General features: G+C 33.0%; 55 protein-coding genes and 2 tRNA genes (2 of these 57 cut by a window edge). 39 read left to right on the forward strand and 18 right to left on the reverse strand.

All coding sequences use genetic code 11. From position 1 onward, the window contains the following. Positions 1–300, forward strand: partial view of a type II 3-dehydroquinate dehydratase gene (gene aroQ / locus AC4FQ3_RS13915; RefSeq protein WP_491182229.1) — the 3' portion only. It extends 114 nt beyond the left edge of the window; only the last 300 of its 414 coding nucleotides appear in the window; its start codon lies off the left edge, out of view; the stop codon is at positions 298–300. Positions 301–528: 228 nt separating this feature from the next. After that, a complete protein-coding gene (locus AC4FQ3_RS13920) occupies positions 529–3,018 on the forward strand; it encodes a DUF5686 and carboxypeptidase regulatory-like domain-containing protein (RefSeq protein WP_491182230.1) in 2,490 nt (829 codons plus the stop codon). Positions 3,019–3,451: 433 nt separating this feature from the next. On the opposite strand, the gene AC4FQ3_RS13925 is transcribed toward AC4FQ3_RS13920, so the two are convergent. The 4 genes from AC4FQ3_RS13925 to AC4FQ3_RS13940 all read right to left on the reverse strand — a co-directional run bounded on the left by AC4FQ3_RS13925 (position 3,452) and on the right by AC4FQ3_RS13940 (position 6,923). Then, on the reverse strand, positions 3,452–4,330 hold the full coding sequence (locus AC4FQ3_RS13925) for a cation diffusion facilitator family transporter (RefSeq protein WP_073396481.1): 879 nt from the start codon (positions 4,328–4,330) through the stop codon (positions 3,452–3,454). A gap of 79 nt (positions 4,331–4,409) precedes the next feature. After that, a complete protein-coding gene (murA, locus tag AC4FQ3_RS13930) occupies positions 4,410–5,723 on the reverse strand; it encodes a UDP-N-acetylglucosamine 1-carboxyvinyltransferase (protein ID WP_073396480.1) in 1,314 nt (437 codons plus the stop codon). Between the two features lie 180 nt (positions 5,724–5,903). Next, positions 5,904–6,623, reverse strand: coding sequence for a DUF4290 domain-containing protein (locus AC4FQ3_RS13935; RefSeq protein WP_042567279.1), 720 nt, complete (start codon positions 6,621–6,623; stop codon positions 5,904–5,906). 3 nt (positions 6,624–6,626) lie between these two features. Then, a complete protein-coding gene (locus AC4FQ3_RS13940; RefSeq protein ID WP_491182231.1) occupies positions 6,627–6,923 on the reverse strand; it encodes a DUF493 family protein in 297 nt (98 codons plus the stop codon). 327 nt (positions 6,924–7,250) lie between these two features. Here AC4FQ3_RS13940 and AC4FQ3_RS13945 point away from each other — a divergent pair, with 327 nt between their 5' ends. The 6 genes from AC4FQ3_RS13945 to AC4FQ3_RS13970 all read left to right on the forward strand — a co-directional run bounded on the left by AC4FQ3_RS13945 (position 7,251) and on the right by AC4FQ3_RS13970 (position 13,237). Then, on the forward strand, positions 7,251–8,168 hold the full coding sequence (locus AC4FQ3_RS13945; RefSeq protein WP_491182232.1) for an alpha/beta hydrolase family protein: 918 nt from the start codon (positions 7,251–7,253) through the stop codon (positions 8,166–8,168). Positions 8,169–8,652: 484 nt separating this feature from the next. Further along, the gene (locus AC4FQ3_RS13950) at positions 8,653–9,186 is read left to right on the forward strand and encodes an AAA family ATPase (RefSeq protein ID WP_073396467.1); all 534 of its coding nucleotides are present in this window, start codon (positions 8,653–8,655) and stop codon (positions 9,184–9,186) included. A 64-nt stretch (positions 9,187–9,250) separates the two neighbouring features. Then, a complete protein-coding gene (locus tag AC4FQ3_RS13955) occupies positions 9,251–11,146 on the forward strand; it encodes a RecQ family ATP-dependent DNA helicase (protein ID WP_491182233.1) in 1,896 nt (631 codons plus the stop codon). After that, entirely contained in the window at positions 11,146–12,093 is a 948-nt protein-coding gene (gene fmt, locus AC4FQ3_RS13960; protein ID WP_042567274.1) for a methionyl-tRNA formyltransferase, read from the forward strand. Before AC4FQ3_RS13955 ends, fmt begins: the two co-directional genes overlap by 1 nt. 182 nt (positions 12,094–12,275) lie before the next feature. Beyond that, complete coding sequence (locus AC4FQ3_RS13965) at positions 12,276–12,548, forward strand: HU family DNA-binding protein (RefSeq protein WP_042567273.1); 273 nt, start codon at positions 12,276–12,278, stop codon at positions 12,546–12,548. Between the two features lie 128 nt (positions 12,549–12,676). After that, positions 12,677–13,237, forward strand: coding sequence for a YqgE/AlgH family protein (locus AC4FQ3_RS13970; protein WP_073396461.1), 561 nt, complete (start codon positions 12,677–12,679; stop codon positions 13,235–13,237). On the opposite strand, the gene AC4FQ3_RS13975 is transcribed toward AC4FQ3_RS13970, so the two are convergent. Together AC4FQ3_RS13975 and AC4FQ3_RS13980 are read right to left on the reverse strand one after the other, a co-directional pair. Further along, positions 13,234–14,073: an aminotransferase class IV gene (locus AC4FQ3_RS13975; RefSeq protein WP_491182234.1), complete on the reverse strand. Its 840-nt coding sequence runs from the start codon at positions 14,071–14,073 to the stop codon at positions 13,234–13,236. The genes AC4FQ3_RS13970 and AC4FQ3_RS13975 overlap by 4 nt on opposite strands. Positions 14,074–14,127: 54 nt before the next feature. After that, positions 14,128–14,520, reverse strand: a complete 393-nt coding sequence (locus AC4FQ3_RS13980) for an START-like domain-containing protein (protein ID WP_026984135.1) — start codon at positions 14,518–14,520, stop codon at positions 14,128–14,130. A gap of 153 nt (positions 14,521–14,673) precedes the next feature. Between AC4FQ3_RS13980 and AC4FQ3_RS13985 the strand changes: the two genes are divergently transcribed. The 4 genes from AC4FQ3_RS13985 to map all read left to right on the forward strand — a co-directional run bounded on the left by AC4FQ3_RS13985 (position 14,674) and on the right by map (position 16,434). Then, positions 14,674–14,747, forward strand: a tRNA-Met gene (locus AC4FQ3_RS13985). Positions 14,748–14,883: 136 nt separating this feature from the next. Next, complete coding sequence (locus AC4FQ3_RS13990; RefSeq protein WP_318800931.1) at positions 14,884–15,141, forward strand: hypothetical protein; 258 nt, start codon at positions 14,884–14,886, stop codon at positions 15,139–15,141. Between the two features lie 141 nt (positions 15,142–15,282). Continuing rightward, entirely contained in the window at positions 15,283–15,645 is a 363-nt protein-coding gene (locus AC4FQ3_RS13995; RefSeq protein ID WP_302093392.1) for a nuclear transport factor 2 family protein, read from the forward strand. Between the two features lie 24 nt (positions 15,646–15,669). Beyond that, positions 15,670–16,434, forward strand: a complete 765-nt coding sequence (map, locus tag AC4FQ3_RS14000; protein WP_491182235.1) for a type I methionyl aminopeptidase — start codon at positions 15,670–15,672, stop codon at positions 16,432–16,434. A gap of 70 nt (positions 16,435–16,504) precedes the next feature. Here the strand turns inward: map and AC4FQ3_RS14005 are convergent, their stop codons facing one another. Together AC4FQ3_RS14005 and AC4FQ3_RS14010 are read right to left on the reverse strand one after the other, a co-directional pair. Continuing rightward, positions 16,505–17,284 (reverse strand): TIGR03915 family putative DNA repair protein, encoded by a 780-nt coding sequence (locus tag AC4FQ3_RS14005; protein ID WP_491182236.1) that lies wholly within the window; start codon positions 17,282–17,284, stop codon positions 16,505–16,507. Positions 17,285–17,289: 5 nt separating this feature from the next. Further along, positions 17,290–18,549: a putative DNA modification/repair radical SAM protein gene (locus AC4FQ3_RS14010; protein WP_491182237.1), complete on the reverse strand. Its 1,260-nt coding sequence runs from the start codon at positions 18,547–18,549 to the stop codon at positions 17,290–17,292. A 292-nt stretch (positions 18,550–18,841) separates the two neighbouring features. Here AC4FQ3_RS14010 and AC4FQ3_RS14015 point away from each other — a divergent pair, with 292 nt between their 5' ends. The 4 genes from AC4FQ3_RS14015 to AC4FQ3_RS14030 all read left to right on the forward strand — a co-directional run bounded on the left by AC4FQ3_RS14015 (position 18,842) and on the right by AC4FQ3_RS14030 (position 21,218). Beyond that, positions 18,842–19,414, forward strand: coding sequence for a DUF6642 family protein (locus AC4FQ3_RS14015; protein ID WP_042567265.1), 573 nt, complete (start codon positions 18,842–18,844; stop codon positions 19,412–19,414). Then, a complete protein-coding gene (locus AC4FQ3_RS14020) occupies positions 19,411–20,331 on the forward strand; it encodes a helix-turn-helix domain-containing protein (protein WP_073396447.1) in 921 nt (306 codons plus the stop codon). The genes AC4FQ3_RS14015 and AC4FQ3_RS14020 overlap by 4 nt, the downstream gene beginning before the upstream one ends. Before the next feature lie 71 nt (positions 20,332–20,402). Beyond that, positions 20,403–20,603 (forward strand): hypothetical protein, encoded by a 201-nt coding sequence (locus AC4FQ3_RS14025; RefSeq protein ID WP_042567263.1) that lies wholly within the window; start codon positions 20,403–20,405, stop codon positions 20,601–20,603. Between the two features lie 42 nt (positions 20,604–20,645). Continuing rightward, positions 20,646–21,218, forward strand: coding sequence for a pentapeptide repeat-containing protein (locus tag AC4FQ3_RS14030; protein ID WP_302093396.1), 573 nt, complete (start codon positions 20,646–20,648; stop codon positions 21,216–21,218). A 106-nt stretch (positions 21,219–21,324) separates the two neighbouring features. Here the strand turns inward: AC4FQ3_RS14030 and AC4FQ3_RS14035 are convergent, their stop codons facing one another. The 4 genes from AC4FQ3_RS14035 to AC4FQ3_RS14050 all read right to left on the reverse strand — a co-directional run bounded on the left by AC4FQ3_RS14035 (position 21,325) and on the right by AC4FQ3_RS14050 (position 29,712). Further along, the gene (locus AC4FQ3_RS14035) at positions 21,325–22,902 is read right to left on the reverse strand and encodes a DUF5123 domain-containing protein (RefSeq protein ID WP_491182238.1); all 1,578 of its coding nucleotides are present in this window, start codon (positions 22,900–22,902) and stop codon (positions 21,325–21,327) included. 38 nt (positions 22,903–22,940) lie between these two features. Then, positions 22,941–24,731 (reverse strand): RagB/SusD family nutrient uptake outer membrane protein, encoded by a 1,791-nt coding sequence (locus tag AC4FQ3_RS14040; protein ID WP_491182239.1) that lies wholly within the window; start codon positions 24,729–24,731, stop codon positions 22,941–22,943. A gap of 20 nt (positions 24,732–24,751) precedes the next feature. Beyond that, complete coding sequence (locus AC4FQ3_RS14045; protein ID WP_463459937.1) at positions 24,752–27,967, reverse strand: SusC/RagA family TonB-linked outer membrane protein; 3,216 nt, start codon at positions 27,965–27,967, stop codon at positions 24,752–24,754. Positions 27,968–28,545: 578 nt separating this feature from the next. Next, a complete protein-coding gene (locus tag AC4FQ3_RS14050; RefSeq protein ID WP_491182240.1) occupies positions 28,546–29,712 on the reverse strand; it encodes an MFS transporter in 1,167 nt (388 codons plus the stop codon). A 102-nt stretch (positions 29,713–29,814) separates the two neighbouring features. Here AC4FQ3_RS14050 and AC4FQ3_RS14055 point away from each other — a divergent pair, with 102 nt between their 5' ends. From AC4FQ3_RS14055 to AC4FQ3_RS14090, 8 genes are all read left to right on the forward strand, one after another. Continuing rightward, positions 29,815–30,648, forward strand: coding sequence for an AraC family transcriptional regulator (locus AC4FQ3_RS14055; protein WP_491182241.1), 834 nt, complete (start codon positions 29,815–29,817; stop codon positions 30,646–30,648). 38 nt (positions 30,649–30,686) lie between these two features. Then, on the forward strand, positions 30,687–31,106 hold the full coding sequence (locus tag AC4FQ3_RS14060; protein WP_302093402.1) for a hypothetical protein: 420 nt from the start codon (positions 30,687–30,689) through the stop codon (positions 31,104–31,106). 163 nt (positions 31,107–31,269) lie between these two features. Beyond that, positions 31,270–31,797: a DUF3347 domain-containing protein gene (locus AC4FQ3_RS14065; RefSeq protein ID WP_491182242.1), complete on the forward strand. Its 528-nt coding sequence runs from the start codon at positions 31,270–31,272 to the stop codon at positions 31,795–31,797. A gap of 2 nt (positions 31,798–31,799) precedes the next feature. Beyond that, positions 31,800–32,360: a helix-turn-helix domain-containing protein gene (locus AC4FQ3_RS14070; protein WP_491182243.1), complete on the forward strand. Its 561-nt coding sequence runs from the start codon at positions 31,800–31,802 to the stop codon at positions 32,358–32,360. Positions 32,361–32,631: 271 nt separating this feature from the next. Beyond that, on the forward strand, positions 32,632–35,166 hold the full coding sequence (locus AC4FQ3_RS14075; protein WP_491182244.1) for a heavy metal translocating P-type ATPase: 2,535 nt from the start codon (positions 32,632–32,634) through the stop codon (positions 35,164–35,166). A gap of 10 nt (positions 35,167–35,176) precedes the next feature. Then, a complete protein-coding gene (locus AC4FQ3_RS14080; RefSeq protein WP_491182245.1) occupies positions 35,177–37,414 on the forward strand; it encodes a multicopper oxidase domain-containing protein in 2,238 nt (745 codons plus the stop codon). Positions 37,415–37,494: 80 nt separating this feature from the next. After that, positions 37,495–38,052, forward strand: a complete 558-nt coding sequence (locus tag AC4FQ3_RS14085) for a hypothetical protein (protein ID WP_052483789.1) — start codon at positions 37,495–37,497, stop codon at positions 38,050–38,052. Positions 38,053–38,090: 38 nt separating this feature from the next. Further along, positions 38,091–38,246, forward strand: a complete 156-nt coding sequence (locus AC4FQ3_RS14090) for a hypothetical protein (protein WP_159438484.1) — start codon at positions 38,091–38,093, stop codon at positions 38,244–38,246. A 145-nt stretch (positions 38,247–38,391) separates the two neighbouring features. Here AC4FQ3_RS14090 and AC4FQ3_RS14095 read toward each other — a convergent pair whose 3' ends face one another. Continuing rightward, the gene (locus AC4FQ3_RS14095) at positions 38,392–38,844 is read right to left on the reverse strand and encodes a DUF4442 domain-containing protein (protein WP_042567250.1); all 453 of its coding nucleotides are present in this window, start codon (positions 38,842–38,844) and stop codon (positions 38,392–38,394) included. Positions 38,845–39,075: 231 nt separating this feature from the next. Here AC4FQ3_RS14095 and AC4FQ3_RS14100 point away from each other — a divergent pair, with 231 nt between their 5' ends. The 5 genes from AC4FQ3_RS14100 to AC4FQ3_RS14120 all read left to right on the forward strand — a co-directional run bounded on the left by AC4FQ3_RS14100 (position 39,076) and on the right by AC4FQ3_RS14120 (position 43,438). Further along, on the forward strand, positions 39,076–39,555 hold the full coding sequence (locus AC4FQ3_RS14100) for a DUF4870 domain-containing protein (RefSeq protein WP_242607249.1): 480 nt from the start codon (positions 39,076–39,078) through the stop codon (positions 39,553–39,555). A 167-nt stretch (positions 39,556–39,722) separates the two neighbouring features. Then, positions 39,723–40,055 carry a PadR family transcriptional regulator gene (locus AC4FQ3_RS14105; RefSeq protein ID WP_007804050.1) on the forward strand — a complete coding sequence of 111 codons (333 nt, stop codon included), beginning with the start codon at positions 39,723–39,725 and terminating at the stop codon, positions 40,053–40,055. Positions 40,056–40,058: 3 nt separating this feature from the next. After that, positions 40,059–41,783 (forward strand): PspC domain-containing protein, encoded by a 1,725-nt coding sequence (locus tag AC4FQ3_RS14110; RefSeq protein WP_491182246.1) that lies wholly within the window; start codon positions 40,059–40,061, stop codon positions 41,781–41,783. Positions 41,784–41,786: 3 nt separating this feature from the next. Next, entirely contained in the window at positions 41,787–42,521 is a 735-nt protein-coding gene (locus tag AC4FQ3_RS14115; RefSeq protein ID WP_491182247.1) for a head GIN domain-containing protein, read from the forward strand. Positions 42,522–42,604: 83 nt separating this feature from the next. Then, complete coding sequence (locus AC4FQ3_RS14120) at positions 42,605–43,438, forward strand: GIN domain-containing protein (protein ID WP_491182248.1); 834 nt, start codon at positions 42,605–42,607, stop codon at positions 43,436–43,438. A gap of 162 nt (positions 43,439–43,600) precedes the next feature. Here the strand turns inward: AC4FQ3_RS14120 and trxB are convergent, their stop codons facing one another. Beyond that, positions 43,601–44,548 carry a thioredoxin-disulfide reductase gene (gene trxB / locus AC4FQ3_RS14125; RefSeq protein ID WP_042567246.1) on the reverse strand — a complete coding sequence of 316 codons (948 nt, stop codon included), beginning with the start codon at positions 44,546–44,548 and terminating at the stop codon, positions 43,601–43,603. Between the two features lie 152 nt (positions 44,549–44,700). Between trxB and AC4FQ3_RS14130 the strand changes: the two genes are divergently transcribed. From AC4FQ3_RS14130 to AC4FQ3_RS14175, 10 genes are all read left to right on the forward strand, one after another. Further along, positions 44,701–44,775, forward strand: a tRNA-Pro gene (locus AC4FQ3_RS14130). Positions 44,776–45,066: 291 nt separating this feature from the next. Beyond that, positions 45,067–45,471 (forward strand): septal ring lytic transglycosylase RlpA family protein, encoded by a 405-nt coding sequence (locus AC4FQ3_RS14135; protein ID WP_463459926.1) that lies wholly within the window; start codon positions 45,067–45,069, stop codon positions 45,469–45,471. A gap of 225 nt (positions 45,472–45,696) precedes the next feature. Continuing rightward, positions 45,697–48,090, forward strand: coding sequence for a DUF2339 domain-containing protein (locus AC4FQ3_RS14140; RefSeq protein WP_491182249.1), 2,394 nt, complete (start codon positions 45,697–45,699; stop codon positions 48,088–48,090). Then, complete coding sequence (locus tag AC4FQ3_RS14145; RefSeq protein WP_491182250.1) at positions 48,077–49,306, forward strand: hypothetical protein; 1,230 nt, start codon at positions 48,077–48,079, stop codon at positions 49,304–49,306. The genes AC4FQ3_RS14140 and AC4FQ3_RS14145 overlap by 14 nt, the downstream gene beginning before the upstream one ends. Before the next feature lie 228 nt (positions 49,307–49,534). Further along, positions 49,535–50,302, forward strand: a complete 768-nt coding sequence (locus tag AC4FQ3_RS14150; RefSeq protein ID WP_042566029.1) for a ParA family protein — start codon at positions 49,535–49,537, stop codon at positions 50,300–50,302. Positions 50,303–50,307: 5 nt separating this feature from the next. Next, positions 50,308–51,216, forward strand: coding sequence for a ParB/RepB/Spo0J family partition protein (locus AC4FQ3_RS14155; RefSeq protein WP_042566028.1), 909 nt, complete (start codon positions 50,308–50,310; stop codon positions 51,214–51,216). Then, positions 51,216–51,785 (forward strand): DUF5683 domain-containing protein, encoded by a 570-nt coding sequence (locus AC4FQ3_RS14160; protein WP_042566027.1) that lies wholly within the window; start codon positions 51,216–51,218, stop codon positions 51,783–51,785. The genes AC4FQ3_RS14155 and AC4FQ3_RS14160 overlap by 1 nt, the downstream gene beginning before the upstream one ends. Before the next feature lie 39 nt (positions 51,786–51,824). Beyond that, positions 51,825–52,526: a 4-hydroxy-tetrahydrodipicolinate reductase gene (gene dapB, locus AC4FQ3_RS14165; protein WP_491182251.1), complete on the forward strand. Its 702-nt coding sequence runs from the start codon at positions 51,825–51,827 to the stop codon at positions 52,524–52,526. A 58-nt stretch (positions 52,527–52,584) separates the two neighbouring features. Continuing rightward, entirely contained in the window at positions 52,585–54,138 is a 1,554-nt protein-coding gene (gene lepB, locus AC4FQ3_RS14170; protein ID WP_491182252.1) for a signal peptidase I, read from the forward strand. 90 nt (positions 54,139–54,228) lie between these two features. Then, positions 54,229–54,849: a WbqC family protein gene (locus AC4FQ3_RS14175; protein ID WP_491182253.1), complete on the forward strand. Its 621-nt coding sequence runs from the start codon at positions 54,229–54,231 to the stop codon at positions 54,847–54,849. A 79-nt stretch (positions 54,850–54,928) separates the two neighbouring features. Here AC4FQ3_RS14175 and AC4FQ3_RS14180 read toward each other — a convergent pair whose 3' ends face one another. The 4 genes in view from AC4FQ3_RS14180 to mutL are tightly spaced (at most 55 nt apart) and all read right to left on the reverse strand, a layout consistent with a single transcriptional unit that may run on beyond the window. Next, complete coding sequence (locus tag AC4FQ3_RS14180) at positions 54,929–55,975, reverse strand: endonuclease/exonuclease/phosphatase family protein (RefSeq protein ID WP_491182254.1); 1,047 nt, start codon at positions 55,973–55,975, stop codon at positions 54,929–54,931. Positions 55,976–55,994: 19 nt separating this feature from the next. Next, positions 55,995–56,855, reverse strand: coding sequence for a rhomboid family intramembrane serine protease (locus AC4FQ3_RS14185; protein ID WP_491182255.1), 861 nt, complete (start codon positions 56,853–56,855; stop codon positions 55,995–55,997). A gap of 55 nt (positions 56,856–56,910) precedes the next feature. Then, positions 56,911–57,660 carry a rhomboid family intramembrane serine protease gene (locus tag AC4FQ3_RS14190; protein WP_042566022.1) on the reverse strand — a complete coding sequence of 250 codons (750 nt, stop codon included), beginning with the start codon at positions 57,658–57,660 and terminating at the stop codon, positions 56,911–56,913. Continuing rightward, positions 57,657–57,671: the 3' portion of a DNA mismatch repair endonuclease MutL gene (mutL, locus tag AC4FQ3_RS14195; RefSeq protein ID WP_491182256.1), read on the reverse strand. The gene runs 1,917 nt beyond the window's last position; only the last 15 of its 1,932 coding nucleotides appear in the window; the start codon falls outside the window, past its right edge — the gene reads right to left on this strand; the stop codon is at positions 57,657–57,659. The genes AC4FQ3_RS14190 and mutL overlap by 4 nt, the downstream gene beginning before the upstream one ends.

Genomic DNA, 57,671 nt, shown 5'->3' on the forward strand with positions numbered 1-57,671 from the left:
CCAAACGTTGAACTTACTTATTATCAAAGCAATATTGAAGGTGAATTGATAGGGAAAATTCAGGAAGTTGGTTTTACATTTGACGGAATCATTTTAAATGCCGGCGCATACACACATACTTCTATAGGTTTAGGTGACGCGATTAAAGCCGTTACAACTCCCGTTATCGAAGTGCATATTTCGAATACATATGCACGCGAAAGTTTCAGACATCAATCGTATTTATCCGGAAATGCCAAAGGTGTTATTTTAGGTTTTGGATTAAAAAGCTACGAATTAGCGATTCAGTCTTTCTTGTAAAATATTTTAATCGAAGGGAAAACTCAATATTCCTTTCATCTCTGAAATCATATTATTTTCAAATATAGCCCACGGTTTCAACCGTGGGATACTGATCGTAAAATACATTTGTGCCACAACGGTTGAAACCGTTGGCTATGTCTAAAGTACTACGCCTGATAGCAATTTAACAAATTTTTAATAAGCTCAGTCTCAACATATCCTATTTTTGTTAGAGAAAATGCCTCTATGAAAAATTACATTTTACTTGCCTTTTTATTTTTTTCTATTACCAATTTTGCTCAAATCAAAGGAACCGTTACCGATGAAAAAGGAAATCCGTTGCCTTTTGTTTCTGTTTTTGAAGAAAACACATACACAGGAACAACCTCAAACGAGCAGGGAAATTACCAGCTTAACGTAAAAGAAACGGGAAAAAACAGAATCATTTTTCAATACCTGGGGTTTAAAACTCAGAAAATCACAGTTTCTACAGATTCTAAAACAATTACTTTGGATGTGAAAATGCTGGAGGAAAGTTTTACACTAAACGAGGTTGTAATTGACCCGAAGAACAATCCTGCAAATGCCATTATAAAAAATGCAATTGCAAACAAAAAAGAAAACTCTCAAAAAACTTCCAGATATACAGCCGATTTTTATTCGAAAGGAATGTTTAAGGTTAAAGATTTGCCTAAAAAAATCCTGGGACAAAAAGTAGATCTTGGCGATGATATGGCATCTAACCTGGATTCGACAGGAACCGGAATTTTGTATTTATCTGAGACCGTTTCAAAAATTACTTTTGAAAAACCCAATAAACTAAAAGAGAAAATTGTTGCTTCGCGAATTTCAGGAAACAATAAAGGTTATAGTTATAATACTGCCTCTTTGTCTTATTATGATTTTTATGATAATACTTTAGATTTTGATGTTAGGCTCATCTCTCCTATTGCTGACAATGCTTTTAATTATTACAAATACAAACTAGAAGGAACTTTTTTTGACTCTAATAATCAGGAAATCAACAAAATAAAAGTAATCCCAAAACGTGATAAAGAACCTGTTTTTGAAGGTTACATTTATATTGTTGATGACAGTTTTGCTATTTATGCAATTGATCTTGATATAAAAGGTTACCGAATGAAAAATGAATTTACTGAGGTAATGACTTTAAAACAGAGCTTTAATTATAATACTACAAACAAAATCTGGTCTAAAAACGCACAGACACTTTCTTTTAATGCCGGTATTTTTGGTGTGAAATTTTCGGGACAATTCAATTATATTTATTCGAATTATGAATTTCCGGATTCCTTCGAAAAGAAAACTTTTACCAATGAAATTGTTGCTTTTGAAGCCAATGCCAATAAAAAAGATAATGCCTTCTGGAATGAAATTCGTCCTATTCCGTTAACGATTGAAGAAAGCGCGGATTACACAAAAAAAGACAGTTTACTAATCATTCGAAAATCTCAAAAATATACCGATTCTGTTGATGCAAAAAATAACAAATTTAAAGTTTGGGATATTTTAGCGGGTTACGATTATAAAAATACTTTCAAAAAATACTCTTTTAGTTACGATGGTTTATTAAATATAACTTCTTTGAGTTTTAATACGGTTCAGGGATTTAATCTGGATTCTGGTTTTTCTTTCAAAAAATGGAATGAAGAGGAAGGAAAAAGCACTTCTGTTAAAACTACCTTTAATTATGGTTTTTCTGATGAGCGTTTTCGTGTTATTGGAGAATTTAATCATAAATTCAACAACATCAATTATGCTACAATTGGTATTTCCGGAGGAACGAAAGTGGCCCAATTTAATGCCGCAGAACCGATAAGTAAATTTGTAAATTCTATAAGTTCCCTATTCTTTAAAGACAATTATATGAAATTGTATAATCTGGAATTTGCTCAGATTAACTATGCTCAAGATGTTGCAAACGGAATAAATCTGAATGGAAAATTGGCGTATGAGCAACGAAAACCACTTTTTAATACAACAGATTATTCGTTCTTTAAAAGAGATGATTTTTATTCGTCTAATAATCCGCTTGCGCCAAATGATTTTGACACTCCTGCTTTTGATCAGCATCATTTATTTAAAGCTGCGTTGACTGCACGAATTAATCTTGGAAATAAATACATTTCAAGACCAGATGGAAGATATAATTTTAAAGATGATAAATATCCAACTATATTTTTAGTCTTTGAAAAAGCTTTTGCTGCGAGCGAAAAAAAATATGAATTTGAAAGAATTGGTGCAGCTATTCAATATGATTTATCACTGGGAAACAAAGGAATTTTAGGAATGAATTTGAGAGCCGGGAAATTCTTTAATGCAGAAAACATTTCTTTTATCGATTACAGACATTTTAATGGAAATCAAACCCATATTGGAACAACTGACCGTTATTTGAATGTTTTTAATTTAATGCCTTATTACAGTAATAGTACAAACGACAGTTACTTTGAAAATCATTTAGAATACAATGATACCGGGTTTATTATGAACAAAATTCCGTTACTGAATTTACTAAAATCAACAATGAATCTTGGTTTTCATTCCTTAGCAATTCCCGGCAGAAAGCCTTATTCTGAATTTACGATTGGTCTGGATAATTTGGGTTTCGGAAAATTTAAATTGTTCAGAGTTGATTATGTTCATTCTTATCAAAGCGGTATTCAGCAAAATGGTGTTGTATTTGGGTTGAAAATTTTGAATGTCCTTGATTAATATTTCACGCAGATTTGGCAGATTGAACAGATCTTAAATTTTCACAATCTTGTCATCCCGAGGAACGAGGGATCTTCGTTAGTAATTCGACAAAGATTGGCGATTTTGATTGCGGAGTTACAGTTCGTTGCTCTCTGGAGGTGACTTCTCCTCCGTCGAAGTGACAAAACTATATGTAAATTAAAAGCTTTAAACTTCTATTTACCTGAGATCGCGTTAGGGATAGAAGCGGTATCCTTTTTATTTTTTCTTTAAAAATAAAAAGATATAGCGTATAGCCCGACCGAAGGGAACGCCCAAATAAAAAATCCGTTTACTCATTAAGAATAAACGGATTTTGTAATTTTCATCTTTGTCAAAGTTTAAAATTTTGACAAAGATTCGCAAAGCATATAAAATCTTAGAAACTTAGAATCTCAGCATCTTAGAACCTTTAAGAGTGATAATCATCCGGTTCAATATGTATCAAAACATTTCCTAATTGCGGGATTTTTTCTTTTAAAGTATCCTGAAGCTTGTGTGACAAATCATGCCCCTCTTTTACTGAAATTTTGGCCGAAACTATTGCGTGAAGATCAACGTGGTATTTCATACCGGCTTTACGAATAAAACATTTTTCGGTTCCTAGAATTCCTTCTACTTTTAAGGATTTTACACGAATTTCTTCGACTAAATCATCATTTAAATGTTCGTCCATGATTTCGCCAAGAGCAGGCCGGAAAATTTTATAACTGTTGTATAAGATAAAAAAAGCAGCAAAAAGTGCCGCCCAATCATCTGCAGATTCATAACCTTTACCCATAAACAAGGCAAACGAAATTCCGATAAATGCTGCTACCGAAGTAATGGCATCGCTGCGATGGTGCCAGGCATCAGCTGCCAAGGAAGAGCTGTTGGTTTCTCTGCTTTTTTTCATTACCAATCGAAACGAATATTCTTTCCAGATAATAATGGCGCCTAAAACATATAGTGTCCAGGATTTTGGCAAATCATGTGACGACTGAATATTAGAAATACTTTCATAACCAATAATAGTGGCAGAAGTAATTAAAAACCCAACAACCAAAAAAGTAATTAATGGTTCGGCGCGCCCATGTCCGTAAGGATGATTTTCATCGGCTGGTTTATTTGAATATTTGATTCCGAATAAAACCAGACAAGAAGAAAATATATCTGTTGTCGATTCGATAGCATCTGCAATCAAGGCGTAAGAATTGCCAAAAAAACCTGCCAAGCCTTTTATAAGGGCCAAGCAGGTGTTTCCGGCTATACTAAAGTATGTAGCTTTTATAGCTTTTTGTTCATTTGTCATTTAACGACATTTATTTTTTTGCCACGAATTCACAAATTATTTTGATAATCTTTGAAGATTTAAATTCGTGGCTAACTTTCTACGCTCTCACGATTTTTGCTCCAATAGCTCTTAAACGCTCATCGATACGCTCGTATCCACGGTCGATTTGTTCTATATTTTGAATTGTGCTTGTTCCTTTTGCAGAAAGTGCAGCAATTAATAATGAAATACCTGCACGAATATCTGGAGATGACATTGTTGTTGCTTTCAATTGAGATTCGAAATTATGTCCCATAACCACAGCTCTGTGCGGATCACATAACATGATTTTTGCCCCCATATCAATTAATTTATCGACGAAAAACAAACGGCTTTCGAACATTTTTTGGTGAATTAAAACATCCCCTTTTGCTTGTGTTGCCACAACCAAAACAATACTCAATAAGTCAGGTGTAAATCCTGGCCAAGGTGCATCGGCAATGGTTAAGATAGAACCATCAATATCGGTTTTTACTTCATATCCATCTGTGTGAGCAGGAATATAAATATCGTCACCACGTTTTTCGATTGTAATACCCAATTTTCTAAATGTATTCGGAATCAAACCTAAATTTTCCCAGCTTACATTTTTGATTGTGATTTCGCTTTTTGTCATAGCCGCCAAACCAATCCAGGAACCGATTTCGATCATATCAGGAAGAATTGTGTGCTCGCATCCACCAAGGCTTTCAACTCCTTCGATAGTCAATAAGTTTGAACCAACTCCGGTAATTTTAGCTCCCATTGAGTTTAGCATTTTACACAATTGTTGCAGGTAAGGCTCACAAGCAGCGTTGTAAACTGTTGTTTGTCCTTTTGCTAAAACGGCTGCCATTACGATATTTGCAGTTCCGGTTACAGATGCTTCATCAAGTAACATATCTGTTCCTTGTAATCCTTCTGCAGGAGATTCTACTCCGTAGAAGTGATCTTCTCTGTTGTATCTAAATTTTGCTCCAAGGTTAATAAAACCTTCAAAGTGTGTATCTAATCTACGACGACCAATTTTATCTCCTCCCGGTTTTGGAATATATCCTTTTCCGAAACGTGCCAAAAGCGGTCCAACAATCATAATAGAACCACGAAGCGCTCCACCTTCTTTTTTGAAAGCTTCAGTTTCTAAATAACCAACGTTAACTTCATCAGCCTGAAACGTAATCGAACCCGGTTCATTGCGTTGAATCTTAACTCCTAAATTACCCAACAAAGTGATTAATTTATTGATGTCAATAATATCGGGAATATTATTAATTTTTACTTTATCTCCCGTTAGAAGCACGGCACATAAAATTTGTAATGCCTCATTTTTTGCTCCTTGCGGAGTGATTTCTCCTTTTAAAGGAATTCCTCCTTCGATTTTAAAAATTCCCATAGATTTTTTTTAAGGTTCTGAGCTACTAAGGTTCTGAGGTTCTAAGTTTTTCTCTTTGTAAAAAAGCTTAGTAACTTAGCTGCTTAGCAACTTTTATTTTTGTTTTTGTTTTTTTAGGGCTTTGAGTTACTGAGATCCTGAGCTAAAAAACCTTAGCATCTTAGAGACTTAGTACCTTTTTTATTTTTGATTATTTTTCTGAAAAGGTTTTGGTTTTCCAGGGCCTTTATTGTTTTTGTTGCTTTGAATTTTTGGCTGTCCCGGTGGTGTAATTTTGTTCGACATGCGTTTATTGGTACGCAATAAATCGGTTGTATTTAAAAGCTCTTCTGTGCTTTGTAACAAGTTGATCTTTCCACCAGACAATTCAAATAAATGTTCAAAAATTACATCGTCTTTTACAGTGTCCTTATTCCAGCTCAGGTATGATTTTTTCATGTGGTTGGCGATCACCAATACCAATGCATTTTTCATTTCGCCTTCGTCCCATTTATTGGCTACATCAATCATGTACTTGATGTTGTTACCATAGAACCTGTATTTTGGAAAGTTTTGCGGATATTGTAAAACATCCGGTTTTAACTGCAATACATCTCTTGACGGAATTGGATATGGCGATTCTACATCTAATTTAAAATCAGACATAATGAAAAGCTGATCCCATAACTTATGTTGAAAATCGGGCACATCACGCAAATGCGGATTCAGACTTCCCATTACCTGAATAATGTATTTTGCAGCTTTATTGCGCGTATCGGCATCTTCAATTGCAGTTGCCTGATCGATCAGTTTTTGCAAATGACGACCATATTCAGGAATGATTAATCGTTGTCTTTCAGAATTGTATTCTAAATTAAAAACAACATCATTTGCGACTTCTTTTTTATATTTTTCGATCATAAGTTATAATGAAACTATACCTTCTATTGTAGAAACTTCTTTGTATTTATCAATGACATCGTCAGAGCTATTCATTGTAACATCTACAGAAACGCTGGTAAATTTACCTGTTTTAGATTTTGTTGTTTTGATAACCGCACCCATACTGTCAAAAGCTTTTTCAACGCGCTCAACATTATCGGCGACTGAAGGCACTATAAATTTATATAAATATTCAGCTGGCCAGGTATTTGCGTTATCCAGCTCTACTTTTAATCTTTCGTAAAATTCGGCTGTGTTTTTTTCTTTATCGTTCTCCATTCGTAATTAAAAATAAAGGCAAATATACGGTTTTGATTTCAGATTTCAGATTTTTGATTTTAGATTTTTTGGGATGAAATTCATGATACTTTTTTGCCACAAATTTCACGAATTTTCACTAATTAAAAACGGTTTAAAAATTGTAAATATCATATAGTTTAGATTTAGGTTGTAAATTAAAAATTCGTGTAAATTAGTGAAATTCGTGGCTAACTTTTATATTTGAAAAACTTTGCTGCAAAAATGTAGCACAAAGTCGCAGAGCCGCAAAGTTTTTTACGTCAGCACTTTTAAATTCTAAGACTTCCCCTTTAAAACCGAAATACGATGAAAAAATATATCTTCTTACTTTTTACAATTCTCATCTTTTTCAATATTCAGGCACAGGAAATAAAAACAATGACTTATTTCCAAAATGATACAATCAAACTAGATCTGGATTTGTATTTGCCTCAGAAGAAAACCAACGAAAAAATTCCGTTGATCATTTTTGCTTTTGGTGGTGGATTTTCTGGTGGAGACCGTACACAAGAAAAAGATTTTGGAATGTTTATGGCTAAAAACGGTTATGCAGTAGCCAGCATTTCATACAGTTTATACATGAAAGGAAAAGATTTTGGATGCAAAGGAACTTTAACTGAAAAGATAAAAGCAATTCAAATTGGCGTGAGCGATATGTGGCAGGCAACCTCCTTTTTGATTGAAAATGCAAATAAATATAATCTTGATGCTTCAAAAATATTTATTTCGGGAATTAGTGCGGGAGCCGAAATTGGTTTTCATGCCTCGTTTTGGGATTATAAACTGATGAATTTGTACAAAAATAATTTACCTGAAAATTTTAAATACACCGGCTTCATTGGAGGCTCGGGAGCAATTCAGGATATTAATTTAATTACTACAGAAAAAGCAATGCCAATGTTATTATCACACGGAAATAAAGACGATACTGTTCCTTATGCCGCAGGATCTCACCGCTCCTGCCCTACAAACGCTTCGGGTTGGCTGATTCTTTTTGGATCTTATGCGGTTTACAATCAAATGAATGATTTACATAAAGACGTTGAACTGATTACGTTTTGCGGTGGCGGACATGAATTCTCCGGATATCTTTTTCATGATGGCAAACAATATGTTTTGGATTTTGTGAATGATGTTTTGAGTGGAAAGAAATTTGAATCGCATTTGATTGTGCCTTCGAAGAAGAAAGGTTCGGGTTCTGGAAAGTATTTGTTTTGTGATTAATTTTAAAAATTACAATCAAAAGCTCCAGCGGAGCAAAATATTTATAGCCAATTTTCATGTTTATATTCCAAAGCTCCAGCGGAGCGATATATAGATTTGCAAAATGTCACCCCGATGGGGTTTTACCAAAGAATCTCATAATTCCCTATAAATATGATGTCCCGTTGGGACTAAACAAACATTTCATATTTCTATTTAAAACTGGACTAAAGTCCAGCTCTACAATATTTGTCGAGCCGATGGCTCTTTTCCGTTTTAGGTCCGGAGGAACGATCTATTTTGTAGAGCTGGATTTTAATCCAGCACCATAATATTTTGTCGAGCGTATGACTCTTCCCTATTTAGTTCCAGACGAACGATTTATTTTGTAGAGCTGGATTTTAATCCCGCATAATTACAAAAATTGCGAAATCATTCGCTTAAAGCAAAATAATCTTTTTAAATACCAATAACTTTAGGTAAATTTGCGCTTTATTTTTAGAAAGTGCAAAAACAAATCATAGTACTCATTGGTGGCCCGGGAACGGGAAAATCTACTCTTATCAACGAATTGGTGGCTCGTGGCTACTGCTGTTATCCTGAAATTTCAAGACAAGTTACTCTCGAAGCCCAACAACGCGGAATCGAGCAATTGTTCCTGGAACAACCTTTATTGTTTAGCGAAATGTTGTTGGAAGGCAGAATCAAACAATTTGAAAACGCCATTGAAGAACCGGATAATGTAGTTTTTATAGATCGCGGAATTCCTGATGTTGTGGCTTATATGGATTATATAGGTGATGAATATCCGGCGCATTTTGTAAAGGCTTGTGAGGATTTTAAATACACCAAAACTTTTATTTTACCGCCTTGGGAAGAAATTTACGAAAGCGACACAGAACGTTACGAAAATTTCGAACAGGCATTAACAATTCAGAAGCACCTTGTTGAGACGTATAGCAAATATGGCTATAATTTAATTGAAGTGCCTAAAGATACGGTTGAAAACAGAATTCTTTATATCTTAGATAAAATTTAGGCAGGCGGTTTAAAGTTGTAAAACTAGAACTGATTTCTAAATTTTTAACTTTAAAACCAAAGCTATGCCAGAAGCACAGGAAATTCTTTTAAAATACTGGAAACACGACAGTTTTAGACCGTTGCAAAAGGAAATTATTGACTCGGTTTTAGAAGGTCAGGATACTTTTGCTTTGCTCCCAACGGGTGGCGGAAAATCGATTTGTTTTCAGGTTCCGGCAATGATGCAGGACGGAATTTGTTTGGTGATTTCTCCTTTGATCGCTCTTATGAAAGATCAGGTGGCAAATTTACAAAAAAGGGAAATTAAAGCCATTGCGCTGACTGGCGGAATTCACACGGAAGAAATCATTGATCTTCTCGACAATTGTCAATACGGAAATTATAAGTTTTTATATCTTTCTCCTGAAAGACTTCAGTCTGATTGGATTTTGGAACGCATCAAAAATCTTCCTATAAATTTAATTGCTATTGATGAAGCGCATTGTGTTTCGCAATGGGGACACGATTTTCGTCCGGCTTATCTGAAAATTTCTGAGCTTAAAAAATATTTTCCTAAGATTCCTTTTCTAGCATTGACAGCAACAGCAACTCCAAGAGTTATTGAAGATATCAATACAGAATTAGGTTTAAAAGCCCCAAAACTTTTTCAGCAATCATTCGAAAGAAGAAACATTGCTTACATGATTTTTGAGGTCGAAGACAAATTGTATCGTACCGAACAAATTTTGAAGAAAAATCCACAGCCTTCTATTATATATGTACGAAATCGAAAATCATGTTTGAGTATTTCGTCACAATTACAATCATTAGGATTCAAGGCAACTTATTATCACGGTGGACTTTCGGCAAAAGAAAAAGATAAAAACATGCAGTTGTGGATGTCGGAACAAGCACAGGTTATTGTAGCCACGAATGCGTTTGGAATGGGAATTGACAAAGACAACGTAAAAACGGTTATTCATACACAACTTCCTGAAAATATAGAAAATTATTATCAGGAATCCGGAAGAGCTGGACGAAATGGCGAAAAAGCTTTTTCAGTTTTGCTTTATAACAATTCAGATGCAAATCAAACCGAACAGCAATTTTTAAGTGTTTTGCCGGATAAGAAGTTTTTAAAAACGATGTATGTCAAACTTTGCAACTATTTTCAGATTGCCTATGGTGAAGGTTTAGATGATACTTTTTCTTTTAAACTAAATCATTTTTGTCATAAATATGAGTTTCCCACTTTAAAAACTTATAATGCATTGCAGTTTTTAAATCAACAGGGAATCATTACACTATCACAGGAATTTTCAGAAAAAATCACACTACAGTTTTTAATCGAATCAAAAGAAGTGATTCGATATACGAGTCTGAATCAAAATGATGAGGAAATTATTCTGGCGATTTTAAGAACGTATCCCGGAGTTTATGAAATGAAAACTCCTTTTAATCTTTCTTTGATTGCAAAAAAATCAAATCATACAGAAGAACAGGTTTTGGCTGTTTTAGAAAAACTTAGAGAAAAAGAAATCATCGAATACAAATCGAAAAACAACGACGCTACTATATTATTTAATGAAGTTCGCGAAGATGATCTTACCATAAACAGGGTTTCGAAATATCTGGAAAAACAAAATCAGCTAAAAAAAGAACAACTTTTATCTGTTCTACATTATATAAAGGAGAATAAAACCTGCAAGAACCGTTTGATTTTGGATTACTTTGGAGAAGAAACAAAAGAAAACTGTGGCGTTTGTTCATATTGCATTACTCAAAAAGGAAAAATCACCGAAGCTGATTCGATTGCAGATAAAATTCTGCATTTACTAAAATCGGCCGCTTTAACTTCGAGAGAAATTCAGACACAAATAAAAATGGATGCCAATGATATTATTTTGGTGCTTCAGGAATTATTAGAAAACAATCATATTACCATTCAACCCAATAATAAATACACTTTAAAATCATAATGGAAAAATTGAGAATTATATTTATGGGAACTCCGGAATTTGCTGTTGGCATTCTGGACACCATTATTAAAAACAATTACGATGTTGTTGGCGTTATTACGGCTGCTGATAAACCGGCCGGACGTGGACAAAAAATAAAATATTCGGCAGTGAAAGAATATGCACTGGCGAACAACCTTACTTTATTACAGCCGACTAATTTAAAAGACGAAACTTTTCTGGCGGAATTAAAAGCTTTAAATGCTAATTTGCAAATCGTGGTTGCTTTTAGAATGTTGCCAAAAGTAGTATGGGAAATGCCAAGTTTAGGAACTTTTAATCTTCATGCCTCTTTATTACCTAATTATCGCGGAGCAGCACCAATCAACTGGGCAATTATTAATGGAGAAACTAAAACAGGCGTAACAACTTTTTTTATTGATGATAAAATTGATACCGGAGCTATGATTTTAAATTCTGAAATTGCAATTGAGCCATCAGAAAGCGCCGGAGAATTACACGACCGATTAATGAATTTAGGAAGTACAACTGTAATTGACACTTTAAAAATTATTGAAAACGGAAATGTAACTACTACAATTCAGGAAGATAACGAAGAAATTAAAACTGCTTATAAATTAAATAAGGAAAATTGTAAGATTGACTGGACTAAATCTGGCGACGAAATCAATAATTTAATTCGCGGATTAAGCCCTTATCCGGCAGCGTGGTGCTTTTTGAAGGATAAAAATGAAGAATTAAGCATTAAAATATATGAGGCAAAATTGGTTTTGGAATCACATTCTTTTGAAATTGGAAGCTTAATTAGCAGTAAAAAAGAAATTAAAATCGCTATTAAGAATGGTTATATTTTACTTTTAAGTTTGCAGTTACCTGGAAAAAAAAGAATGCAAGTAGCTGAATTACTAAATGGTATCACTTTTACAGAAGACGCAAAAGTCTATTAAGACCAATAAAATGGGGGTTTTTACCTGTATTATTTGACTAAACAACCTGCTTTATGAACAAAAAAAGCAAGTTATTAACAATTTTTGCTAAATTTAAAGAAAACACTTGCAAGGAACGGATTTCCTATTAAATTTGTGTATTAACAATTTTTTTTTTAACCAACAATTAATAACTAATTATTATGAACAAATCAGAATTAATCGATGCTATCGCTGCTGATGCAGGAATTACAAAAGCTGCGGCAAAATTAGCTTTAGAATCATTTTTAGGAAATGTAGGATCTACTTTGAAAAAAGGCGGAAGAATTTCATTAGTAGGTTTTGGATCATGGTCGGTATCTGCTAGAGCTGCTAGAGACGGTAGAAATCCTCAAACAGGAAAAACTATCAAAATCGCTGCTAAAAATGTAGTGAAATTTAAAGCTGGTGCTGAATTAGAAGGTGCAGTGAACTAAGTAAGAAAGTTCTCTAAACTTATAATATAATTAAAACCCTCCTTATGGAGGGTTTTTTTGTACGGTTTAACGATTTTATTTGGTTTTTTTAAAATTTTATAACTAAATTTAATAAAAATTGTAACCGTATGATTTCAGAAAAATTAAAAAAAGGACACCTGCTTATTGCCGAGCCTTCTATAATTGGAGATTTATCATTTAATAGATCGGTAATTTTATTAGCAGACCATAACAAGGAAGGATCAATAGGATTTATTATCAATAAACCCTTAAAGTACACTATTAATGACTTAATTCCTGAGATTGATGCCACTTTCAAGATATATAATGGCGGTCCTGTAGAACAGGACAACCTTTATTTTATTCATAATATTCCGGAATTAATCCCAAATAGTGTGGAGATTTCTAATGGTATATATTGGGGAGGTGATTTTGAATCGACCAAAGACTTAATAAACGACGGATCTATTAATAAAAATAACATTCGTTTTTTCTTAGGATACACAGGTTGGGACGAAAATCAGCTCGAAAGTGAGATGCAGGGTAACTCCTGGATTATTGCCGATAATAATTACAAAAATAAAATTATCGGAAAATCTACCACTCATTTTTGGAAAGAACAAATTATTGAGTTGGGCGGAGATTACGTTATTTGGTCAAATGCACCTGAAAATCCATATTTGAATTAATTCTCAGCAATGGATTCGTTTAGTTTTTGTATTAATAAATGAGCCAGATTACTTGTAAACTCTTTTTTTCGATATTTACTTATCGACTGTATCCCTGTGATCACATTTGTAAGAAATAATTCGTCAGCTTTTTGAAGATCAAATGGCGAAATTATTTCTTCTGATACTTCTATATCTGTAACTTTTTTGGCTAAAGCTAATATTTGTTTACGCATTACACCATTCAAACATCCTTCAGAAACTGGAGGCGTGATTAGTTTTTTACCTGTTACCATAAATAAATTCCCCTGCAATACCTCAACAACATTTTTTGCATCGTTAAGCAAAATACAGTTTTCCAATCCATTTTCGTGCGCAAAAATACTTCCGGTAACGTTAATCATTTTATTCGTCGTTTTAATAGACGATAACAATTGCTTGGTTACATAGAAATCTTTATACAAATCAACTTCATAAGAATCAGTATTTAACGCATATAAAGCACTATCAAGTGCAGTTGCATGAATTAAAAACGAAATTTCATTCGTTTGTGGTAAATACAACCCTCCATCATTTCTAAAAACTGTAATTCTTGCTCTGGCAGATGCTGAAATTCCTTTTTGCTGTACCAGGCTTAAAACCTGTTCTTCAAAATATTCCATTGTAAAGTTCATCGGAATTTCCATTCGAACAACACGCATAGACGCCATTAACCTGAAATAATGATCTTCAAGAAACAAGATTTTGTTATTGATTATTTTTAGCGTTTCAAAAACACCATCTCCGTACAAAAACGCACGATTTTGAGTTAATACATTATCGTTTTGCGCTACTATGTTTCCGTTAAAATTGATCATAAAAAAACCCTGAATTTTGTTCAGGGCAAATATAAGGCATAAAATAGACTTTTACTAAACAGATCCTATAAGATGTTTTAGATCTGAGATCTGATTCTCCCACAATTGTTTAGCTTCGCCAACTTCTTCTTTTTCTGCAAAATCAACTACCATTAATGATACATCTTTAGTTAATTCATCAACTAAAATATGCAATTCAAAAAAGTATTCAGTGTCTTTACTACTTTCGTCGACCCATTTAAACTTTACTTTTTCACCTGTTTTCTTAGATGCTAAACGTGCTTTTTCCTGCGAATCGTTCCAAATAAAAGTGAAAAATTCACCTCTTGAATTTACATTGTCAGCAAACCATTCTGATAAACCTGACGGAGTTGATATATATTGATATAATAATTGCGGCGAAGAATTTATTGGAAACTCTATTTCGTAACGTATTTTTGGATCCATGTGCTACTTTTAATTTTTTCGAAATATAAGAATATATGTCCAAAAACAATGCGTTTTTAAAAATATTTTTTTTTCTTCATTTTATGCTTGTAAGCTCTAATAAAATTTTTATATTTGCACCCGCAATGAGGAACACGGTTCACTTGCAATCTTGGCGAGGTAGCTCAGTTGGTTAGAGCGCAGGATTCATAACCCTGAGGTCACGGGTTCAACTCCCGTCCTCGCTACAAAAAATAAACCCTTAATCATCAATTGATTAAGGGTTTTTTATTGGAATTAATTCTATTTAAACCTAACTTTACACTATATAAAGAACATTATTTCCTTGATATTTTTAAAACTAAGTAATTCACAAACAGCAACATGGACATAGTAAAATTTAAAATCACATCTAAAACAATAAAAGTAGAGGTCCGAAATTCGAATAATTATGTTTTTAATTTCAATACTGCTTTAGAAATTGCAAAAGAAGACAAAGATGTTTTATTAAAACTATATAACGCGCTGGATATTCTTTTTAAGAAAGAAACTACGAGTGAGGTCAAAAATTACATTTCGCCCAATCAAACCAATATACTGGACCAGATTTCTGCTGTTGACAATTCAGAAGAAGAGAAATAGACAAACCATTCACTCTTTAGTAAATTAGTTTTATATTAGCTATAATGCAAACGAACATCTCTTTTTTAGTAAAAATCAGGAGTTCGGGAATAGCAAAATTAAATTTGATTAAAATTTCTACTAATTTAATTCAAAACAATAATGGCAAATCAACTTGAGAATACGATACATAAAGCATATACCGCTTTTAATGACAGAAACATTGAAAACGCATTGTCGACAATGCAAGAAGATGTACAATGGTCAAAAGCCTGGGAAGGCGGTTATATAAGTGGCCACAATGAAATTAAAGAATACTGGACAAGACAATGGACGGAAATAAACCCAAAAGTAGAACCTGTTGGCTTTGATGAAAGAGAAAATGGAAGCTTAGAAGTTAAGGTGCATCAAAACGTAAAAGATTTGCAAGGTGGTTTAATCTTTGACGGAATGGTAAAACATATTTATACTTTTCAAGACGGATTAATAAAAACGATGGATATTGAATTGGTAGAAAATAATTAATATTGAATTCCTAAAATAAAAAACATGTCTATAAAACAAGAATCAGAATTAATTGGAATGAAAAAGGCAAGTGAAGCTGTTGCTTTTACTTTGAAAGAAATGAGAAATTTTGCCAAACCAGGCATGTCTACAAAGGAATTAGACAACTATGGCGGGCAAATTCTGAATGACTTAGGTGCAAAATCAGCTCCATACCTGACTTATGGTTTTCCGGGATGGACATGTATAAGTGTAAACAATGAATTTTGTCACGGCATTCCGTCTGATAAAAGAATTCTTAATGAAGGTGATTTAATTAACATTGATGTTTCTGCAGAACTTGATGGCTTTTGGTCTGATAATGGGGGTTCATTTGTTATTGGAACAGATGTAAACGAGCACCAAAAATTGATTGAGGCTTCAAAACAAATTCTACACAAAGCAATTTATAATATTAAGGGTGGAGTTCGCATTTCTGATATTGGCTTTTTAATCGAAACTGAAGCTAAGAAAAAAGGATACAAGGTCATTAAAAATTTAACCGGCCACGGAATTGGAAGAGGTCTTCATGAAGAACCACATGAAATAGCGAATTACAGAGATCGATTTAACCTGACAAGATTCAGGAAAAATTCGGTAGTTGCAATTGAAACTTTTATTTCGACAACCTCAACATATGCCGAAACTTTACAGGACGGCTGGACAATGGTTGGCAATAAAGGTGGTTTTATGGCACAGCACGAACATACGATTGTTGTTACAGAAGGAAAACCTATTGTATTGACTGAAACGAATGGTATTTGGAATTAACAAAAACTGTTAATCTAATATTCTAAAAACAACAAAGCCTTAATGAATCATTAAGGCTTTGTTGTTAAAACTATTTTTTATTGATTGGAGGAATTTTTTCTATCAGATTTCTCCAATAACGTTTTGGCATATGCTGAATATGCAGTTTCATATTTTTTCTTGACTCAATATTTACACTGCTAAAATAACGTTTCCAAAGATGCTGGAAAAACTCTTCCTGCTCGTCGCATATTTCAGTTAAAAATTTAGACGAAACTGGCCCCTGATTAAATTCTAACTCTACGGTCGAAAGATTTTCAAGATCATAATAAACTCCATATTTACGCTTTGCATCATAAATTAACCAGCGCTGATCTGCATAGCGATTTTTAAAATGATTTTCTATAAGATGCAATACATCGCATTCGGGTTCGATTATAGCATAATAAAGCTGGTCTTTGGTTAATTTAAAACGCACAAATGCTTCCATCCTATGCGCTTCTTTTCCGGTCAGTCGGGTTGCCTTTCGTATATCCCAAACTGCAGCATTATTAAAATCCTCTTCTACATTTTTTGTGGTCGAAAAAATATATTGAGCAAACTGAAACATGGTCTGCTCTATATGATTTACTTCAGACAAAAATGCTTTATGAAAACTTGAAAATCCATCTGCCGAAAGGCGCTGTTTTAGTCCGTTTAAAACACGATTCGCTTTTTTAAAATCTGTTATCACAACATGATTGGATGAAAATAACAAAGCATCACAAGCGCTATTTTTACTAAAAACAGTATCTTCCAATTTATATTCATAAATCTCAAATACGGCTGTTAGCCATCCTTCATAAGTTCCATCGTAAATTACCAGTATCATTTTGATTAAAATAAGGCAAGTTGGTTAGAAAAATCATTTTTATATTTACTCTTCTGGATATTTAAAATCTTATCCTTGATTTGAATTGAAGTTAAATCCTTCTGCATCTGAAACGGTGTGGCAAAAGCCAAGAAATACTGTGACCTACTATAAGCAATACCAAATTTTTGTAAATCATGAGGAACTAGTTTCTTAAATTTTCTGGCGGCAACAATTTTCTGCGCGCCCAAATAACCAATTCCCGGAATGCGTTTAATAAGTTCTATATCGGCAGTATTAATATCAACCGGAAATTGATGCAGATTTCGCAATGCCCATCCTAGTTTGGGATCTATGTCAAGATCAAGATTGGGCTGATTTAACCCAACAATTTCATTAACGTTAAATCCATAATATCGAATTAACCAATCGGCCTGATACAAACGGTTTTCTCGAATAATAGGAACTGGTGTACCAATAGCCGGAAGCCTATTATCGTTACTTATTGGAACATATCCGGAATAATACACACGCTTCATATTCATCTTTTGATAAAAATAATCTGCCATGCCCAGAATCTCCAGATCATTTTCTTTTGTTGCACCAATCACCATTTGTGTACTTTGACCTGCGGGCGCAAAAAGTGGTGCTTTATAGTTTAGTTTTTTCTCTTCTTTATAACCAACAATTTCATTTTTAAGATATTCCATTGGTTGAATCACGTCTTTGTGGTTTTTATCCGGAGCAAGTAATTTTAAACTTTGCTCTGTTGGCATTTCAACATTTACACTTAAGCGATCTGCATACATTCCGGCTTCTTTGAGCAATTCATCACTGGCTCCTGGAATCGCTTTAAGATGTATATAACCATTGAAGTTTTGTTCTAATCGCAATTTTTTCGCAATCCTAACCAAACGTTCCATGGTATAATCTGCATTATCAAAAATACCGGAACTCAAAAAAAGCCCTTCTATATAATTTCTTCTGTAAAAACCTATCGTAAGATCAACCACCTCATCAACAGTAAAAGCGGCCCTTTTAATGTCGTTGCTTTTTCGGCTTACACAATAAGCGCAGTCAAAAATACAATGATTGGTCAGTAAAATTTTCAGCAATGAAACGCAACGCCCGTCTTCTGTATAAGAATGGCAAATACCATAACCTTTTGCATCTCCTAATCCTTTATCCTTATTTTTTCGATTACTTAAAGCCGAAGAACATGAAACGTCATATTTTGCAGCATCTGCCAATATTCCCAGCTTCTCCATCACTCTCTCGTTTACCATTTTTACCTTTTTATTTGATTGGAAATAAATTTGTTTCGATCAAAATTAGTTATAGATCGTTACAATTTTATAATTTTCATTGTTCTAAATTGTATCAAAATTATCTTGCATTTTTATTTTGTAGCTGAAAGATTTTTAAAAACTTTTAGATCTTCTTTACTCTAAAATTTTCAAAAAAAATGCGTTAAAACCGTCGTGATATAATAGTTTTTAGACATAAAAAAATACATTTGTCAAAACGAAAACAAAGTGATCCTTTAATCACGTATTACCAACCGGAAAAGATTGTTGCATGGATACTGAGAAATTTATTTTCTGCCTCGAGGGTGTTCCTGATGTAGATGAAATTAGAACTACTGATGTGGTCAAAAATCTGGAAGAAATTGCCCTTGACCAGGGAATTGCAAGCATTTACAAAACCTGTGACACGATTGAAGGTTTAGAAGAAAGTTTGAATGTATTGCTTTATGAAGATCATAATTTTAAGGATTATGAAATTATTTATCTCGTTATGCCAGGTCAGGAAAACAATATATGCCTTCATGATTATTATTATAGCCTTGAAGAAATAGCCGAACTTTTTGAAGGAAAAATGAAAGGAAAAGTCATTCATTTTGCCAATAAAAAAATATTAGATTTAAGCGAAGAAGAAGCCCAATATTTTCTGGATGTAACCGGTGCACGCGCCATTTCGGGTTATGGATCAACCTATAATAAAATTGCGAGCTGCAGTACTATTGACAAAGCTTTTTTTAGTTTATATCAGGACAACGAGGATCTTATTGAAGTGGTTGAAGAATTATACCAAAAACATCATGCACTTTGCCAATTGCTTGATTTTAGATTGTACTATTTTAAACAATGAAAATAAAGCCGGACGAAAAAGTAAAAACATATGAAGCAAAGGGATTTCGTGAAAAATTTCTTGGCGAAGAAAATCCAATGCATTTACTTTTCAAATCAAACTCTGATCATTTTTTTTGTTTAAAGATGGAAGAAATGATGCAGTTACAATTTCCTGTTCCGCCCTCTAAACACAGTTGTCATACTTTGCTATTTGTTACTTCCGGCACACATGTAATGAAAGTGGGTTATAAAGAATATCAAACTGTTTCTAATGAAATTATTATGGTTCCTGCGGGTCAGATTTTTTCAATAGAAAATGTAAACAGCACACATACCGGTTATATTTGCCAATTTCATCCTGATATTTTAATTGGAAAATATGGCAATCGAGAAATGATCAATGATTTTGATTTTTTAAAAATATCAGGAAACCCAAAAATTAGTTTAGCAGAAGAAGACGTAAAATCCATTATAGCAATTTTAAGTCGGTTGCAGCAGGAATATTTAGGAACCCAAACTGCAAATCTAAATATTGTACAGTCCTATTTAATTGCATTGTTTTATGAAATGAATAAAAACAGTGTACAAACTTTTAAGAGTATTTCTGCTGCCGAAGTTCTTTCATCCAAATTCAAAGAGTTAATTCACAATAATATCAAGACACACCATCAGGTTAATTATTATGCTTCGTTACTGAATGTTACACCTAATCATCTGAACAAATCTGTAAAATTTGTAACTGGTCAATCTGCAGCCAAATGGATTGAAGAAACCATTTTATTAGAAGCCAAATATTTACTCTTTCAAACTACTTTTTCGGTAAGTGAAATTGCTTTGCAGGTTGGACATGAGGATCATTCTTACTTTAGCAGATTCTTTAAAAAACACGAAGGCATTACGCCTATACAATACCGAAAATTGATTGATAAGTCCTAATTATTGATTACGAAATCCTAGTAAAGTTACTGTTGATTTATTGAAATTTGCCTTGTAAAAAAGAGCAAATTATGATTTATGTTTTTAAAACAACTGTTGATTCAAAATCCAAATTAGAATCAGCAACTGCAATACTTCACAAATTATTACCTTATGCATTATGGAATTTTGACCTGGAAGATTGTGATAATATTTTAAGAATCGACAGTGAGACAGAAATATCCGAATCAATTCTTAAAAACGATATTTTTGATTGTATCGAATTAGAATAAAAACCACACACTCCTCTTCTTTCCCAACCTTAATTTATTTCTATGGAAACTGCATTACATCAAAACAAAACATTCGACACTATTGATTATTCCGATCAAAAATTATCCGACAACGAATTTATAAACTGTGAATTCATCAATTGCAATTTCTCTAAAAGTGATTTCAGTTATATCGATTTTTTAGATTGTACTTTTAAAAACTGTAATCTTTCATTGGCAGTCCTTAAAAATACAGGTCTAAAAAACATCAAATTTATTGGCTGTAAATTAATGGGTTTGGATTTTAGCTCGAGTAACAGTTTTTTGTTTTCGATGAACTTTCAGGATTGCATGCTTGATTATTCGACTTTCATTTATAAAAAATTAAAGAAAACCCAGTTTATTGATTGCTCTTTGAAAGATGTTGATTTCTCGAATACAGATTTGTCTCTGGCTATTTTTAAAAACTGTGATCTTTCTAATGCCACTTTCGTGGAATGTATTTTGGAGAAAGCTGATTTTCGATCTTCAAGAAATTATGCTTTTGATCCATCTGAAAACAAAATTAAAGGAACCAAAGTTTCTCATACTGCGCTTGCGGGATTATTAGAGAAATTTGATTTGGATATTGAGTAGGGTTTGTTTCACGCAGATTTTGCAGATTTGAGCAGATTTTATTTTTAATGATAAAAAAAGGGATGCAAAAATGCATCCCTTTTTAAACTAACTCTATAAAAAATTCTTATTTAATCCAACGTGGATCTCCAATTGCATTATCTTTTAAAGTTTGATTACCAATTGTAAAATCACCATTTGCAGCGTTTGTAAATTGTGGATCGGCTACAATTCCGCCAGCATCAACTTTATTCAAATTAATTGATCCATCCATAAAACTTGCTGCATTGTAATAGTAATTTTTAGCAAATGTCGGCTCTTTTGTAGTAGACTGATTTGTATAAATTGCAGTTGTCTCAGTAATCAAAGTATTTCGTACTATTGACGCATTGTCATTAAAACGAAGGTATAATATTCTTTTTGGTGCTGCTGTATTAGATACTTTATACAAGGTACAGTGATCAATTAATACATTTGTTGTTAAACCGGTGCCTGAGAAACCACTATTAGCCGGTGCAACAGCGTCAACTCTAACAAAATCACGACTGGTCGAGCAATTGTCAAATGTGCTGTTTTTAAGAATAATATCCGCAATATAAGTAGCTCTGAAATCAATTAAATCTGCACCTACATTTGTATTTACATTTCTAACAATACTATTGTCTACAGTAAACGATCTTACTTTTGTTAAGAGAGCATTCGCAGAAATTAAAGCACGTGTGTAATCATGAATCTTACAGCCGCTTATTAAAATATCATCATATGTACTCGAAGCGCCTGAAACTGTAATAAGAGCAGAATTATTAATTCCGGTTCCATCCAAATCTAAATCAATTAAACTTAAAGAGGATGCTCCTGCCGCTGCTGTAAAAGTTACATTTACTAATGGCTTGTCATAGCGTTTTACCCCTCTAATTGTAATTGGTTTGGTTAATATGATATCACCAATATAAGCATTATAATCTCCTGGCATTAGATACAGTTTTGCACCTGCTGCCGCTTGTGTAATTAATAAATTTAAATTATCTCCAGGGTTAACTACAGTACCTGTACTTACATCAACGCCTGTGGTAAAGGTTAGCGTACCTCTTGTTTTAAGTCCATTTAGCAATGTAGCCGTGTAGGATGTGTCTCCACTAAGTCCTGTTACGATAGCAACTCCTGCAATTTTTTCTTCAGCAGTTATTGTGTGTGTAATACCTCCCGGAGCAACACTAATTTGTGTTACATTGCTATTAGGCGTCCATCTTACGGTAACAGATGTTCCTTCAATATCAGTTTCCTGAATAGGGAAGAAAATTTGCTCTGATAATGTTGTTGCTGTAACAACAGACCACGCAGAGTCATCTAATCCTGATGTACTCAATGCTTTTACTCTAATTGAATATACGGTTTCACCCTCTAATGCAACCTGAACTGGCAACTGATCTTGTGTAACATTTATTGTTTTAAAAATTGTTTTAAATTCAGGATCGTCTGCACTAAATTCAACAACATAATGATCAACAACCTGATCTTGTTTTAGACTCCAGTTAAGTTCAACCGTAGTTTGATTTTTAACCTTTGCTGTAAGTTCAATAGGAGAAAACTCTTTGCTCACATTGAGATTTTCTATTACTGCTTCATTATAACTATCACAGCCTGAAACTGCAATTGTGAGCAATAATGACATTATTAATCCTTTAAATATATATTTTGTTTTCATAAACATGATGTCTTATAATTAATTAATAATTGTTGAGATTAATAATTGTAATCATTAACCAATTTACCATTACTTCCATCAATAAACACTTGCCATATTGGCCAGAATTGTCTGTTATCAGGATTAACACCAGCTTTGTAAAGCGTATTTATCTTAGTATCGGTTGCTGTGCCTGTCCATGTCCATTCAAAATCTGTGTAATCTGCGCCCGGCTTAACAACTTCTCCTCGATTTAAACCATATATATCTAAACTTACATTATCTGATTTATATTTAAAATATAAAGTAGCCGGTACGTCAGAATATTCCCCTATATGTTGAGATAAGTTTGTCATTTTTACTTTGGCTTCATCTAATTTTGCTTTCAGTAAATTCCAACGAATAAGAGCCTGTTTACGTTCCATTTCTCCTGTAAACTCATATTTATTCTCTTCAACAAGAGCATTAAACATTTCAGCTTTTCCTGTTAAAGCATCTACATAACTTTCAACTTTATCAGCGTGAACTGCTGCCGGGAAAGCTCTTCTGCGTATTTCTTTTAAATATGGTGCTGCTGCAGATGGCCCTTCTATTTCATTGGCTGCTTCTGCTGCAATTAAAAGTACCTCGGCATAACGCATATAAATTTTATTTACACCATCATCATTTGTTGAAGTAACAAAACGCGTCATCCATTCGTAACGATATTTTCCAAAATACCAAGTATTTAAAGCTCCCAGTTCCTGTTTTGCAATGTTATTTACAGCTGTACCATATTTATAAGGCACACAAGTAACATCTCTACGAGTATCTGCCTGATCGTAATCGTAAAAAACAAAAGGAAGTGGTCCTGCAGTTCCTCCACGATTTGCTCCATTTGCATGAAATTGATCGTTTGTTGTGTGACGCACTGCAAATGTAAATAACATACGGCCTCTACCTTCTGAAAACGGAAGTTCCCAAAGAGATTCTCCACCTGCAACTATGTATTCCTGATTGTATTTTCTCCAAAATGTTTCAAAAGAAGTCTCTAAATGTGCTGATCCGCTTGAAATTACAGAACGACATTCTGCTAATGCCAAGGCGTACATATTAGGAACCGATAGTTCAGGATCTGTACTTCTTCTTACACCATCAGGATATTGCTGGTAACCACTTGCTACCATTGCCAATCGTGCACGAAAACCTTTTACGAAAGCTTTATTAATTCTTTCAACACTTGTTGTTGCTGCAGTTTCACCCGGCCACGGAACTAATGTTGCCGCTTCTCCTAAATCTGCAAGAAGCTGTTTGTAAATTACATCTCTACTTGTTTTTTCAATATAAAGTGTTGCATTGTTCACCGGTTCAAATCTTGCAGGTACATCTCCCCATGCTTTTATCAAATCAGCATAATAAATTGCTCTTAATGTCAACGCTTCTCCCAATAAATAACCCAGCTCAGATCCTGCTGTTGGATTACCATAAGTACGTAAACCACGAATACAAATATTAGCACGCTCAATTCCTGAATACATCATTGCCCAGGCATTGTTTGTTGTGTTCATTTGAGAATTATTCTTTTGTGCATCATAAGTACATAAATCTGAAGCATCACTTACAGTTTGAGAAGAATTATACCATTCCACATCGGTATTTAAACCGTAAAAAGGAAGAAAACGACCTCTGTAAGAGTTGGTTTCTGCAAACGGAATTTTAATTCCGTCAATTGCGCCTTCCGCTAATCCCGGACTAGAAAAAATAACTGATTCGTCTAATGTTGATTCTGCCGGAGCATCTAAATAATCATCTGAGCAGGAAGTAAATATACTTGCTAGAATAATTCCTGCTATTAATATTTTATGTTTCATCTTGTGAAAGTTTTACTGAATTAAAAATTAAGGTTTAAGCCAAATATCAACTGTCTGCTTCTTGGATAAGCTGAATAATCAACTCCAGGAGTAAGCGGTGAATTTCTTCTTGTTGAAGATTCAGGATCGGGACCTGTGTATTTAGTCCAAACAAAAACATTACTGGCTGTAAAATAAAATCTCAATTTGGAAATTCCTAAAGCAGAAGTTAAATCATTTGGTGTTGTATAACCTAAACTCAAAGTATTAAGTCTCAAGAAAGACCCGTCTTCAACAGCCCAGTCACTAAAAACATAACGTGGCATATAAGGTGACCACATTGATGTATTTGCATTTAAGGCAGCCAAACCATCAGGATCTGTTACTAATTGTCCTGAAGCCGGATCAAGGTTTGTCCATCTTTTTCCATCAGCCATTTCAGAATTTAAATTCCTGTATTGTCCATTTGGAACCGAAGTAGAAAATTCAATTTTGTTTGCATTATAAACATCATTTCCAATGCTATAGTTAAATGCCGCAGAAAGGTCAAATCCGTAAGCATTTGCATTCAACACAAAACCTCCCGTACTTTTTGGATTTGCATTTCCAATAACAGTTAAATCATTAGCATTTACTTTACCATCGCCGTCAATATCTTTTAATTTCATTGCACCCGGTTTCATGGTTCCAACAATAGTAGTACCGTCTGGTACTCCGGTTTTTAAAGTGTAAGTTCCTCCGTTATAGTCAAAATCAGACACTTCATAACGTCCATCACTTTTATATCCGTACATAAGTCCAATAGGTTCTCCCGCATTTACTAAGAAGTCATTTCCAATAGCTGTAGAAGCCCATCCTGAACTCGCTCCGAAATTACTCATTACGCCTAGCGAATTAATTTTATTGGTATTAAATCCAGCATTAAAAGAGATGCTTACTCCATACTTACTTCTTTCAATAAGATTTAGGTTTAAAGTTGCCTCAACACCACTGTTTTGCACCTCACCCATATTTCTGTATTGATAATCATATCCTCCTCCTGCAATTGGAAAGTTTATTAATAAATCTTTCGTGATATTTTTATAAACCTCAACAGATCCTGTAACACGATTTTTGAATAAGTCAAAGTCTAAACCTATGTTTTGTGTTACTGTCGTTTCCCATTTTAAATCCGGATTAGCCATTGTTTTAGAAGCTGCCCAGAAATTATCAACACCATTAATCCATGTAGAAGTAGAAGATATGAAACTTTGAACCATTTGCCCAGTTGGTATATTATTATTACCAGCCTCACCGTAACTTACTCTTAGTTTTAGCAAATTAACCCATGAAGCATTTTTCATAAATTCTTCTCCTGAAATTTTCCATGCTGCTGCTGCTGCCGGAAAAAACCCCCATTTATTATCTCCTAAAAATTTACTTGAACCATCTGCACGATAAGTAGCCGTAAAAAGATAGCGATCTTTATAATCATAATTCACACGACCAAAGAAAGAGAGCAATTTATCATCCGGAAAATAGAAATTATCAACCGAAACCGGTGTTCCCTGAGTTGTCAGTTTTTTTGCCTGATCTAAACCAAAAGATAAAGGATAACCATGAAGTGCAGTATTCACATCATTTCTTTGATAGTCTATAGATTCTTCACCTAAAAGGAATTTTAAACTATGATTTTCTCCAACTATTTTTTTAAGATCATAGTTAAGCGTATTTGCATTTCTAAAACGAGTGTCTTTTCTATCTCCTAATATCATAGCTGGCATGCCTTGTCTTTCTGCCGCAGGATTATTTTTTACATAATAAGTTGAACGCCCGTAATAACGATAGTCTAAATAATTGTAGTTATCAAGACCTAATTCTGTTTTAAACACCAAATCTGAAGTAAGTTTCCATGAAAAACTACCTAACAAATTATAGTTTTTTCTGAATTGCTGGCGATCGGTATCATAAATAGCCACAAAAGGATGTGTTAGATTTTCAGAAACTGCTTCATCTGTATCATCTGTTGTTAAACCCGGAACTGGAATAGGAGCATAACCTACAACATTTTTTAAACGAGAGTCTGCAGACGAAACCTCATTTTGTTCATTCATCCCTCCACCATTAATTTCCGTGTCTGAATAACGTACTGTAAATGAAAGATCTACTTTATCAGAAGCTTTACTATTCAACGCTAGTGATAAGTTGTTTCTATTAAAATCTGAACCCAGCATAATTGCTTTTTCATCATAATGAGCATAGTTAAAATTATAATTCATTTTATCAGAACCACCACGAATAGATAAGTCACGGCTCTGAACTTCACCCGTACGTCCAAAAACTTGTCTTTGCCAATTATTGCCTTTCATGCCTTTGTACATATCATAATCATTCCATGAACCAAAATATTTCTCATAAGAGCTTAAATCAGTATTATCCTTAAGTGAAGCATATTCATACTGCCACTTAACATAATCTTCCGGAGAGGTAACACCAATAGTATTGGCTATTTTTTTCATACCGTAAAACATATTATAGTTTACGGAAATCTTACCATCTTTACCTTTTTTTGTAGTAACAATAACAACTCCATAAGCACCTCTGGAACCGTAGATTGCTGTAGATGAAGCATCTTTTAATATGGTCATCGTATCAATATCAGAAGATGAAATATCATTAATATTATTTACCGGAAATCCATCTACTATATATAAAGGAGATGCATCTTGTGTTAAAGAACCGTTTCCACGAATCCTAATCTGAACATTTGAATCTGGCGAACCTTCAGAAGAAGTTACCTGAACCCCCGCTATACGTCCTGTTAAAGCTTCTGCAACGTTAGGAACTGGAATTTTTCGCATCTCATTTCCGGAAAATGTAGCAACAGCACCGGTCAAATCAGATTTCTTTGACGTTCCATATCCAATTACTACAACTTCATTTAAGTTATTAGAATCTTCAGCCAATGAAATATCAAGCTTCGTTTTTCCTTCTGTCGAGACTTCTTTGGTTTTAAATCCTATAAAAGAGAAATTAAGAATTGCCTTCGCATTTGTTAGTTTAAGTTTATAACGACCATCAAAATCTGTAGAAGTACCATTCTTGGTACCTTTTTCCAACACGTTAACGCCGGGAAGCCCCATACCCGAAGCATCTTTTACAGTACCTTCAAGCGTAACATTCTGCGCACTTATTTGATTGCTCATAAATAAGCCTAATAAGAAAACTAATGCCAGACAGCATTTTGTTTTTTTATTAAATAAATCTTTAAAATTCATGGTTTTGTGTTTAAGTTATTAATTAGTCTAGTTTTTAGTGGTTTTTTGTTTTTTCTATATTTTTCTATAATTCTTTGGAAAGCTTTAGCATTACAACTACAACGATTTCTTTATTATTGAAAAAAGAAGTCTTTTCACATTAAAAATAACATGTAATCGATTACACAAACATAGATATTTTTTTTAGATAAAAAATTAAAAATCATAAAAATTTCCCAAAAAAAATTACATATCAAAAAATAAAGTTATTTTTTATATGACATGTGTAATTTATACTAATAATAAATATTAAATATATTTTTATTAATAACCTATTTGATATCTTTTTACTAAAAAAACAATCGATTACATGAAGAAAAATTATAAAATTATCAGGTGTAAAAATCACACTTAAAATAATTTAAAAAGAAGTTACTCTTGCAAAAATTTAACAAATAAAGTAATACTTAACCCAAATCACATAAAGTTTCCGGGCTTTGGAAAATCATCAACAAACGTTAAAAAAATTAACTTAAAAGTCATAAAAAAACCCTTGAACAATAAATGTTCAAGGGTTCGATTTAGAATAAATATTTTATTTAAGCGCTTTGCAGCTGTACCGAAGTTTTTCGACGTTGTATTAAAATAACGGTAATAATCATACCAATAATAGACATTCCGACACCTATAAGATTTGGAGATGCATAACTATATCCAGCCACAAGAGGCAATCCCCCAAGAAAAGCTCCTAATGCATTTCCTATATTAAAACTTCCCTGCAGTGAAGCCGAAGCAATCATTTCGGCATCTTTGGCCGTTCTAATCATTAACATTTGAATGGGCGCAATAACTGAAAAAGAAATAGCTCCCGTTAAAAATGTTAGAAACAAAGAAACATATTGATTAAAAGAGAAAAAGTAAACTAACACCAAATCAACAGACATTACAAACAATAAAGCCAATGTTGTTGGTGCCGGAGAAAATTTATCGGCCAGCTTACCGCCCGCAAAGTTTCCTACCACCATTCCGAATCCGGCCAAAATCAAGATATAAGAAACATCTTCTGGTGAAAACTTAGAAACATTCGTTAGTAAAGGCGCGATGTAACTAATCCAGGCAAATAATCCTCCAAAACCAATTGCCGTAATTCCGATAATAAGCCACGCATCTATTTGCTGGAAAAACTTTAATTGTGTTTTCATATTCACAGTATTACTTTTCTCTAAGTTTGGCATCCACAAATAAATAAACAAAAAGGTAAGTAAACCTACAACAGCAATTAGTACAAAAGTATAACGCCAAATGAAATGATGCCCTATATAAGTACCAATAGGAACCCCAATTAAGTTAGCCAATGTTAAACCAGAAAACATAATCGCAATTGCCTGAGCTTCTTTCCCTTTATCTGCCAAACGGCTTGCAACTACCGCTCCTACTCCAAAAAAAGCGCCATGTGGCAATCCGGAAAGAAATCGGGAAGCAAATAAAAAATTATAAGTTGGCGCAATAATAGAAAGCGCATTAAATACTGTTAGCATTAAAGCTAAAATTAAAAGCATTTTTTTTGGAGCAAAATTTCGTCCAAGGATTACCAATAATGGTGCACCAATAACAACACCTAAAGCATAAGACGAAATTAAATATCCTGCAACAGGAATCGAAACTTTCATATCTAAGGCGATGTCCGGCAATAAACCCATCATCACAAATTCGGTTATCCCAATAGTTAAGCCTCCCAATGAGAGTGCAATAAGACTTTTTTTCATTTGTTTTTACAAGAAAGGAATAAATTTTCTATGGAGCAAATTTACCACTATACAGATTAAAATAAGTTGTACATTTGCGATATAAACTTGTAAATTTAAGTTATGCCAATCCTAAATCAATTTAAAACCCTGGTTATTGATGAATTTGAAGATGAGAAATTTCACCTTCCGCCACACACGCATACTTATTATGAAATCATTTATATAAAAAAAGGAAGCGGGGTTCATCATCTGAACAACAACTTATTACCTTATAAATCTGGAGATTTGTTTGTAATTTCGCCAGAAGATGAGCATTATTTTGATATCAAAAAAAGCACTCGTTTCTTTTATATTAAGTTTACAGATAATTATTTCAATTCGAAACAGAATCTTACTTGCGATGAATTCTTAATTCATACTCCGGAAAGTTTCATGCGTGACAAAACACTAAAAGAAACAGTTCTTAAATTAGATGATCCCTGCAAAACAATATTAAAAAATACGATTGAAAACATTGCTGCTTACAATTGCAAAACCGATGTTTCGACCTCACCTATTGTATTTTACCAGATTCTTTCGATTTTTGGATTAATCAAAGAAACTATGCGTGGTTTGAATCTTGTTGTTAAGGGAAATTCTATTGATAACGAGCAAATCACTTCCTATATTCATCAAAATATTTATCAGCCAAAACTAGTTCAGATAAAAATAATTGCCAGTCATTTTAATATCGCTGAAACTTATTTTAGTGCCTACTTTAAAAGAACTTTTAGTATAAGTTATCGCGATTATATTCATAATTTGAGAACTACCTTAATCGAAAAACGAATTCATAACAATCAATTGCCAATTAAACAAATTGCGTATGAATTTGGTTTTACCGATGAAAGCCATTTGTCGAATTATTTTAAAAAACGAAAAAACATGAAACCTACGGAATTCAAGAAAATATAAAATTGGAAATCTTAAATAAGTAGTGGCTCTTAAAAAAAATGGCTAAATTTGTAATTCTAAAAGCATTTTCATTGGCAAAAAAAATCCACATATTATTTCTTATGCTAACGCTTGGCTTCTTTTTGATGTCAAACATGGGTTATGCTTGTGGAGAAACTTCTGAAACAACCTCTTGCGAAAAGAAAGCAATTTCAAAAAAAGAAACTACTAATTCTTGTCAAAAAGATTGCTGCAAAAAAACTGATAATTCAAAAAAAGACCAGCACGGCTGTAGCGGAAAATGTGATCATTCTGGTTGTACAGCTTCCGGGTTACAATTTAGTTTGATTGCTATAAATGAATTCGAATTCAACAGTAATCTATTTAATTTCTCTTTTAAAAAGACAATTCCTTATTATAAAAACAGTAGTCTTTCTGACGGCTTTACTTCTATTTGGCAACCGCCAAAAATAGGATAATTGTATTTGTGACAGCCATAATTGGGGCTTTGCCACAAAGGCGCTAAGGCACTAAGAATATTAAACTTTGTGTTTCTACGGCTCAGCGAGGCAATACTTTCAACAAAAAAAATATTTATTGAACTTAGAGAAGATTTATATTCTCTACTAAAATTACATAAAAATGAAAAAATCAATTTCAACTATAATTGCCATAATTGCTTTATTATTTAATACAAATAGTATTCAGGCAACTACAATAAAAATAGAAACTACAACAGAAGATGTAGATTCAAGTCAGTTACAAACTGTTTATAATGCTTATTTTACAGTAAAAGATGCCCTTATAAAAAGTGACAGTAAATTAACTTCGGCGAAAGCCAAAGATTTATTAACCGCTATTTCTGCAGTAAAAATGGACAAATTAAAAAGCGATGAACATACTGCCTGGATGAAAGTTATGAAAAAACTAACTGCAGATGCTAAAAATATTTCGGCTACGACAGATCTTAAAAAACAACGTGAGACTTTTAAATCACTTTCAAAAAACACTTACGAACTAATTAAGGTTTCAAAATCTAGTGAAGTTGTTTACAAACAATATTGCCCAATGGTCGATGCTGATTGGTTAAGCAAAGAAAAAGCAGTTAAGAATCCGTATTACGGCTCTTCGATGTTGACTTGTGGAAACGTCGTTGAAACAATCAAATAAAGATGAAGCTATACATCAAAAATATGGTGTGCGCTCGCTGTAAAATGGTCGTGGAGTCTGAGCTTGAAAAACTCGGACTTCAGACTATTTCTGTTGAATTGGGCGAAGTTGAACTGAAAGATACTATTACAGACAGTCAAAAAGAAGTTTTACTTAAAAATCTTCAATATTTAGGTTTTGATTTAATAGATGATAAAAAAAGTAAGACTGTCGAGAAAATAAAAAATCTGATTGTTGATTTGGTTCATCACAAAAACAATGATCTCAAAATCAATTTATCTGATTATTTGTCTAAAAACCTAAATCAGGATTATAATTCATTGAGTAATCTTTTTTCTGAAATCGAAAACACAACGATCGAAAAATATTTTATCAGTCAGAAAATTGAGAAAGTAAAGGAATTACTAGTTTACAATGAACTTTCGTTAAGTGAAATCGCGGATATTTTAAACTATAGCAATGTCGCGCATTTAAGCAATCAATTCAAGAAAATCACAGGTTTTACGCCTACTCATTTTAAACAATCGAAAGATAAAAAACGGATACAGATCGAGAATTTGTAATTGTTTTTAACCTCGAAGTTTTACGCAAGATGATAAACATAGCCAATGGTTTCAACCATTGGGGCGCATATCGGGATAAATTCGTTGCGTTCCAATGATTGAAACCATTGGCTATATTTTCTAAAGATTCGCAAAGTTATTTAGACAAAACTTTGTGTTCTTAACTGTTAGATAGCATTTCGTAAATCTTACAAATCATTCTCAAAATTATACAACATGAAGTAAACCTTACTTCAGAAATTTGCATTGTAATACTTTAAAAGATAAAACAATGACTCATCAATATATAATTTCAGGAATGTCGTGTGATGGCTGTCGCAAGAAAGTTGAAAAAACTTTAAACGCCGTAGAAGGAATTCAGGCTGAAGTAACTTTAAATCCTCCATTGGCGACTATTACAATGGAAAAACATGTTCCGACTGAGAAATTTCAAGAAGTTTTAACGGAAGCCGGAAAGTATACCATTGAGATGAATTCTCCAAAAAATGAATCAGAACCTGCAGTTAAATCTTGTTGTTCCGGTCATAAAAAAGAGGAACATAAAACACATCATCATAAAAAAGAAACAATTCACAATCACAATACAACGGGAGTTTTTTATTGTCCGATGCATTGCGAAGGAGATAAAACGTATGATAAACCGGGAGATTGCCCCGTTTGCGGAATGGATTTAGTACCGCAAGTAGCGATAAATGCGACACAATTTACCTGCCCAATGCATCCTGAAATTGTTTCGGACGAACCTGGCGATTGCCCGATTTGCGGAATGGATTTGGTCCCGATGCAGGTTTCTGAAAATGAAGAAAACAAAACCTATACTGATTTATTAAAGAAAATGAAGATTGCGATTTTATTTACGCTTCCCATCTTTATTATTTCAATGTCAGAAATGATTCCTGATAATCCTCTTTATAAACTAATGTCTATTGAAAACTGGAATTGGGTTCAGTTTTTATTTTCAATTCCGGTTTTATTTTATGCCGGATGGATGTTTTTTGTTCGTGCTTATAAATCAATTGTTACATGGAAACTAAACATGTTTACGCTAATTGGAATTGGAACGAGCGTTGCTTTCTTATTTAGTATTGCCGGAATGTTCTTTCCAGATATTTTTCCAACTGAATTCAAATCGCACCACGGAACTATTCACCTATATTTTGAAGCTGCAACGGTAATTATCACTTTAGTTTTATTGGGACAACTCCTAGAAGCTAAAGCACATGGGCAAACCAACGGCGCTATAAAAGAATTATTGAAATTAGCACCAACCGAAGCCACTTTGGTCGAAAACGGAAATGATAAAGTAATCTCCATTCATAACATTAAAAAAGGAGATTTATTACGCGTAAAACCAGGAGAAAAAATTCCCGTTGACGGAAAAATTACTAGCGGCGAAAGCAATATAGATGAAGCCATGATTACCGGCGAACCGATTCCGGTTGATAAAAAAGTGGGAGATCCTGTAATTGCAGGAACTATAAACGGAACAAAATCGTTTTTAATGATTGCCGAAAAAGTAGGATCAGAAACTTTGCTTTCGCAGATTATTCAAATGGTAAATGACGCAAGCCGTTCCAGAGCGCCAATACAAAAACTGGCAGATCGAGTGGCTAAATATTTTGTTCCAACTGTTGTCGCTATTTCTGTTTTGACCTTTGTTTTATGGGCAAAATTCGGTCCTGAACCTTCCTATATATATGGATTAATAAATGCCATTGCCGTTTTAATAATTGCCTGCCCTTGCGCTTTAGGTTTAGCAACTCCAATGTCGGTTATGGTTGGTGTAGGCAAAGGAGCGCAATTCGGTATCCTGATAAAAAATGCTGAAGCGCTCGAAAACATGAATAAAATTGATGTTCTAATTACCGATAAAACCGGAACTATTACCGAAGGAAAGCCATCTGTAGAAAAAATCTACTCCATTAATAATAACGAAGATGAATTATTGCAAAGTATTGCTTCGCTAAATCAAAACAGCGAGCATCCTTTGGCGCAGGCCGTCGTTAATTTTGCAAAAGCGAAAAATCTAACTTTACTTGAAGTTCCGGATTTTGAAACCGTTGCCGGAAAAGGAGTTATTGGAACTGTAAATAACTCTAAAGTCGCTTTAGGAAACAAAAAACTAATGATTCAGGTTAATGCTTCTATTGCTGAAGATATTGAAAACAGAATTATTGCAGAGCAAAACTTAGGCAAAACAGTTTCTTATATATCTGTAAATAAAGCTGTTGTTGGTTATGTAGCGATTACAGATGCTATTAAAAAAAACAGTGCAAAAGCTATCAAAGATTTGATAGATCAGGGCGTTGAAGTTATTATGATGACAGGCGACAATAATAATACGGCCAAAGCTGTCGCTGAAAATTTACACTTAAGTTCGTTTAAAGCAGATTGCTTGCCAGAAGATAAACTAAAAGAAATTCAGCGTTTGCAAGCAGAAGGTAAAATTGTAGCAATGGCCGGCGACGGAATCAACGATGCTCCGGCTTTAGCGCAAGCAAATATTGGAATCGCAATGGGAACAGGAACTGATGTTGCTATTGAAAGTGCTAAAATAACACTCGTAAAAGGAGACTTAAACGGAATCGTAAAAGCTAAAAAACTAAGTCATTCCGTGATGAAAAACATCAAACAGAATCTATTTTTTGCTTTTATATATAATGTATTAGGTGTACCAATTGCAGCAGGAATTTTATATCCTGTATTCGGGATTTTGCTTTCGCCGATGTTGGCTGCTTTGGCCATGAGTTTGAGTTCAGTTTCGGTTATTGTGAATGCTTTACGATTGCGAAATCTAAATCTATAAAAAAATCAACATGAGACTATATACCTTTTTGATTATCTTTCTGATTGCTTTTAATGCAAAAGCACAAAAAGTAGTTCGTTACGATTTACACGTTCGGGATACAATTGTAAATTTCTCCGGAAAAGAAAAGCGTGCCCTTACGGTTAATGGGCAAATTCCGATGCCAACATTGACTTTTACCGAAGGAGATATCGCAGAAATTTATGTTCATAACGATTTAAAAAACGAAGATACGGCGTTGCATTGGCATGGATTATTTCTTCCTAATAAAGAAGATGGCGTTCCTTATTTGACACAAATGCCAATAAAACCGGGAACAACCCACAAATATACTTTCCCAATTATCCAGAACGGAACCTATTGGTATCACAGTCATTCTGGTTTGCAGGAACAAATTGGTTTATACGGACTTTTTATCATCAACAAAAAGAAAGACGATGCTACTTTTAGAAAAGGAATTGACGACTTACCAACGATTCCGGTCATTTTAAGTGAATGGACAGACTTGAAACCAGAGAATGTTCAACGAATGCTGCACAATGCAAACGACTGGTTTGCGATAAAAAAAGGAACAACGCAAAGTTATTCTGAAGCGATTCAAAAAGGACAATTTTCTACAAAAATTACTAACGAATGGAAACGCATGAACGCGATGGACGTAAGTGATGTTTATTATGAGAAGTTTTTAATTAATGGAAAAAATGAAAATCAGCTATCACAATTTAAAGCAGGCGAAAAAGTAAGATTGCGAATTGCAAACGGTGGCGCCTCAAGTTATTTCTGGCTTACTTATGGCGGCGGAAAAATAACCGTTGTGGCCAGCGACGGAAACGATGTTGAACCTGTAGAAGTTGACCGATTGATTATTGCGGTTTCTGAAACCTATGATGTTGTGGTTACAATTCCTGAAGATAAAAAGTCTTTTGCTTTTTTAGCTACAGCCGAAGACAGAACCGGATCTGCATCTTTATTTTTAGGCGAAGGCACTAAACAACCTGTTGCTCATCTTTCCAAATTAAAATATTTTGAAGGAATGAAGATGATGAACGATATGATGAAGATGAATGGCGAAATGAATGATATGGGCATGAACATGTCGCTCAACAAAATGGATATGAATGCCGTAATGTATCCTGAAATTTCCGGTGAAGAGGAATCTGCAAAAAAAGAAGATCATTCTATGCATAATATGGAGGGCATGGAAATGGCAAACGATTCTACTGAAACTTCTGAAATTGTAACATTAAATTACGGAATGCTGAAATCTCCAACAAAAACAACACTTCCAAAAGAGGCGAAGGTAAAAGAATTGCGTTTTGAATTGTCAGGAAATATGAATCGTTATATTTGGAGTTTAGATAATAAAGTGATTTCTGAAACGGAAAAAATATTAATTAAAAAAGGCGAAAACGTTCGGATCGTATTGTACAACGGATCGATGATGCGTCACCCAATGCATTTACACGGTCATGATTTTAGAATTCTGAACGAACATGGCGAATATTCTCCGCTAAAAAATGTGATTGATATTATGCCGATGGAAACTGACACGATAGAATTTCAGGCAAATGCCGATGGAGACTGGTTTTTTCACTGTCATATTTTATATCACATGATGGCTGGAATGGGACGCATTTTTAGTTATGAAAATTCAGCACCTAATCCGTTAATTCATCATCCTGAAATGGCGTATAAAATGTTGAAAATGGACGACAGGATGTTTCATTTCATGGCAGAAAATGATTTTGCTTCAAACGGAAACGACGGTGAAGCCATGTATAGCAACACGCGCTGGAGCATTGGAACAGAATGGCGATTGGGTTATAATGACAAACACGGTTATGAAACCGAAACCCATATTGGACGTTATATAGGTAAAATGCAATGGTTTATGCCTTTTATAGGTTTTGACTGGCGCTATCGAAAAATGGGAATGGACGAACAGGAACAAAATCTTTTCGGGCAAAGTAATACAAAAGACAATCGCTCTGTTTTTAGTGCCGGTATGGAATATACTTTACCAATGCTTGTAAAAGCACAAGTAGAGGTTTATACCGATGGGAATTTGAGACTGCAATTTGAAAGAAAAGACATTCCGCTTTCAAGACGTTTGAGAATGAACTTAATGTGGAATACAGATAAAGAATATATGGCAGGTTTGAAATATATTGTAGCCAGAAATTTTGGAATTACGACGCATTATGATAGCGATATGGGAATTGGTTTTGGAGTTAATTTGAATTATTAATTTTTTTATATTAGCCAAAGATTAAAAGATTAACTCAGATTTTCTTAATCTTTAATCTGTGGCTAAAAAAACTAACAACTATGACATTAGAAGACTTCAAAAAGAATTTCAACAATCAAATTACTGACGAATTAACTTTATTCTTTGAAATAAACGATGAACTCGGATTCGAAAATTACTCTCAGGGTTTCGGATTATATGAAGATGATAAATCCGGAATTTCGACTTGGTCTGAAGATCCTGCTTTTTTAGATAAACTAATGCCTTTTGCACAGGCAAACGGATCTGGCTCGATGTATGTTTTATGGAATAACGACTCAGGCAAATCTTTAAACGAACTGCCAGTAGTTGTTTTTGGTGATGAAGGCGGTTATCATATCGTAGCAAAAAACATCTTCGAATTTATGCAATTGCTAACTTTTGACAATGAGATTTCTGTAGATCACGAAGAAGCTTATTTTTATAAAGATGAAGACGATTATGAAGAAAGCGAAAATTTACCTGAATATAAAGTATGGCTAAAAGAAAATTTCAATCTCGATCCAATAGAAGAAACAGAAGCAATTTTGTCAGAAGCACAAGAAACATATAAAGCTGAATTTGACGAATGGGTTTCTCAATTCTACTCAGAAAATTAAATTATAATACATCATACAAACAATTAAAAAAAATAAAAATGAAAAAAGTATTTACCCTTTTAGCAATAGCTTTATTTACAATTAGCGCGCAGGCACAAGAAACAAAACCGGCTCCTAAAAAAGAAACAGCAAAAAAAGAATCTTGCTGCAAAAAAACAGCAAAAGATAAAAAAGCGTGTTGCGCAAAAAAATAATCGAAATTCTATTTCAACAAAAAAGACCTCAAATTGAGGTCTTTTTTTTATGGTTCCTTTTTGCCACAGATTAAAGGATTAAAAAGATTTCTATTTTGAAATCAATAAAAAAATCATTTCAATCTGTGAAATCTGTGGCAAAAGACTATTTTACTCTAATACTCCATTCAAAATCCATTTCAGAAACCTGAACTCCTTTTTCATCAGTTCCTATAGATTTCATCCAGAAAGTTTGCCCCTCACCTGTTTCAATAGTTTTTTTTATGGCATCGGCAATTAAATGTCCGTCGTTACAAACAAAAGTGATTCTTCCAGTTGCTTTTTTAGTAAAGTTACCTTTATTATTAGCCACTAACATTGAGATTTTTTTTCCGCTTTGCTGAATTTGTGAAATTACCAAAGCTCCGGTTGTTAACTCTGCTGCCATTGCCTGCACGGCAAAATACATTGAATTAAACGGATTTTGATTTATCCAACGGTGTTTTACGCTTACTATACAAGTTTTATCATCGATAGCTTTAACACGTACACCGCAAATATACGCCGACGGTAATTTGAAAAATACAAATTTGTTGAGTTTAGAAACTGAAATTGCCATGTGATTTATTTTTTTATGTAAAAATACAAAAAAACTATGCACGCACAATAAATGGTTAAAACTTTCCAACAACCTCAGTAAAATCAAGTATTAACACTGATTTTCAGTACGTTTTTGTGTTAAATAAAATATCAACTTTGTTAATATTTTGTTAATATTCGGTACTATGCAAAACAAGATACTGTCTTTTAGCCATATATTTGTATAAGAAATTACTATATGCTTTTAATCATGGAAACAACAACACCACTCATCATGGAAACAACATCAGAAAAGAACACTGCAACGTTCACACATTTAAGTACATTAAGTCAGTATATCATTCCTTTTGGAAATTATATTTTTCCAATACTAATCTGGACGAGTTACAAAGACAAATCAGAATTTGTAAATCACCACGGAAAACAGGCTTTAAATTTTCAGTTAAGTTTATTGCTTTATACTTTGATCTTAGCCTTAATTGCTATTCCGATTTTCATCATTGTATTTCTTCAAAACCTTCCTATGGAAGCTGTTTTTAACGATGAAGATTTCGTTATCAGAAATTTCAATTTTCAGGGTAACATCGGGTTATTAACAATTGGTGCAACAGCTGTAGTACTTTTTGGATTGCTAAAAGTTGTTGAATTCTTTTTAGTGATTTATGCTTCAATAAAAACTTCAAACGGAGAATATTACAAATATCCGCTAACGATACCTTTTATAAAGTAATCATTATTATGAAGCACTTCGACTTCGCTCAGTGTGACATAAAAAAAAATTAAAAGTTATAGTCGAAACCATACAAACAATCAATAGAATAGTTTCGAAATCAATCATCAATCAAAATCATCAATCAAAAAACGAATTGTTCAATCTAAAAAAAACAAAATGAAATTATGAACATTGAAAACACAAAAGCACAGATGCGCAAAGGTGTTCTTGAATTTTGCATCTTATCTGTTTTAAAAGAAAAAGACGCATACACATCAGAAATATTAGACACTTTAAAAAACGCAAAATTATTAGTGGTTGAAGGAACAGTTTATCCTCTTTTAACCAGACTCAAAAACGACGGTTTACTCAATTATCGCTGGGAAGAATCGACTTCCGGACCACCACGAAAATATTATGGATTAACCGAAATAGGACAAACTTTTTTAAACGAACTTAACGGTACCTGGACAGAATTGTCTGATGCCGTAAAACTAATCACCAATCAAAATCAATAAGTCATGAACAAAACAGTAAATATTAACTTAGGAGGTATGTTTTTTCACATCGATGAAGATGCATACTTAAAATTAACGCGCTATTTTGACGCCATAAAACGATCATTAAACAACTCATCTGGTCAGGATGAAATTATTAAAGATATCGAAATGCGTGTTTCTGAATTATTAACAGAAAAACAAAAAAGCGACAAACATGTTGTGGGATTGAAAGATGTTGAGGAAGTGATTGTAGTAATGGGACAACCTGAAGATTACATCATTGAAGATGACGAAAAACCAAATCAGTCTTTTAATGATTATGCAAACAGAAAAACCAAAAAATTATACCGTGATAAAGAGAAAGGTATGATTGGTGGTGTTGCAACAGGTTTAGGCCATTATTTTGGAATTGATGCCGTTTGGATCAAAATCATATTCTTAATATTTGTTTTTGCAGGTTTCGGAACCGGGATCTTAGCTTATTTTGTTCTTTGGATTGTAACGCCGGAAGCAGTTACAACTTCTGAAAAATTAGAAATGACTGGCGAACCGGTAACCATTTCAAATATTGAGAAAAAGGTTCGTGAAGAAATCGAATCGTTATCTGATAAATTTAAAAGTGCAGATTATGATAAAATGGGAAACCAGGTAAAGTCGGGAGCTGAGAGAATAAGTAGTTCATTTGGAGACTTTATCATGACAATTTTTAAAATTTTCGCTAAATTTTTAGGAGTAGTTTTAATCATGTCAGGAATAAGCGTTTTAATCATGTTATTGATTGGGGTTTTTACTTTAGGAACAAATGTTTTTGTTGATTTTCCTTGGCAAAACTTTGTTGATGCAGGAAACTTTACAGATTATCCTATCTGGTCATTTGGTTTATTAATGTTCTTTGCTGTTGGAATTCCGTTTTTCTTCCTTACGCTATTAGGTTTCAAATTGTTATCTCCAGATTTAAAATCAATTGGAAATATCACAAAATATACCTTGTTAGCAATCTGGATTATTGCAGTAGCAATTGCAATAAGCATTGGAATTAAACAAGCCACTGAAATTTCTTATGACAATAAAACTATTGAGAAAAAAGAGATCGGTATTAGTCCTAACGATACACTTTATGTAAAGTTTAGATACAATGATTACTATGCTAAAGACTTAGATCACCACAGAGATTTTCAATTTGTACAGGATTCTGCCAACAATCAATTGATTTATTCTACAGATGTTCGTTTGCATGTTTTACGTACTGATGAATCTAATGCATACCTGCAAATAGAAAAAAGTGCAAGAGGAAATTCATTTACAAATGCTAAAAAAAGAGCAGAAAAAATAAATTATAAGATTGAAATTAGCGGAAATCATTTAATTTTGGATAATTATTTTCTTACGGATGTAAAAAACAAATTCAGAGGACAAGAAGTTGACATTTATCTATACTTACCAGAAGGACAACTATTTAAACCAGATTCTTCTGTACAAGATTACGACGATTCTGAAGATGATTTTTTCAACTTACACTTTAGTGGAAATTACAACTACAAGGTAGAAGGTTCTAAAATTAAATGTTTTGATTGCCCGCCAAATGAAGATGATTATGACGATGTTAGCATTGAAGAAAATCAAAACGACAATGATACAATAAATGAAGTTTCGGTTAAAATTAACGGTAAAGAAGTTTTAAACGGAAAAAAAACTAAAGGAAAACTAACCACTGATAAAAACGGAGTAATAATCAAAATTAACTAAGCCATGATCAAAATAATCATTCATATTACGAAATTCATTATTGCCACAATTACCGCATTATTATTTGCCTCTTGTAATTTTAACATGAATACTGTTGAAGGCAGCGGAAATGTGACTACTGAAAAAAGAATTGTTGAGGGAGATTTTAAAAACATATCTGTAAGCAATGCTATTGATGTTGTAATCGAACAATCTGACGCAACCGAAATTACTGTTGAAGCTGATGATAATTTGCAGAAAGAAATTATAACTAAAGTAGAAAACGGAACCTTAATAATTAAATGCAAATACAGTTCTTTCCGCAACATAACAATGAAAAAAGTTACTGTAAAAGTACCTTCTCTTGAAAAAATTGAAGCTTCGAGTGCTTCAACCATACAAAGCAAAAACGTTTTTCAGGGAGAAAATATCGATCTTGAATCATCAAGTGCCGCAACTATGGACCTTAACATTGAATCTGATAATATTTCGGCTACATCAAGCAGTGGAAGTTCTATTAACGTTCAGGGAAAAGCTTTAAAAATTCAAACAACAGCTTCAAGCGGTGCAAGTGTTGATGCCGGAAAATTATTGGCAAACGAAGTAAATGCGGATGTTTCAAGCGGAGGAAGTATAAATGTACATCCAATTGTAAGCCTTAAAGCAGAAGCGAGCAGCGGAGGCCATATTAATTATGACATAGCTCCTAAAACAATCGAGAAAAAATCAAGTTCAGGAGGAAGCATCAGTCAGGGATAAATATTTATCTGTTAAATATAAAAGAAATCATTCATCAAAAGTGGATGATTTTTTTATATTTGTCCAAATCAAATCTAGAATTAATGAAAAAAAGTACAGCCTTACTCCTATTATTATTAGTTACGACATTAACTTTTGCACAAAAAAGAGAGAAACTAAAAGGATCTAAAATCGTAACCACTTCTATTAAAGAAGTAGGAGAATTTGATGGAATCGAAGCCGATGACAATCTGGAAGTTTATCTGGAACGTGGAGAGAAAAACGAAATCAAAATCGAAGCCGATGACAATTTACACGAAATCATCGGAATGGATTTAAGAGACAGAATGCTTCGTTTATACACAACAAAAGAAAGCACCATTTTTAAGAAATTAATTGTTCGCGTTACGTACACAAAATCTCTTAATAAAGTAATTGCAAAAAATGAATCAGTCATTTATGCTATACAAGAACTTCAATTAGATGATATTACATTTAACAGTTCTGATTATTCTAAATTATTTCTGAATGCAAATTCTAAAAAATTTACCTTAATCGCGGATGATAAAACAAAAACGGAATTGAACCTAAAATCAGATGATGGTACGTTACAATTAAGTAAAAATGCTTCAATAAAAGCATTGGTTGCTGCAATAAAATTTAAATGTGATTTGTATCAAAAAGCAAATGCTGCAATTGAAGGAATTACCGAAAAAGGAACTATTCGTTTAGACAACAATTCTACTTTTACAGGAACTAAATTCACCTTAAAAGAAGCAAATGTTACTACAGAAGGATATTCAACAGGAACTATTCTTGCAGAAACTACTATTTCGATAGCTGCCGGAGACAAATCAGAACTTACCTTATTTGGAAATCCAAAAATTGAACTTACACGTTTTTCTGAAGAAGCAAAATTGATTAAAAAACTTAAATAGTTTCAAGTTTTAGGTTCTCTTTGTTTCAAGTAGTTGGAACGTTATAAAATAAAAAGTCCCATTCGCCGCGGCGAATGGGACTTTTATTATTTTATTGGCTTTCTAATTAACGGTTCCAAGAACTTGAAACCTGAAACAAAGAAAACCTGAAACAATTTTAACTTACTCTTTTGACGCTAAATATCTTTCAGCATCAAGTGCAGCCATACAACCAGTACCCGCAGCTGTAATTGCCTGACGGTATACGTGATCTGCAGCATCACCAGCTACAAAAACACCATCAACATTTGTTTTAGATGTTCCTGGTACATTTATAATATAACCTGTTTCATCAAGAGTAATATAATCTTTAAAAATATCTGTATTTGGTTTATGCCCAATTGCAACGAAAAATCCTGTTGCAGGAATTTCAATTACATCACCTGTCGTTTTGTTTAATGCTTTAATCGCATGAACAACGTTGTTGTCACCTAAAACTTCTACAGTATCGTGATTCATTAAAATCTCGATATTTTCAGTTTTGCGAACACGTTCTTCCATAATTTTCGAAGCTCTGAATTTTTCGCTTCTTACCAACATGGTTACTTTTTTACAAAGTTTAGATAAATAATGTGCTTCTTCACAAGCAGAATCTCCTGCTCCAACAATAACAACTTCCTGATTACGGTAGAAAAATCCGTCACAAACAGCGCAGGCAGAAACTCCTCCACCCATGTTTAGGTAATGTTGTTCTGAAGGCAATCCTAAATATTTAGCCGAAGCTCCTGTAGAAATAATAACGGTTTCACAGTGCAATTCGATTGCATCGTTAATCCAAACTTTATGAATATCTCCTGAAAAATCAACTTTTGTAGCCCAGCCATCACGAATATCAGCACCAAAACGTTTTGCTTGCTCTTGTAACTGAACCATCATTTCAGGACCTGTAACACCATCAACATAACCCGGAAAATTCTCTACCTCATTTGTCGTAGTCAATTGACCACCAGGCTGCATTCCTTGATATAATATTGGATTCATATTTGCTCTGGCAGCATAAATTGCAGCAGTATAACCCGCCGGACCAGAACCAATAATTAGGCATTTAATTTTTTCGATTGTATCTGACATAATATGTATAGTTTTTAGTGATGCAAAGGTAAACTTTATTATAAAAAATTCCCCTCAAAATAAATCCTAAATAACTATCTTAAAATAAGTTTTATTTATTTTGAAATTTTTCTTTTGTAAACAGAATTTATTACTATATTTGCATCCGCTTACGGGGTGTAGCGTAGCCCGGTTATCGCGCCTGCTTTGGGAGCAGGAGGCCGCAGGTTCGAATCCTGCCACCCCGACAAAAGTCTTTTCATATTAATTGGAAAGACTTTTTTTTTGCACTAAACTTAAAATTAAAATCACAGATAGAACAGTTTATCGTGTCCCGATTAAAAATTGGGAAGACCAAAGGTTCGAATCCTGCCACCCAACAAAAGTCTTTTCATACTTCCTATACTTTTTTCGTGACTTCTTGTTTTCTCTCTTTTAAACGCCCTAAAAAATCAATTATGTCTTTTTATACAATTAATAGAACTTCTTAAATACATCAGATTTTCACCAATTTATTCTCTTTGTGCAAAATTTTAAAAATGAAAAAAATATTCCTATATATTGTTTTCCTTTTTTCTCTCAGCATTTCGGCACAAGAATGTAGGGATTCGATAGAAGAAAAGACAGAAATTAAAAATCTTAAATTGTTCAAAGAAAATGCTCACGCCTCTTATTATCATGATAAATTTGATGGAAGAAAAACAGCAAGCGGCGTAAGATTTGACAATAGCAAATTGACTGCAGCTCATAAAAAACTTCCGTTTGGTACAAAACTAAAAATTACAAACGAAAAAAATAACAAATCAGTTATTGTGGTAGTTACAGATAGAGGTCCATTTATAAACGGAAGAGAAATTGACCTGAGTAAGAAAGCTTTTATGGACATTACCTCAAACAAAAAAGGTGGGGTCGTTTTCGTAAAAATTGAGATTATAGAAAACTAAATCCCATCTTTTTTTGTTATCCATGTAGATCATTTTTTTTCTTCTTAATTCTTTTTAAGCAAAAAAAACTTACCCTATTAAAATGTTATTATATTTACCAAATCATAACATGTTATCAAATACTATATGGAAGTTTTTCTTTTCGTAGTTTTATTTTGTTTTCTAATTTACATTCTCAATACGATAAAAAGTCGGTTTGATCATCTTGAAGACGACATTCAAAAGTTGAATAAAAAATTAGACCTTTTAAAAATAACTGAAAAACCGGCAGAAAATTTTTCGGTAAAACCTATTCCTGTAGTTAAGGAAGATCCAAAAATTATAAAAACAGAAGAACCTATCGATTTTTCTGCGCCTCTTACAACTGTAGAGAAAGAAATTCCGGAAATAAAAGCAGAAAAAGTTGTTTTTTCTATGGAAACAAAAGCTGCTCCGGTTATAGAAAAACCAAAATCTGTTATTCCTGAAGTTCCCGAAAAATCATTCTGGGAAAATTTCAAAGAAAAAAATCCCGATTTAGAGAAGTTTATCGGTGAAAACCTAATCAATAAAATTGGAGTTTTGATTCTGGTTTTAGGAATTAGTTATTTTGTAAAATACGCCATTGACAAAGATTGGATCAACGAGCCGGCGCGAGTTGGAATTGGTGTTTTATGTGGTGTACTCGTTATGGGAATTGCGCATAAACTGCGTAAAAATTATGCTGCCTTTAGTTCTGTAATTGTTGCGGGCGCTATTGCGATATTCTATTTCACGATCGGAATTGCTTTTCACGATTATCACCTGTTCAACCAAACCGTTGCTTTTAGTATAATGGTGGTCATTACGGCTTTTAGTGCCTTGATATCATTATCGTATAACAGACTGGAACTTGCTGTACTTTCCTTAATTGGCGGATTTGCAGTTCCCTTTATGGTAAGCACGGGTGAAGGAAATTATATTGTACTTTTTAGCTACATTATTATATTAAATATTGGAATTCTCGCCATCGCCTATTACAAAAAATGGAATCTGGTTAATGTTCTTGCTTATATTTTTACGATTTTATTATACGGCGGATGGCTGTATAAAGATCTTGAATCTATCAAACCGCATTATATGGGTGCTTTGGCATTTGGTTTTGCTTTCTACTTTATTTTTATTTTAATGAATATCATTAATAATATCAGAACAAAAGGAGAATTCTCAAAAACACAATTGACTATTTTAGCCAGCAACACCTTTTTATTCTACGCAGCCGGAATGGCCATTTTAACTAATTTTCATCCGGAATTTAGAGGTTTGTTCACCACTATTATTGCATTATTAAACTTAACATATGCCTGGTTTTTGTACAAAAAATTCGGTCTCGACAAAAAAGCAGTTTATTTATTAATTGGATTAACGCTAACATTTATAACACTTGCTATTCCTATTCAATTTGAAGGCAATTATATTACTTTATTCTGGGCTGCCGAAGCTGTTTTGTTATTATGGCTTTCACAAAAATCAAAAATTGCAAGTTATCGATTTGGCTCTGTAATTGTTCAGGGGCTAATGATTATCAGCCTAATCATGGATTGGAATTTATTCTACAATAGCGATTTACCTTTAAAAATTATAATTAATCCGATATTTATAACAGGCATTTTTGCATTTTCTTCTTTATTGGCAGTTTGGTTTTTATTGAAAAATGAAACCGAAAATATCAACTTTTTAAACATTACTTTTAATCCTGAAAAGTATAAACAATATGCTTTTATTTCAGGAATTATTATATTGTATTTAACTGGTTTACTCGAAGTTATTTTCCAGGCAAATACTCATATTGAAAATGCAAAAAGCGCTGTTGTATTGCCTTCGGTGTATCACTTATTATTCTGTGCGATTTTAACTTTCGCATTAATTAAAAAGAAAACAGAATTAAATTATGCATTGGCGACTGTAATTGTAATTATCAATATTGTTTTATTTACTTTCGGATTTTCAAACTATGCTTTTTTCGAACATAAAGAGATCTTAGCATCAGGATTCGGAAAACCAATAGCTTATTATTTGCACTATATTTCGCTGGCCTTAATTGCATATTCTGCTTATCAATTATTCCAAATCAACAGAAACATAAGTTTTGAATTCTTCAAAAATCGTTATTTTGTTTGGGCAGCGGCATTTTTTATCATTTATATAGCCAGTTCAGAAGTGATGCTTCATGGCCTTATTTTAATGAATTCTCCAATTACGCTACAAGATTTGCATGCGAGTGAACTTTATGCAACCAACAATAGCAAAGCTGATTTACTATACCTTCGTTCATCTATTGCCGATGATATAATTAAAATTGCCAGAATTAAAATCATCAAAACCGGGTTACCTGTTTTATGGGGAGTTTTAGCCTTTGTGTTTTTAATTATCGGAATAAAAAAACAAGTAAAAACACTACGAATTATTGCGCTGAGTTTACTTGGACTGACTATTGTAAAATTATTTTTCTACGATATCAGCAACATTTCCGAAACTGGGAAAATTATATCCTTTATCCTTTTAGGAATTTTAATTTTGATAATCTCTTTTGTTTATCAAAAAATCAAAGTTTTAGTTATTGATGAAAACAAACATGATGAAAACAATGAAATTAAATAGTTTTTTTATTCTCTTATTGCTAACAAATCTTTCGTTTGCCCAATTTCAAACAACTGGAAAAATAAAAGAAGTTACCGAAAATGGTTTTCATGAAATTATTTTGTCACCCGAAATTCGTTCTTATTCAAAACAGGATTTAAGCGATATCAGGATTTTTAACGCTAAAGGAATAGAAGTTCCGTATTTTATTCAAAGTAATTCAGAAGCATTATTAAGTACTTTTGAAGAATATGAAATTGTTTCAAAAACAGTTTTCCCGAAGAAAAGCACTTCGATTATTGTTGCTATTCCATCTGTTAAAAACAACAACCAGCTTTCGCTTTTTATTGCAAATGCCGACGTTGTAAAAAACTATTCAATATCTGGTAGTAACAATCAGACAGAATGGTTCGGAATATCCAATTCACAAATTTTAGATGACTTAAACAGTTCTTCAGAAGCAAGCGTTGTTAAGACAATTTCATATCCGCTAAGTACTTATAAATATTTGAAAATTGATTTTGATGATCGAAAAACACTCCCTATTAATATTTTAAAAGTTGGTAATTTTAATACTCAACTTCAAAAAAACATATTGCAGGATATCAAACCGAAAAAAACCATACGATTTGAACTTCTTCTTCCTCAAAAACATACTCAATTACAGGTTGTTTTTGATGCACCACAAATTATCAATCAAATTGATTTTGAGATTTCGAGACCAACTTACTACAAACGCAAAGCTGTTATTTTCAAAAAAGTAAAACGAGAGTCGAAACGAAAAACTGAAATAATAGAGGAAGAAATTGTTTCATTTGAATTAAATTCAAACACAAAAAACAGCTTTACAATACCGGAAATATTCGAAAAAGATTTCTATATAAAAATCGAAAACAAAAACAATCAGCCTCTGACAATTACATCAGTAAAATACAGCCAAAAACCAGTTTCAGCTATTGTCGAATTATATGCAAATGAAAAATACAGCATAAAAACAGGCAATAAAAATTTGAATGAACCTGATTATGACCTTTCTGATTTTAAAAACAATATTTCCGGAAAATTATCTCAAACCAGCATTTACGATATTAAACAAATTTCTTCTTCAAAAAAACAAGTTGAAAACAAATCTTTTTGGCAGCAAGGATGGTTTATGTGGCTGTGTATAATATTGGGCGGAATTACAATTTTATACTTTACAGCGAGTTTAGTAAAAGATTTAAACGAGAAAAATTAAACCGGGCCAAAACTTTATTTTTGCTTCAAAATCAAAAACTGGAGTTTTATTCCATTTTAAAGACAAAACATAAAGAATTTTCGGAGTCATTTTTTCTTTATTTTAAGAATTAAAATCCCCGAAACACGCACGAAACAACGGTAAATTAAAGTTTATCGAATGTTAACAAAATAGATTTTCAAAAACCATAAATAATTGTATTTTTACGGTTCAAAATTCAGAAAATAAATGGGCAAAATCATTGCGATTGCTAATCAAAAAGGAGGCGTTGGAAAGACTACTACATCTGTAAATCTTGCAGCCTCATTAGGTGTTTTAGAAAAGAAAGTATTATTGATCGATGCTGATCCTCAAGCGAATGCTACGTCTGGCCTAGGGATTGACGTAGAATCTGTTGAAATCGGTACGTATCAAATACTTGAACATAGCCACACCCCAAAAGAAACTGTTGTTAAATGTTCAGCTCCGAATGTTGATGTAATTCCAGCTCACATTGACCTTGTTGCCATCGAAATCGAATTGGTTGATAAAGAAAACAGAGAGTACATGCTTAAAAAAGCACTAGAAAGTGTAAAAGACGAGTATGATTATATCATTATCGACTGCGCACCTTCGTTAGGTTTATTAACACTAAACGCTTTAACAGCTGCTGATTCTGTAGTTATTCCTATTCAGTGTGAATATTTTGCACTTGAAGGATTAGGAAAATTATTGAACACCATAAAAAGTATTCAAAAAATACATAACCCGGATCTTGATATCGAAGGATTACTACTAACCATGTATGATTCAAGATTACGTTTATCAAATCAGGTTGTGGAAGAGGTTCAAAAACACTTTAATGATATGGTTTTTGATACCGTTATTCAGCGAAATGTAAAATTAAGTGAAGCACCTAGTTTTGGTGAAAGCATCATTAATTATGACGCAACCAGCAAAGGAGCAGTTAATTACATTAATTTAGCTCAGGAAATTATAAAGAAAAACAGTAAATAGTTTTTATGACAAAAGCAATTAAAAAACAAGCCTTAGGAAGAGGATTATCAGCATTATTAAAAGATCCGGAAAACGACATTACATCAGTAGAAGACAAAAATGCTGATAAGGTTGTTGGAAATATCATAGAGCTTGAAATAAGTGCTATCGAAATAAATCCGTTTCAGCCTAGAAGCAATTTTAATGAAGAATCATTACGAGAGTTAGCTACTTCTATTAAAGAACTTGGCGTAATTCAACCTATTACTGTTCGAAAATTAGACTTCAACAAATACCAATTAATTTCTGGTGAGCGCCGTTTGCGCGCTTCTACATTAGTTGGTTTAACTACAGTTCCGGCTTACATTCGTATTGCGAATGACAACGAATCTTTGGTTATGGCTTTGGTTGAAAATATTCAGCGTCATGACTTAGATCCAATCGAGATTGCACTTTCATATCAGCGTTTAATTGACGAAATTCAATTAACACAAGAACAAATGAGCGAGAGAGTTGGTAAAAAACGTTCTACAATTGCCAATTATTTACGTCTTTTAAAACTAGATCCGATTATTCAAACGGGTATTCGTGATGGTTTTATTAGTATGGGTCACGGTAGAGCAATTATCAATATCGAAGATCTTGACATTCAAACTGATATTTATCAAAAAATCGTAAGTCAAAATTTATCTGTTCGTGAAACAGAAACTTTGGTAAAAAATTATCACGAAAGTTTAAAACCAAAACCTGAAGGTGAAGAAAAACCAAAATCAGCTTCTTCATTTGTAGTTAAAGAAACGCAAAAGAACACTTTCAACGATTATTTTGGCGCAAAAGTTGATGTAAAAGTAGCAGGCAATGGAAAAGGAAAAATTACAATTCCTTTTAATTCTGAAGCTGACTTTAATCGAATAATAAAATTAATAAACGGATAGTGAATAAAATTGTCCCCATAAGTCTATTGTTCTTTCTCTTAGGAACCGTCTCTCTTTTTGCCCAGGCAAAAGAAGAAACGGTTTTAGTCGCTAAAGACACTACTAAGATGCAGGAAATAGACCCGCTAACACCAGCAAAAGCTGCCTTTTATTCGGCAATTTTACCTGGTTTAGGTCAGGCATACAACAAAAAATACTGGAAAATTCCGTTAGTATACGGAGCAATTGGAACCAGTATGTATTTTTATATAGACAACAACAGAAAATATAAAGATTATCGAGACGAATACAAACGAAGACTCGAAGGTTACGGCCCTGGAACTGGCGGGAAGTACGATTTCCTAGACGACAGCAGACTTATTGCCGGTCAAAAATTCTATCAAAGAAATCGAGATTTATCTCTACTCTTTGTTGTTGGCTTTTATGCCTTAAATATTATCGATGCCAATGTTGATGCAGCGTTAATTCAATTTAACGTAAACGAAAGATTATCAATGAAACCTGAAATCTATCCCAACGATGTAACATTTAAACCAAATGTTGGACTAACTTTTAATTACCGCTTTTAAATAGAACTCATTTCTATTTAATTCAAAAAAATATACATAATGAAAATTGCACTTTTAGGATACGGAAAAATGGGTAAAGTAATCGAAAGAATTGCTTTAGAAAGAGGTCATGAAATTGTTTTAAAGAAAGATGAATCTAATACCTACGACGGACTTTCAATTGCAGATGTCGCCATCGATTTTAGTGTTCCTACCGCTGCTGTAGCTAATATTTCGAGTGCTTTTCACGCAAATGTCCCTGTAGTATCAGGAACAACCGGATGGCTGGAACATTTTGACGAAATGGTTGCTCTTTGTAATGAAAAACAAGGTGGTTTTATTTCTAGTTCTAATTTTAGCCTGGGCGTAAATATTTTCTTTGAACTCAATGAATATTTAGCCAAAATAATGTCTCAGTTCGATTCGTATAAGGTTACGATGGAAGAAATTCATCATACACAAAAACTAGATGCTCCAAGCGGAACAGCTATTTCTTTGGCAAAAGGCGTTATTGAAAATAGCAACTATGCAAATTGGACCATGGATGAAGCAAAAAATAATGAAATTCATATTGAAGCAAAAAGAATTGGTGATGTTCCGGGAACTCACACGGTCACTTATGAATCAATTGTAGATAGCATCGAATTAAAACATACTGCCCATAACCGTGAAGGTTTTGCACTTGGAGCCGTAATTGCTGCCGAATGGTTAGCCGGCAAAAAGGGAATTTATAGTATGAAAGATGTTTTAAACCTAAAATAAACAGATTTAAACTTAAGGCAAATTGAAACCTTAAACTTGAAACTTTAAACAACATATTATGACTCTATATCTTTGGTTCGTATTTTTCTTAGCTGTACAAATTATCCACTTTATTGGAACATGGAAATTGTATCAGACTGCAGGCAGAAAAAGTTGGGAAGCAGCAATTCCTGTCTACAACTCAATAGTTTTAATGAAAATTATTGGCAGACCTACATGGTGGACAATATTACTTTTTATTCCGATTATTAACTTAATTATGTTTCCGGTTGTTTGGGTTGAAACTTTAAGAACATTTGGCAAAAAATCGACTTTAGATACCATTTTAGGAATTGTAACATTTGGATTTTACATCTATTATGTAAATTATACTCAGAAATTAGAATATAATTCAAATCGTAAATTAACTCCCGAAAATAAAGCTGCCGATACCGTAAGCTCATTGCTTTTTGCAATTATTGTTGCAACATTAGTACATACTTATTTGGTTCAGCCTTATACAATACCTACTTCTTCATTAGAAAAATCATTATTAATTGGAGACTTTTTATTTGTTAGTAAAGTAAATTACGGTCCAAGAGTTCCCATGACAACTGTAGCATTGCCAATGGTACATGATACAATACCATTCATTAAAAGAAAATCATATTTAAGCTGGCCGCAATTACCTTATTTCAGATTGCCCGCTTTTGAAAAAATAAAACGAACAGATATTGTTGTTTTCAACTGGCCGGTCGATACAGTGCATTATTTTTATGAGCCAAAAGGAAGACCCGGAGTTATTAAACCAATCGATAAAAAATCGAATTATGTAAAAAGATGCGTTGGTATCCCTGGTGATAGTTTATCTATTAAAGACGGATTTGTTTTCATTAACGGAAAAAAATTAGTTTTACCAGAAAGAGCAAAACCGCAATATTCTTATTCTGTAGCTTTAGACGGAAAAACGCCTATCGATTTCGAAACTTTAATGAGAGAAATGGATATTACGGATGGTGCTGGTTTCAAAAGTGAAAAAAGAGACACTTTATTTTTTAGAGCTTTAACAGAAGCTAGTGCAGAACGTTTGAAAAACACTCCTGGAATTACTGCTGTAATAAGACAAATTGCAAAAGGAAATGACGATAGAATTTTCCCGCACATTAATAAATGGAACGAAGACAATTTTGGCCCGATTTACATTCCTGAAGCCGGAAAAACAGTTACGTTGACAAACGAAACATTGCCATTTTACAAAGAAATCATAACAAAATACGAAGGAAATACCCTTGAATTAGATGGTTCTCATTTTATAATTAATGGAAAACAAACCAATAGTTATACCTTCAAGCAAAACTACTATTGGATGATGGGAGACAACCGTCATAACTCTGAAGATAGTCGTTATTGGGGTTATGTTCCTGAAGACCACATCGTAGGAAAACCGGTTTTTATCTGGTTAAGCTGGGATACAAATGGAAAAGGAATCAATAAAATTCGTTGGAGCAGAGTTTTCACGACTGTTGACGGTGAAGGACAACCACAATCTTATTTTAAATATTTCCTTATTCTTCTTGCAGTATATTTTGTTGGAGAATATTTCTGGAGAAAAAGAAGAGAAAACAAAGCATAAATAAAAATAGTTATTTTTTGTTTCAGGTTCCAAGTTTCAAGTTTTATACGAACCTGAAACTTGGAACCTGAAACTTTTAAACAAAAAACAATGAATTCTTTATTACTTCCTACCTATTTTCCATCAATTAGCCATTTTGCAGTTATGGCTCAATCTGAAAATATTACTTTTGAGATGGAAGATAATTTTCAAAAACAAACTAACAGAAACCGTACTTACATCTATAGTCCGAACGGGATTCAGTTATTAAATATTCCTGTTAAGCATTGTAAAGAAGCGCATCAAAAAACGAGAGATGTTTTGATCGAGAATGAATTTGACTGGCAAAAACAGCACTTTAAATCTCTGGAAGCTGCCTATAGAAGTTCTCCTTTTTTCGAATTTTTTGAAGATGATATTCGTCCAATATTCGAAAAAAAATATACTCTTCTAATGGATTTAAATATGGAAGTTTTAGATATTGTGACGAAGTGTTTGAGAATGAAACTTGAATTTAGCAAAACAACTGAATACTTTCATGAAGTAGAAAACATATCCGATTTCAGATATTTGGCAAACGGAAAAAAGGACCCAAATTCATTCGAAAAATATCCTCAGGTATTTGATGACAAACACGGCTTTATAAATAATCTAAGCGTATTGGATTTGCTTTTTAACGAAGGCAAATTTGCCATGGATTATTTAAAAAACCAGAAATTAGAAGTAAAATAAAATATCTTCTGCTTTTTCTTTTTAGAATTGGAATTTTGCCCCAATACTTCGGGATAAAAAATTGGAATTTGTTTTAAAATTATTCCATCGAAAGTCTTGTCATAATTGGATAATGATCTGAATTTTCAAAATCAGAAAAACTTTCAAATTGCTTTACTTTCATTTTACTATCTGAGAAAATATAATCTATTCTGGCAGGATAATAACGGAATTTATAAGTGGCTCCAAAACCCTCACCGGCTTCTTCAAAAGTATCTTTCAATTTTCCTTTTATGCTTCGGTAAACGTATGAAAATGGGCTATTATTCATGTCTCCACAAATAATGATAGGATTTTTACATTGCTTGATATTTTCTTTAAAAATCTCAGCCTGTTCTTGTTGTTGCCTAAATCCTTTGCTAATTCTGGTGTAAATTTGTTGCGATTTTTGCTGATTTACATTATCAATATCATCTGAAATTTTATCAACGTCTGGCGAAATCTTAATTGACTGTAAGTGCATGTTATAAACACGAATAACGTCTTTACCGCGTTTTATATCAGCATAAATAACATTGTTATCTGATTTAGGAAAAATAATATTTCCTTCATTTATAATAGGAAACTTTGAGAAAATCGCCTGTCCTGTTTTTATTTGATTACCATCAATAAAAATATAACGATGCGGATATACTTTTAAATCTAAATGTGCTGAGTTAGAATATTCCTGGATACATAAAATATCAGGATCTTTTTCATCAATAAAAGCTTTTATATTAGACGGAATATCATCACGATCCAACCATTTAAACACATTAAAAAGACGAACATTATAACTCATTACTGAGAAATCTTTTTCATCTTCAATATATTCTTTAGGAGAGAATTTATAAAATTTACTAATAAACGTGATTCCGGTCAACAAAACCAAACCAGACAAAATAAGACGTTTCTTGAACTGAATTGCCCAATAAATGAAGAACAATCCATTTAAAACAAAAAAGGCCGGCATAAAGAGCGTTAGCACCGATAAAAGCGGAAAACTTTTTGGTGCCAGAAATGGCAGAATGTAGATACTAAATGTTATTACAGTTAGCACTATATTCAAAAAGAACATTATTTTATTAAACCACGATAGGTTTTTCATTTTTTCTTTGTTACACGGATTATTTTCCTGCTTTAAACAAAAATTCTTTCTCTTCTTTTGTCAAACAATCATAGCCAGACTGGCTAATTTTATCCAATATTTCATCAATTTGTTGTTGCGTTTTATCTTTCGTAACAATTTTTGATATTGGCTTCTGTGTAGGTTTATTGTAATTTTTATGAACTTTTTTGAAGGGGGTTGATGGCGATTTTCTGAACAGATTTGTAAAAAAATCTAATATTCTGGAAATCACAATACTCAAATCAGTTCCATTTTGAAGCAATTTAATGAAAATAAATCCAAAAACAGCACCAGCTAAATGCGAAATATGTCCGCCCATATTGCCAAGGCGAAATTGCATTAAATCTAAAATTAAAATTACAGCCGTAATATGCCATAATTTTACATTTCCAATTAATAGCAAACGAATATTCATTAAAGGCTGATAAGTTGTTGTCGCTACCAAAATTGCCATTATTGCAGCTGAAGCTCCAACTATTGATGCTGAATAGTTTAAAAAATAATAACTCAATGCAAATATTACTCCGGCAAAAACAGCACTTAAAATGTATAAGCCTAAATATTGTTTTTGAGTAAAATACGTTAGAAATAAAGTACTGGAAAAATTTAGCACCATCATATTAAACAACAAATGCCAAAATCCGTCATGAAAAAAAGCATAGGTTAAAAATGTCCAGGGCTTAAACATAAAAACCTGAGGATCTGACGACAATGCAAGCCAATTTGGAAATTCGAACTGACCAATTGAAAAATTATAAACAACCAGAGAAATAAGGAAACAAGCAACGTTCCAGTATATAACGCGCATTGCAATTCCACCTAACTTATATTGTAATTTTAAATCATCAAGAATATTCATAAAAGCTTCTTTTGGTCCCGAAACCTCGGGATAATTGATTATCTAAAGTTAAAAATTAATTCCAACGATTTTTATTAAACTGATTTTTTTTCCAGTACCACATAATCATAAATCCAAAAAAAGCTCCGCCAATATGTGCATAATGAGCTATCCCTGATTCAATTCCCATAAATGAACTGCCAAAAATTCCAAAGAAGCCATCAAATAAAAGCATGTAAATTGGAACAAAATATTTTGCTTTTATCGGAATTGGAATAAACATAATTCCCAATTCTGCATTAGGAAACATAAAAGTAAAGGCAACTAAAAGACCATAAATTGCTCCCGAAGCACCAACTACCGTTCCTAAATAAGCTTCAGTGAAATGTTTAAATTCAGAAACTGTCAATATTTGCTGCCATCTTGTATCTATTTTGCCATCGTTTAATAAGCTGAGAATATCAGCTTTATGAAAACCATTGGCAATTAAGATATTTAAGCTGTCCTGATAAAAATAATAATTAACAGCAAAATTTATCAAAGCAGCACCTAATCCGCATGAAATGTAGAAAAACAAAAATTTCTTTCCGCCCCAAAAATGTTCCAGCGTCGAACCAAATGAATATAAGGCAAACATATTGAATGCAATATGAGCAAATCCGCCATGCATAAACATATGAGTAATTGGCTGCCAAACTTTGAAACCAGGATTTTCAGGAAAAAAAAGTGCTAAATATTCATAAGAAACCGGCACTAACTGAGCACCAATAAAAAATATGATATTAATAATCAATAATTGTTTTACTACGGGAGTTATGTTCATCATAAGGCAAACTT

Source organism: Flavobacterium sp. AK-345, from assembly GCF_058310175.1.

Coding starts and splice junctions, on each gene's coding strand:
- AC4FQ3_RS13920 (WP_491182230.1), top strand. CDS start 529: ATGAAAAATTACATTTTACTTGCCTTTTTATTTTTTTCTATTACCAAT.
- AC4FQ3_RS13925 (WP_073396481.1), bottom strand. CDS start 4,330: ATGACAAATGAACAAAAAGCTATAAAAGCTACATACTTTAGTATAGCC.
- murA (WP_073396480.1), bottom strand. CDS start 5,723: ATGGGAATTTTTAAAATCGAAGGAGGAATTCCTTTAAAAGGAGAAATC.
- AC4FQ3_RS13935 (WP_042567279.1), bottom strand. CDS start 6,623: ATGATCGAAAAATATAAAAAAGAAGTCGCAAATGATGTTGTTTTTAAT.
- AC4FQ3_RS13940 (WP_491182231.1), bottom strand. CDS start 6,923: ATGGAGAACGATAAAGAAAAAAACACAGCCGAATTTTACGAAAGATTA.
- AC4FQ3_RS13945 (WP_491182232.1), top strand. CDS start 7,251: ATGAAAAAATATATCTTCTTACTTTTTACAATTCTCATCTTTTTCAAT.
- AC4FQ3_RS13955 (WP_491182233.1), top strand. CDS start 9,251: ATGCCAGAAGCACAGGAAATTCTTTTAAAATACTGGAAACACGACAGT.
- fmt (WP_042567274.1), top strand. CDS start 11,146: ATGGAAAAATTGAGAATTATATTTATGGGAACTCCGGAATTTGCTGTT.
- AC4FQ3_RS13965 (WP_042567273.1), top strand. CDS start 12,276: ATGAACAAATCAGAATTAATCGATGCTATCGCTGCTGATGCAGGAATT.
- AC4FQ3_RS13970 (WP_073396461.1), top strand. CDS start 12,677: ATGATTTCAGAAAAATTAAAAAAAGGACACCTGCTTATTGCCGAGCCT.
- AC4FQ3_RS13975 (WP_491182234.1), bottom strand. CDS start 14,073: ATGATCAATTTTAACGGAAACATAGTAGCGCAAAACGATAATGTATTA.
- AC4FQ3_RS13980 (WP_026984135.1), bottom strand. CDS start 14,520: ATGGATCCAAAAATACGTTACGAAATAGAGTTTCCAATAAATTCTTCG.
- AC4FQ3_RS13990 (WP_318800931.1), top strand. CDS start 14,884: ATGGACATAGTAAAATTTAAAATCACATCTAAAACAATAAAAGTAGAG.
- AC4FQ3_RS13995 (WP_302093392.1), top strand. CDS start 15,283: ATGGCAAATCAACTTGAGAATACGATACATAAAGCATATACCGCTTTT.
- map (WP_491182235.1), top strand. CDS start 15,670: ATGTCTATAAAACAAGAATCAGAATTAATTGGAATGAAAAAGGCAAGT.
- AC4FQ3_RS14005 (WP_491182236.1), bottom strand. CDS start 17,284: ATGATACTGGTAATTTACGATGGAACTTATGAAGGATGGCTAACAGCC.
- AC4FQ3_RS14010 (WP_491182237.1), bottom strand. CDS start 18,549: ATGGTAAACGAGAGAGTGATGGAGAAGCTGGGAATATTGGCAGATGCT.
- AC4FQ3_RS14015 (WP_042567265.1), top strand. CDS start 18,842: ATGGATACTGAGAAATTTATTTTCTGCCTCGAGGGTGTTCCTGATGTA.
- AC4FQ3_RS14020 (WP_073396447.1), top strand. CDS start 19,411: ATGAAAATAAAGCCGGACGAAAAAGTAAAAACATATGAAGCAAAGGGA.
- AC4FQ3_RS14025 (WP_042567263.1), top strand. CDS start 20,403: ATGATTTATGTTTTTAAAACAACTGTTGATTCAAAATCCAAATTAGAA.
- AC4FQ3_RS14030 (WP_302093396.1), top strand. CDS start 20,646: ATGGAAACTGCATTACATCAAAACAAAACATTCGACACTATTGATTAT.
- AC4FQ3_RS14035 (WP_491182238.1), bottom strand. CDS start 22,902: ATGAAAACAAAATATATATTTAAAGGATTAATAATGTCATTATTGCTC.
- AC4FQ3_RS14040 (WP_491182239.1), bottom strand. CDS start 24,731: ATGAAACATAAAATATTAATAGCAGGAATTATTCTAGCAAGTATATTT.
- AC4FQ3_RS14045 (WP_463459937.1), bottom strand. CDS start 27,967: ATGAATTTTAAAGATTTATTTAATAAAAAAACAAAATGCTGTCTGGCA.
- AC4FQ3_RS14050 (WP_491182240.1), bottom strand. CDS start 29,712: ATGAAAAAAAGTCTTATTGCACTCTCATTGGGAGGCTTAACTATTGGG.
- AC4FQ3_RS14055 (WP_491182241.1), top strand. CDS start 29,815: ATGCCAATCCTAAATCAATTTAAAACCCTGGTTATTGATGAATTTGAA.
- AC4FQ3_RS14060 (WP_302093402.1), top strand. CDS start 30,687: ATGGCTAAATTTGTAATTCTAAAAGCATTTTCATTGGCAAAAAAAATC.
- AC4FQ3_RS14065 (WP_491182242.1), top strand. CDS start 31,270: ATGAAAAAATCAATTTCAACTATAATTGCCATAATTGCTTTATTATTT.
- AC4FQ3_RS14070 (WP_491182243.1), top strand. CDS start 31,800: ATGAAGCTATACATCAAAAATATGGTGTGCGCTCGCTGTAAAATGGTC.
- AC4FQ3_RS14075 (WP_491182244.1), top strand. CDS start 32,632: ATGACTCATCAATATATAATTTCAGGAATGTCGTGTGATGGCTGTCGC.
- AC4FQ3_RS14080 (WP_491182245.1), top strand. CDS start 35,177: ATGAGACTATATACCTTTTTGATTATCTTTCTGATTGCTTTTAATGCA.
- AC4FQ3_RS14085 (WP_052483789.1), top strand. CDS start 37,495: ATGACATTAGAAGACTTCAAAAAGAATTTCAACAATCAAATTACTGAC.
- AC4FQ3_RS14090 (WP_159438484.1), top strand. CDS start 38,091: ATGAAAAAAGTATTTACCCTTTTAGCAATAGCTTTATTTACAATTAGC.
- AC4FQ3_RS14095 (WP_042567250.1), bottom strand. CDS start 38,844: ATGGCAATTTCAGTTTCTAAACTCAACAAATTTGTATTTTTCAAATTA.
- AC4FQ3_RS14100 (WP_242607249.1), top strand. CDS start 39,076: ATGGAAACAACAACACCACTCATCATGGAAACAACATCAGAAAAGAAC.
- AC4FQ3_RS14105 (WP_007804050.1), top strand. CDS start 39,723: ATGAACATTGAAAACACAAAAGCACAGATGCGCAAAGGTGTTCTTGAA.
- AC4FQ3_RS14110 (WP_491182246.1), top strand. CDS start 40,059: ATGAACAAAACAGTAAATATTAACTTAGGAGGTATGTTTTTTCACATC.
- AC4FQ3_RS14115 (WP_491182247.1), top strand. CDS start 41,787: ATGATCAAAATAATCATTCATATTACGAAATTCATTATTGCCACAATT.
- AC4FQ3_RS14120 (WP_491182248.1), top strand. CDS start 42,605: ATGAAAAAAAGTACAGCCTTACTCCTATTATTATTAGTTACGACATTA.
- trxB (WP_042567246.1), bottom strand. CDS start 44,548: ATGTCAGATACAATCGAAAAAATTAAATGCCTAATTATTGGTTCTGGT.
- AC4FQ3_RS14135 (WP_463459926.1), top strand. CDS start 45,067: ATGAAAAAAATATTCCTATATATTGTTTTCCTTTTTTCTCTCAGCATT.
- AC4FQ3_RS14145 (WP_491182250.1), top strand. CDS start 48,077: ATGAAATTAAATAGTTTTTTTATTCTCTTATTGCTAACAAATCTTTCG.
- AC4FQ3_RS14150 (WP_042566029.1), top strand. CDS start 49,535: ATGGGCAAAATCATTGCGATTGCTAATCAAAAAGGAGGCGTTGGAAAG.
- AC4FQ3_RS14155 (WP_042566028.1), top strand. CDS start 50,308: ATGACAAAAGCAATTAAAAAACAAGCCTTAGGAAGAGGATTATCAGCA.
- dapB (WP_491182251.1), top strand. CDS start 51,825: ATGAAAATTGCACTTTTAGGATACGGAAAAATGGGTAAAGTAATCGAA.
- lepB (WP_491182252.1), top strand. CDS start 52,585: ATGACTCTATATCTTTGGTTCGTATTTTTCTTAGCTGTACAAATTATC.
- AC4FQ3_RS14175 (WP_491182253.1), top strand. CDS start 54,229: ATGAATTCTTTATTACTTCCTACCTATTTTCCATCAATTAGCCATTTT.
- AC4FQ3_RS14180 (WP_491182254.1), bottom strand. CDS start 55,975: ATGAAAAACCTATCGTGGTTTAATAAAATAATGTTCTTTTTGAATATA.
- AC4FQ3_RS14185 (WP_491182255.1), bottom strand. CDS start 56,855: ATGAATATTCTTGATGATTTAAAATTACAATATAAGTTAGGTGGAATT.
- AC4FQ3_RS14190 (WP_042566022.1), bottom strand. CDS start 57,660: ATGATGAACATAACTCCCGTAGTAAAACAATTATTGATTATTAATATC.